The organism is Nocardia grenadensis (assembly GCF_050942415.1).
In the GTDB taxonomy this organism is placed as follows: domain Bacteria; phylum Actinomycetota; class Actinomycetes; order Mycobacteriales; family Mycobacteriaceae; genus Nocardia; species Nocardia grenadensis.
Genome location: NZ_CP192054.1, coordinates 456,503 through 511,712 on the forward strand (window position 1 = coordinate 456,503; position 55,210 = coordinate 511,712).

At 67.0% G+C, this 55,210-nt stretch carries 56 protein-coding genes, 1 tRNA gene and 2 pseudogenes (2 of these 59 cut by a window edge); 34 read left to right on the forward strand and 25 right to left on the reverse strand.

Translation table 11 applies throughout. The features are described 5' to 3' along the window. A protein-coding gene (locus ACQPYS_RS02100) for an ImmA/IrrE family metallo-endopeptidase (protein ID WP_063035673.1) crosses the window boundary here: on the forward strand, positions 1–55 show its final stretch. It extends 458 nt beyond the left edge of the window; only the last 55 of its 513 coding nucleotides appear in the window; its start codon lies off the left edge, out of view; it ends in the stop codon at positions 53–55. Beyond that, positions 52–1,074: a hypothetical protein gene (locus ACQPYS_RS02105; RefSeq protein ID WP_431940764.1), complete on the forward strand. Its 1,023-nt coding sequence runs from the start codon at positions 52–54 to the stop codon at positions 1,072–1,074. Before ACQPYS_RS02100 ends, ACQPYS_RS02105 begins: the two co-directional genes overlap by 4 nt. Positions 1,075–1,306: 232 nt before the next feature. On the opposite strand, the gene ACQPYS_RS02110 is transcribed toward ACQPYS_RS02105, so the two are convergent. Together ACQPYS_RS02110 and ACQPYS_RS02115 are read right to left on the reverse strand one after the other, a co-directional pair. Then, positions 1,307–1,723, reverse strand: a complete 417-nt coding sequence (locus ACQPYS_RS02110) for a helix-turn-helix domain-containing protein (RefSeq protein WP_011207048.1) — start codon at positions 1,721–1,723, stop codon at positions 1,307–1,309. A gap of 434 nt (positions 1,724–2,157) precedes the next feature. Beyond that, the gene (locus ACQPYS_RS02115) at positions 2,158–3,321 is read right to left on the reverse strand and encodes a steroid 3-ketoacyl-CoA thiolase (RefSeq protein WP_433491564.1); all 1,164 of its coding nucleotides are present in this window, start codon (positions 3,319–3,321) and stop codon (positions 2,158–2,160) included. Between the two features lie 158 nt (positions 3,322–3,479). Between ACQPYS_RS02115 and ACQPYS_RS02120 the strand changes: the two genes are divergently transcribed. Then, positions 3,480–4,736, forward strand: coding sequence for a cytochrome P450 (locus ACQPYS_RS02120; protein ID WP_433492950.1), 1,257 nt, complete (start codon positions 3,480–3,482; stop codon positions 4,734–4,736). Positions 4,737–5,079: 343 nt separating this feature from the next. Here the strand turns inward: ACQPYS_RS02120 and ACQPYS_RS02125 are convergent, their stop codons facing one another. From ACQPYS_RS02125 to ACQPYS_RS02145, 5 genes are all read right to left on the reverse strand, one after another. After that, positions 5,080–5,496: a nuclear transport factor 2 family protein gene (locus ACQPYS_RS02125; protein WP_431940762.1), complete on the reverse strand. Its 417-nt coding sequence runs from the start codon at positions 5,494–5,496 to the stop codon at positions 5,080–5,082. A gap of 55 nt (positions 5,497–5,551) precedes the next feature. After that, entirely contained in the window at positions 5,552–6,433 is an 882-nt protein-coding gene (locus tag ACQPYS_RS02130) for a TIGR03619 family F420-dependent LLM class oxidoreductase (protein ID WP_431940761.1), read from the reverse strand. Continuing rightward, positions 6,430–7,596, reverse strand: a complete 1,167-nt coding sequence (locus ACQPYS_RS02135; RefSeq protein ID WP_063035421.1) for a thiolase domain-containing protein — start codon at positions 7,594–7,596, stop codon at positions 6,430–6,432. The genes ACQPYS_RS02130 and ACQPYS_RS02135 overlap by 4 nt, the downstream gene beginning before the upstream one ends. Positions 7,597–7,666: 70 nt before the next feature. Next, positions 7,667–8,731: a thiolase domain-containing protein gene (locus ACQPYS_RS02140; RefSeq protein WP_433491565.1), complete on the reverse strand. Its 1,065-nt coding sequence runs from the start codon at positions 8,729–8,731 to the stop codon at positions 7,667–7,669. Positions 8,732–8,744: 13 nt separating this feature from the next. After that, a complete protein-coding gene (locus ACQPYS_RS02145) occupies positions 8,745–9,758 on the reverse strand; it encodes a Zn-ribbon domain-containing OB-fold protein (protein WP_373861399.1) in 1,014 nt (337 codons plus the stop codon). A 60-nt stretch (positions 9,759–9,818) separates the two neighbouring features. On the opposite strand from ACQPYS_RS02145, the gene ACQPYS_RS02150 reads away from it, so the two are divergent. Both ACQPYS_RS02150 and ACQPYS_RS02155 read left to right on the forward strand, forming a co-directional pair. Continuing rightward, on the forward strand, positions 9,819–10,859 hold the full coding sequence (locus tag ACQPYS_RS02150) for an LLM class F420-dependent oxidoreductase (protein ID WP_063035423.1): 1,041 nt from the start codon (positions 9,819–9,821) through the stop codon (positions 10,857–10,859). A gap of 300 nt (positions 10,860–11,159) precedes the next feature. Continuing rightward, positions 11,160–11,267: a DUF397 domain-containing protein gene (locus ACQPYS_RS02155; RefSeq protein ID WP_433492951.1), complete on the forward strand. Its 108-nt coding sequence runs from the start codon at positions 11,160–11,162 to the stop codon at positions 11,265–11,267. Positions 11,268–11,366: 99 nt separating this feature from the next. On the opposite strand, the gene ACQPYS_RS02160 is transcribed toward ACQPYS_RS02155, so the two are convergent. The 3 genes from ACQPYS_RS02160 to ACQPYS_RS02170 form a co-directional block, all read right to left on the reverse strand. Continuing rightward, entirely contained in the window at positions 11,367–11,789 is a 423-nt protein-coding gene (locus ACQPYS_RS02160; RefSeq protein WP_433491566.1) for a type II toxin-antitoxin system VapC family toxin, read from the reverse strand. Beyond that, the gene (locus ACQPYS_RS02165; protein WP_063035676.1) at positions 11,786–12,007 is read right to left on the reverse strand and encodes a FitA-like ribbon-helix-helix domain-containing protein; all 222 of its coding nucleotides are present in this window, start codon (positions 12,005–12,007) and stop codon (positions 11,786–11,788) included. Before ACQPYS_RS02165 ends, ACQPYS_RS02160 begins: the two co-directional genes overlap by 4 nt. Positions 12,008–12,244: 237 nt before the next feature. Continuing rightward, entirely contained in the window at positions 12,245–13,237 is a 993-nt protein-coding gene (locus ACQPYS_RS02170; RefSeq protein ID WP_433491567.1) for a sigma-70 family RNA polymerase sigma factor, read from the reverse strand. A gap of 302 nt (positions 13,238–13,539) precedes the next feature. Between ACQPYS_RS02170 and ACQPYS_RS02175 the strand changes: the two genes are divergently transcribed. Beyond that, positions 13,540–13,956, forward strand: a complete 417-nt coding sequence (locus tag ACQPYS_RS02175; protein WP_431940756.1) for a VOC family protein — start codon at positions 13,540–13,542, stop codon at positions 13,954–13,956. 143 nt (positions 13,957–14,099) lie between these two features. Here ACQPYS_RS02175 and ACQPYS_RS02180 read toward each other — a convergent pair whose 3' ends face one another. Next, positions 14,100–14,882 (reverse strand): crotonase/enoyl-CoA hydratase family protein, encoded by a 783-nt coding sequence (locus tag ACQPYS_RS02180; RefSeq protein ID WP_063035425.1) that lies wholly within the window; start codon positions 14,880–14,882, stop codon positions 14,100–14,102. A gap of 62 nt (positions 14,883–14,944) precedes the next feature. On the opposite strand from ACQPYS_RS02180, the gene ACQPYS_RS02185 reads away from it, so the two are divergent. After that, positions 14,945–16,591 carry an acyl-CoA synthetase gene (locus ACQPYS_RS02185; protein ID WP_433491568.1) on the forward strand — a complete coding sequence of 549 codons (1,647 nt, stop codon included), beginning with the start codon at positions 14,945–14,947 and terminating at the stop codon, positions 16,589–16,591. A 77-nt stretch (positions 16,592–16,668) separates the two neighbouring features. Here ACQPYS_RS02185 and ACQPYS_RS02190 read toward each other — a convergent pair whose 3' ends face one another. The 5 genes from ACQPYS_RS02190 to ACQPYS_RS02210 form a co-directional block, all read right to left on the reverse strand. Continuing rightward, complete coding sequence (locus tag ACQPYS_RS02190; RefSeq protein ID WP_433491569.1) at positions 16,669–17,079, reverse strand: type II toxin-antitoxin system death-on-curing family toxin; 411 nt, start codon at positions 17,077–17,079, stop codon at positions 16,669–16,671. Next, positions 17,076–17,312 (reverse strand): type II toxin-antitoxin system prevent-host-death family antitoxin, encoded by a 237-nt coding sequence (locus tag ACQPYS_RS02195; protein WP_169811878.1) that lies wholly within the window; start codon positions 17,310–17,312, stop codon positions 17,076–17,078. Before ACQPYS_RS02195 ends, ACQPYS_RS02190 begins: the two co-directional genes overlap by 4 nt. Positions 17,313–17,449: 137 nt before the next feature. Next, entirely contained in the window at positions 17,450–17,689 is a 240-nt protein-coding gene (locus ACQPYS_RS02200; RefSeq protein WP_433491570.1) for an AbrB/MazE/SpoVT family DNA-binding domain-containing protein, read from the reverse strand. 82 nt (positions 17,690–17,771) lie between these two features. Then, on the reverse strand, positions 17,772–18,878 hold the full coding sequence (locus ACQPYS_RS02205; RefSeq protein ID WP_433491571.1) for an acyl-CoA dehydrogenase family protein: 1,107 nt from the start codon (positions 18,876–18,878) through the stop codon (positions 17,772–17,774). A 21-nt stretch (positions 18,879–18,899) separates the two neighbouring features. Further along, complete coding sequence (locus tag ACQPYS_RS02210; protein ID WP_063035431.1) at positions 18,900–20,093, reverse strand: acyl-CoA dehydrogenase family protein; 1,194 nt, start codon at positions 20,091–20,093, stop codon at positions 18,900–18,902. A 224-nt stretch (positions 20,094–20,317) separates the two neighbouring features. Here ACQPYS_RS02210 and ACQPYS_RS02215 point away from each other — a divergent pair, with 224 nt between their 5' ends. The 12 genes from ACQPYS_RS02215 (at position 20,318) to ACQPYS_RS02270 (ending at position 32,441) form a co-directional block, all read left to right on the forward strand. Next, positions 20,318–20,506 carry a ferredoxin gene (locus ACQPYS_RS02215; RefSeq protein ID WP_433491572.1) on the forward strand — a complete coding sequence of 63 codons (189 nt, stop codon included), beginning with the start codon at positions 20,318–20,320 and terminating at the stop codon, positions 20,504–20,506. Between the two features lie 44 nt (positions 20,507–20,550). Continuing rightward, the gene (locus ACQPYS_RS02220) at positions 20,551–21,456 is read left to right on the forward strand and encodes a 3-oxoacyl-ACP reductase (protein ID WP_433491573.1); all 906 of its coding nucleotides are present in this window, start codon (positions 20,551–20,553) and stop codon (positions 21,454–21,456) included. Positions 21,457–21,753: 297 nt separating this feature from the next. Beyond that, entirely contained in the window at positions 21,754–22,518 is a 765-nt protein-coding gene (locus ACQPYS_RS02225) for an MlaE family ABC transporter permease (RefSeq protein ID WP_030522899.1), read from the forward strand. 1 nt (position 22,519) lies between these two features. Continuing rightward, positions 22,520–23,377 (forward strand): MlaE family ABC transporter permease, encoded by an 858-nt coding sequence (locus ACQPYS_RS02230; RefSeq protein ID WP_063035433.1) that lies wholly within the window; start codon positions 22,520–22,522, stop codon positions 23,375–23,377. 164 nt (positions 23,378–23,541) lie between these two features. Beyond that, positions 23,542–24,675, forward strand: a complete 1,134-nt coding sequence (locus tag ACQPYS_RS02235) for an MCE family protein (RefSeq protein WP_433492952.1) — start codon at positions 23,542–23,544, stop codon at positions 24,673–24,675. After that, positions 24,672–25,697 (forward strand): MCE family protein, encoded by a 1,026-nt coding sequence (locus tag ACQPYS_RS02240; protein WP_431940748.1) that lies wholly within the window; start codon positions 24,672–24,674, stop codon positions 25,695–25,697. The genes ACQPYS_RS02235 and ACQPYS_RS02240 overlap by 4 nt, the downstream gene beginning before the upstream one ends. Continuing rightward, the gene (locus ACQPYS_RS02245; RefSeq protein ID WP_433491574.1) at positions 25,694–26,755 is read left to right on the forward strand and encodes an MCE family protein; all 1,062 of its coding nucleotides are present in this window, start codon (positions 25,694–25,696) and stop codon (positions 26,753–26,755) included. Before ACQPYS_RS02240 ends, ACQPYS_RS02245 begins: the two co-directional genes overlap by 4 nt. Before the next feature lie 132 nt (positions 26,756–26,887). Continuing rightward, positions 26,888–28,207: an MCE family protein gene (locus ACQPYS_RS02250; RefSeq protein ID WP_431940746.1), complete on the forward strand. Its 1,320-nt coding sequence runs from the start codon at positions 26,888–26,890 to the stop codon at positions 28,205–28,207. Then, positions 28,204–29,478: an MCE family protein gene (locus ACQPYS_RS02255; RefSeq protein ID WP_433491575.1), complete on the forward strand. Its 1,275-nt coding sequence runs from the start codon at positions 28,204–28,206 to the stop codon at positions 29,476–29,478. The genes ACQPYS_RS02250 and ACQPYS_RS02255 overlap by 4 nt, the downstream gene beginning before the upstream one ends. Further along, positions 29,475–30,941: an MCE family protein gene (locus tag ACQPYS_RS02260; protein ID WP_063035438.1), complete on the forward strand. Its 1,467-nt coding sequence runs from the start codon at positions 29,475–29,477 to the stop codon at positions 30,939–30,941. The genes ACQPYS_RS02255 and ACQPYS_RS02260 overlap by 4 nt, the downstream gene beginning before the upstream one ends. After that, positions 30,938–31,918 (forward strand): hypothetical protein, encoded by a 981-nt coding sequence (locus ACQPYS_RS02265; RefSeq protein WP_433491576.1) that lies wholly within the window; start codon positions 30,938–30,940, stop codon positions 31,916–31,918. The genes ACQPYS_RS02260 and ACQPYS_RS02265 overlap by 4 nt, the downstream gene beginning before the upstream one ends. Before the next feature lie 37 nt (positions 31,919–31,955). Next, positions 31,956–32,441 (forward strand): hypothetical protein, encoded by a 486-nt coding sequence (locus ACQPYS_RS02270; RefSeq protein WP_063035440.1) that lies wholly within the window; start codon positions 31,956–31,958, stop codon positions 32,439–32,441. A 32-nt stretch (positions 32,442–32,473) separates the two neighbouring features. On the opposite strand, the pseudogene ACQPYS_RS02275 reads toward ACQPYS_RS02270, so the two are convergent. From ACQPYS_RS02275 to ACQPYS_RS02290, 4 genes and pseudogenes are all read right to left on the reverse strand, one after another. Continuing rightward, positions 32,474–32,875 (reverse strand): annotated as a pseudogene (locus ACQPYS_RS02275) (hypothetical protein); the annotation flags it as partial. A gap of 52 nt (positions 32,876–32,927) precedes the next feature. Next, positions 32,928–33,000 (reverse strand) — tRNA-Thr (locus ACQPYS_RS02280). A 174-nt stretch (positions 33,001–33,174) separates the two neighbouring features. Continuing rightward, positions 33,175–33,405, reverse strand: coding sequence for an MbtH family protein (locus ACQPYS_RS02285; protein WP_063035441.1), 231 nt, complete (start codon positions 33,403–33,405; stop codon positions 33,175–33,177). A 147-nt stretch (positions 33,406–33,552) separates the two neighbouring features. Then, positions 33,553–34,386: an alpha/beta fold hydrolase gene (locus ACQPYS_RS02290; protein WP_433491577.1), complete on the reverse strand. Its 834-nt coding sequence runs from the start codon at positions 34,384–34,386 to the stop codon at positions 33,553–33,555. A 144-nt stretch (positions 34,387–34,530) separates the two neighbouring features. On the opposite strand from ACQPYS_RS02290, the gene ACQPYS_RS02295 reads away from it, so the two are divergent. The 3 genes and pseudogenes from ACQPYS_RS02295 to ACQPYS_RS02305 all read left to right on the forward strand — a co-directional run. Further along, the gene (locus ACQPYS_RS02295; RefSeq protein WP_169811879.1) at positions 34,531–34,701 is read left to right on the forward strand and encodes a hypothetical protein; all 171 of its coding nucleotides are present in this window, start codon (positions 34,531–34,533) and stop codon (positions 34,699–34,701) included. A gap of 91 nt (positions 34,702–34,792) precedes the next feature. Next, a complete protein-coding gene (locus ACQPYS_RS02300; RefSeq protein ID WP_245664495.1) occupies positions 34,793–36,430 on the forward strand; it encodes an alpha,alpha-trehalose-phosphate synthase (UDP-forming) in 1,638 nt (545 codons plus the stop codon). A gap of 1,407 nt (positions 36,431–37,837) precedes the next feature. Next, positions 37,838–38,385: pseudogene (locus ACQPYS_RS02305) on the forward strand (sensor histidine kinase); the annotation flags it as partial. Between the two features lie 6 nt (positions 38,386–38,391). On the opposite strand, the gene ACQPYS_RS02310 reads toward ACQPYS_RS02305, so the two are convergent. Together ACQPYS_RS02310 and ACQPYS_RS02315 are read right to left on the reverse strand one after the other, a co-directional pair. After that, complete coding sequence (locus tag ACQPYS_RS02310) at positions 38,392–38,817, reverse strand: HIT family protein (RefSeq protein WP_063035445.1); 426 nt, start codon at positions 38,815–38,817, stop codon at positions 38,392–38,394. Positions 38,818–38,851: 34 nt separating this feature from the next. Continuing rightward, entirely contained in the window at positions 38,852–39,229 is a 378-nt protein-coding gene (locus ACQPYS_RS02315; RefSeq protein ID WP_030522883.1) for a PH domain-containing protein, read from the reverse strand. Between the two features lie 186 nt (positions 39,230–39,415). Here ACQPYS_RS02315 and purD point away from each other — a divergent pair, with 186 nt between their 5' ends. Further along, complete coding sequence (gene purD / locus ACQPYS_RS02320) at positions 39,416–40,687, forward strand: phosphoribosylamine--glycine ligase (RefSeq protein ID WP_431940743.1); 1,272 nt, start codon at positions 39,416–39,418, stop codon at positions 40,685–40,687. A 69-nt stretch (positions 40,688–40,756) separates the two neighbouring features. Here purD and ACQPYS_RS02325 read toward each other — a convergent pair whose 3' ends face one another. Both ACQPYS_RS02325 and ACQPYS_RS02330 read right to left on the reverse strand, forming a co-directional pair. Beyond that, the gene (locus ACQPYS_RS02325; protein ID WP_431940742.1) at positions 40,757–41,299 is read right to left on the reverse strand and encodes a transglycosylase SLT domain-containing protein; all 543 of its coding nucleotides are present in this window, start codon (positions 41,297–41,299) and stop codon (positions 40,757–40,759) included. Positions 41,300–41,689: 390 nt separating this feature from the next. After that, the gene (locus tag ACQPYS_RS02330) at positions 41,690–43,225 is read right to left on the reverse strand and encodes a peptidoglycan DD-metalloendopeptidase family protein (RefSeq protein WP_433491578.1); all 1,536 of its coding nucleotides are present in this window, start codon (positions 43,223–43,225) and stop codon (positions 41,690–41,692) included. Between the two features lie 54 nt (positions 43,226–43,279). On the opposite strand from ACQPYS_RS02330, the gene ACQPYS_RS02335 reads away from it, so the two are divergent. The 8 genes from ACQPYS_RS02335 (at position 43,280) to ACQPYS_RS02370 (ending at position 51,983) form a co-directional block, all read left to right on the forward strand. After that, positions 43,280–44,464 (forward strand): pyridoxal phosphate-dependent aminotransferase, encoded by a 1,185-nt coding sequence (locus ACQPYS_RS02335; RefSeq protein WP_157107161.1) that lies wholly within the window; start codon positions 43,280–43,282, stop codon positions 44,462–44,464. 112 nt (positions 44,465–44,576) lie between these two features. After that, positions 44,577–45,215, forward strand: a complete 639-nt coding sequence (locus tag ACQPYS_RS02340; protein ID WP_063062236.1) for a TetR/AcrR family transcriptional regulator — start codon at positions 44,577–44,579, stop codon at positions 45,213–45,215. A gap of 6 nt (positions 45,216–45,221) precedes the next feature. Beyond that, entirely contained in the window at positions 45,222–46,649 is a 1,428-nt protein-coding gene (purB, locus tag ACQPYS_RS02345) for an adenylosuccinate lyase (protein WP_174551677.1), read from the forward strand. 71 nt (positions 46,650–46,720) lie between these two features. Continuing rightward, positions 46,721–47,149 carry an HIT family protein gene (locus ACQPYS_RS02350; protein ID WP_431940739.1) on the forward strand — a complete coding sequence of 143 codons (429 nt, stop codon included), beginning with the start codon at positions 46,721–46,723 and terminating at the stop codon, positions 47,147–47,149. A 199-nt stretch (positions 47,150–47,348) separates the two neighbouring features. After that, positions 47,349–48,281: an alpha/beta hydrolase gene (locus ACQPYS_RS02355; RefSeq protein WP_433492953.1), complete on the forward strand. Its 933-nt coding sequence runs from the start codon at positions 47,349–47,351 to the stop codon at positions 48,279–48,281. Between the two features lie 69 nt (positions 48,282–48,350). After that, on the forward strand, positions 48,351–50,525 hold the full coding sequence (locus tag ACQPYS_RS02360) for a S9 family peptidase (protein ID WP_433491579.1): 2,175 nt from the start codon (positions 48,351–48,353) through the stop codon (positions 50,523–50,525). A gap of 138 nt (positions 50,526–50,663) precedes the next feature. Further along, positions 50,664–51,365, forward strand: coding sequence for a DUF2334 domain-containing protein (locus ACQPYS_RS02365; RefSeq protein ID WP_433491580.1), 702 nt, complete (start codon positions 50,664–50,666; stop codon positions 51,363–51,365). A gap of 99 nt (positions 51,366–51,464) precedes the next feature. Continuing rightward, on the forward strand, positions 51,465–51,983 hold the full coding sequence (locus ACQPYS_RS02370) for a MarR family transcriptional regulator (protein ID WP_431940736.1): 519 nt from the start codon (positions 51,465–51,467) through the stop codon (positions 51,981–51,983). 142 nt (positions 51,984–52,125) lie between these two features. Here ACQPYS_RS02370 and ACQPYS_RS02375 read toward each other — a convergent pair whose 3' ends face one another. Beyond that, on the reverse strand, positions 52,126–52,770 hold the full coding sequence (locus tag ACQPYS_RS02375) for an MBL fold metallo-hydrolase (protein ID WP_431940735.1): 645 nt from the start codon (positions 52,768–52,770) through the stop codon (positions 52,126–52,128). A 141-nt stretch (positions 52,771–52,911) separates the two neighbouring features. Here ACQPYS_RS02375 and purS point away from each other — a divergent pair, with 141 nt between their 5' ends. The 3 genes from purS to ACQPYS_RS02390 form a co-directional block, all read left to right on the forward strand. Continuing rightward, positions 52,912–53,148: a phosphoribosylformylglycinamidine synthase subunit PurS gene (purS, locus tag ACQPYS_RS02380; RefSeq protein WP_030522869.1), complete on the forward strand. Its 237-nt coding sequence runs from the start codon at positions 52,912–52,914 to the stop codon at positions 53,146–53,148. Continuing rightward, positions 53,145–53,822: a phosphoribosylformylglycinamidine synthase subunit PurQ gene (gene purQ, locus ACQPYS_RS02385; protein ID WP_431940734.1), complete on the forward strand. Its 678-nt coding sequence runs from the start codon at positions 53,145–53,147 to the stop codon at positions 53,820–53,822. The genes purS and purQ overlap by 4 nt, the downstream gene beginning before the upstream one ends. A 297-nt stretch (positions 53,823–54,119) precedes the next feature. Beyond that, positions 54,120–55,210: the 5' portion of a M18 family aminopeptidase gene (locus ACQPYS_RS02390; protein WP_433491581.1), read on the forward strand. 184 nt of this gene lie beyond the right edge of the window; the window shows 1,091 of its 1,275 coding nt (coding positions 1–1,091); the start codon lies at positions 54,120–54,122; its stop codon lies off the right edge, out of view.

The following is a 55,210-nucleotide window of genomic DNA, read 5'->3' on the forward strand; positions in this document are numbered from 1 at the left end:
CAACAGCCGGGGCGCGGGCGTCTCGGTCCTTCGATTCGATGAGGCTCTGGGATGACGTTCTGGTTGACCGCCCTGATCGTCTGGGTCGCCGCGGGCGCGCGGGTGGGGCGGGTACTCGTCAAACCCGCGACCACCGCGCGGGTGGCGATAGTGGTGGCCGTCTCGGCGGTCGCGCTGGCCTGTACCGCCGCGGTGCCCGATGTGGCACTTGCCGTCGACAATCTACTGCCCGGTGGATTGCCGCCGGGCCCGCTGTCGGAGGGGCTGGTGGTCTCCGCGTGGCTGCTCTTCGCCGCCGCGACCTCGGTGGTGGCCTCGGCCGCCTGGCCGGTGGTCTCACGTCGTAACCTGCGCCAGATCGCCGGAGGTATTTACGGAACCGGTCTCTTCGCCGTCGCCGGCGCCCTCAGCGCATCGTTCACCACGGGCTGGGTGGTCACCGCGGCGGCCGGTGTCTTCATCGTGGTGACCGGGCTGCGCAACCTGAGCTGGACCGCGCTGGGCCGGGGTATCGCCGTCTACGTCGCGGGGACCGCGCTGGTGGTCGCGCTGGCCGTCGGGCAGGTGCAGCGGGGAATTACCGGAGCTACTCGATCCGGGCCGGGCGAGCCGGCCTGGGCCTGGCCGTGCTGGCAGCTGGCCGCCTTGCTCATCGCCTTCGGCGCGGTGTGGATCGTGGTCGAGATGTGGGTGCGGGCGCGGTTGCTGCTGCGCCGCATACAGACATTGCACCGAGTCCTGGTGGAACGCTTCCCGGAGGTCGTCCAGGAGGAGACCGGGACATCGACCCAGCTCAAAGCCTCGGATCGGGTCGCGCAGATCATGGACGCGCTGTATCTCCAGTCGGGCGGCGGTGTCGAGATCGCCACTGCCGGAGAACCTCCCGCCGCGGTGTCCGCCCGGGCGGAACGGGTGGCGCAGTGGGCCCGCAATCCGCTGGGCCGGGTCGTGGTGGACTCGCGCTGGATCGCACCGCCGAAGGGCATCAGCCCGCGCGGATGGGTGCAGGCGATCGCGGCTGCCTTCGAAGCGCAGCCGGAACCGACCGAACCCTCAGCAGTCACGGTTACGTAGTTGCCCGAGGTATGCGGTACACCCGTTACGTCACTGTGATTATCCTCGGCGAAGTTCGGTAATCGTGCCGAGCGGTCGGTCTGCATTCTTCCGTACGGCAGAACTTCGGACACATCGCGAGCTTTGCCGAAGGAATATTTCCCATTCACGGGAACATCGTGGGGGATTTCCAGGACGCAGGTGTCGGCGCGGTGCCACCCCGACGGGGATCGCACCGCGCCGACGGTCTCTGCTATTCGGTGCCGTCCGGCGGAATTTCGGGCAAGCCTTCGCTCGCGCGCAGTTTTTCCGCCATGGAGGTGAGCAGGTTCTGCGACTCCTCCGACAGGTCGAAGGCCCGGCTGGACAGCCGGCGCAGACCGTAACCCTGTAGCTGCGATAGGAGTTCCAGGTCGTGATCGATCTTCGCGGCGTAGATGTCGTTGAAGAAGTAGTCGGGCTTCACCTTGAAGAACTTCGCCAGCGCCGCAACCGTCTCATCGGAAGGATTCGTACGCTGGCCCGACCGTAACTGCGACAGATACGGTTTGGAGATCGGATGACCGGATGCCGTCAGGGCGGCCGCTACCTCTGCATTGGTATGCGGCTTTCGCCCCGGGGGATGCACGGTTTCGAACAGCTTGTTCAGCCGCGCCGCGAAATCAGCCATTGTGAGCCGCCCAATTCCCTTCACTGTACTAACAGACGTTATCTCGGATACCTATCATTGATATTAGCGGCTCAGTAACTGAAAACCTACGCCTGAATCAGGATTTCCTTGAAGCTTCCAGGCGCATATCAGTGGAGGTGGACCGTGGTTCCGCGTTTGCGGGTTGCCCGCACCGGACTTGTCGAGCTCTGATACGACCAGGTAGCCGCCCGTCGCGGGGGTCTTCCCGGGCGGGCGGCCAGTAGCCTCTGGATAGCTGGTATCCCTTCCGTAGCTGTGCTGTGGCCATTGTGTGGCGTACGACACGTCTACCGAAAGCTGAGATGAACGTTCAACCTACCGGCTGAATTTTGTGAAGGACACTGGACCCGTACAAGGGCGACTGTGGTGCGCACGGGCCGATGTCCTGTCGTAATAGGGAATTCGAGGCGCCGCTACAGGCGTTCGATGATCGTTCCTGTCGCGAGTGCGCCACCGGCGCACATGAGAACCATTGCGACGTTCCGGTCGGAACGTTCGAGTTCGTGCAGAGCCGTGGTGATCAAACGGGACCCCGTGGAGCCGACCGGATGACCGAGAGCGATCGCGCCGCCGTTCACATTCACCCGGTCGAAATCGGGCTTGTGTACCCGGGCCCAGGACAATGCTACGGAAGCGAACGCCTCGTTGATCTCGAACAGGTCGATATCGTCGATGCTCATCCCGGACCGCTCCAGCAACCGGCCGCACGCCTGAACCGGGCCGTCGAGGTGGAACTCCGGTTCGGAGCCGACCAGGCACTGGGTCACCACCCGGGCCCGCGGCCGCAGGTCTTCACGCTCGGCGGCCTTCTCGTCCATCAGCAGGACGGCTGCCGCGCCGTCGGAGATCTGTGAAGACGTTCCGGCGGTGTGGATTCCGCCCTCCAGCACCGGCTTCAACTTGGCGAGGCTCTCCGCCGAGGTCTCCCGCAAGCCTTGGTCCCGGCTCACCTCCTGCTTCTCCCCGGTCGGATTGCCCTCCTTGTCGACCACCGGCGCGGTGACCGTGAGGACCTCGCGGTCGAAGCGGCCCTCCGCCCAGGCCTGTGCGGCCAGGCGCTGGGACCGCACGCCGAGCGCGTCCACATCCGCGCGAGTGATGCCGCGCCGCTTGGCGATTCGTTCGGCGGCCTCGAACTGGTTGGGCATATCGATATCCCAGGAGGCCGGGCGGCGCGGGCCGGCCTGGTCGCCGACATTGGCGCCCAGGGGCACCTGGCTCATCGCCTCCACGCCGCAGGCGACCCCGATGTCGATGGCATCGGCGGCGATCAGTCCGGCGATGAGATGGTTGGCCTGCTGGGCCGAACCGCACTGCGCGTCGATGGTCGTGGCGCCCACCTGCCACGGCAGGCCGGCGGCGAGCCAGGCCGTGCGGGTGATGTTGTTCGACTGGGCGCCGGCCTGGGTGACGCAGCCGCCGATGATCTGTTCGACCTTGGCGGGGTCGAGGTGGGCGCGATCGAGCAGCCCGCGCTGGGCGAGACCGAGGATCTCGGCGGCGTGCAGCCCGGACAGCCGGCCGTTGCGTTTGCCGATGGGGGTACGAGCTGCCTCGACGATAACGGGTGTGCCCATCATGAACCTTTCGTTTCGGACATAAAACTGTAACGTGTTCCGCGCACGGCATGAGGCTTGATCAGTCCGCTTTCTTTCCTCGTTCTCTCGCCTGTGCTTCAATGATTGTAGAACGTGTTTCAGTTTGTCGAAGGAGACATCTGGTGGTGGATACGCGCATGACCCGGCCGAACCTGCCGGACGGGTTCGACGTCACGGACCCCGACATGTACGTGCAGCGGATTCCGGTCGAGGAGTTCGCCGAACTCCGGCGTACCGCCCCGATCTGGTGGCAGGAGAAATCCCCGGAGGTCGGCGGATTCCACGACGACGGATTCTGGGTCGTCACCAAGCACGCCGATATCAAGGAGGTGTCGCGGCGTAGCGATGTGTTCTCGACCTACGAGAACACGGCGCTGCCGCGCTTCAACGACGATATCGAGCGCGAGCAGATCGAACTGCAGCGTTTCATCCTGCTGAATATGGACCCGCCCGAGCACACCCGGATGCGCAAGATCATCTCGCGCGGCTTCACCCCCCGCGCGATCAACTCGCTGCGCGAAGAGCTGTCCAAGCGCACCGAGGCCATCGTCAAGGCCGCTGCCGAGGCCGGGTCCGGTGATTTCGTCACCCAGATCGCCTGCGAACTGCCCCTGCAGGCGATCGCCGAACTGATCGGCGTCCCGCAGGAGGACCGGATGAAGGTCTTCACCTGGTCCAACGAGATGACCGGCTACGACGATCCGGAGATCGATGTGGATCCGGTGCAGGCATCCACCGAGCTGCTCGGATACGCCTACGCGATGGCCGAGGCCCGTAAGGCCTGTCCGGCCGACGATATCGTCACCACCCTGGTCGAGGCCGATATCGACGGTGAATCGCTCAAGTCCGAGGAATTCGGCTTCTTCGTGATGCTGCTGGCCGTCGCGGGTAACGAGACCACCCGCAACGCCATCACCCACGGCATGATCGCCTTCCTGGAGAACCCGGACCAGTGGGAGCTCTACAAGAAAGAGCGCCCCAGGACCGCAGCCGACGAGATCATCCGCTGGGCCAGTCCCATCACCACCTTCCAGCGCACCGCGCTCGAGGACACCGAACTGAGCGGCGTCCAGATCAAGAAGGGCCAGCGGATCCTGATGGTCTACCGGTCGGCGAACTTCGACGAGGATGTTTTCGAGAACCCGATGAAGTTCGACATCATGCGCGAGGACAACCAGCATGTGGCCTTCGGCGGTACCGGCGCGCACTACTGCATCGGCGCCAACCTGGCCAAACTGGAGATCGATCTGATCTTCAACGCGATCGCCGACCATATGCCCGACATCACCAAGCTGGGCGACCCGAAACGGCTGCGGTCGGGGTGGCTGAACGGCGTCAAGGAATTCCAGGTCGACTACAAGACCTGCCCGGTGACCGGTCGGACGGCGGGCTGACCACCTGCGTTTCCCGGCCCCGAACACCTGGTGTTCGGGGCCGGAAATATTTGTGGGGGTCGGTGTTCTGCGTGTCGGTCGTCGCGGCTCCGGCATCGGACGGGTTCCCGCCCGGCTCGAATCGCGGGGCGAGGCGCCGGGGTACCGTCGTGAATATTTCGACGACGCTGGCCGGTCCGTACCGACCGGCACGCGGGACCCCTAGCACACCTCGGGTATCCGGCCGTGTCCGGGGATCGGCCTCCGGACGAACCGAGCCCCGCACACCGGTGTGATGTGCGGGGCTCGGTTCATACCCCGGTGGTGAGGCGGCCGGGCGGGAGGGAAACCGGCCGGCCGCGACTCAATCGACCGGTGTGGCTGTGGCCATGGCCCGGTCCACTTCCCAGAACGCGCGCAGGGCGGCGATCTTGCCCGCCTCGTCCACCCTGTAGGTGAAGACGCCTTCGGCATCGATGCGGTGACCACCGAGGGTGGTGCGGATCGTGCCGGTGAAAGCGACCTCCGCACCGCAGGCGAAGGAATCACCGAACAGGAACTCGATCGAATCCGTCCCGGCGATGGCCTTGTCCCAGAATGCCCCGATGGCCTCCGCCCCCCGGTGTCCCTTGCCCTCCGGGTCGAAACCGGAGGGGCCGACGGGATCCTCCACAATGCCGTCCGCGGCGAACAATGCGAGCCAGGCGTCCTTGTCCCGGGCACGTACGGCGGCCTGGGAGGCCAGCCCGGCCGCGCGGGCGGGATGTTCCTCGCTGCTCATGGGTTCCTCTCGACAAGCCGGTGTGCCGCCACTTCCGCGGCGACACACCCGGAAGTCAGTTGATCGGGTTCTGGATGTACTCTTCGGCGAACTTGCGCAGCGCGTCCTGCTTCGCGGCCAGTTCGCCGTCGAATCCGATACCGGCGGCCAGCCAGGGGATCACGATCGCATCGGTGACACCGGCGTCGTACTGTTCCTGGTAGCCGTCGCGGCCGAACTTGTCGATGCAGACCGCCTGGATCTCGAACGGCATCTCGGCTCGCCCGTATTCGGCGCGGAGTTCACCGAGCCGGGCGATGGTGGTCTGCAGATCGTCGAACTTCATCATGGCCGAGGTCCAGCCGTCGCCGACCTTCGCGGCGCGGCGCAGTGCCACATCGGTATGACCGCCGATGTAGAACGGGACCGGCTCGCTCGGCGCCGGACTCATCTGCAGTTCGTCGAAATCGAAGAACTCGCCGTGGAATTCGACCATGCCGCCCGCGAGGACCTTCTTGATGACCTCGATCATCTCGTCGACCCGGGCCCCGCGGCGCGCGTAGGGCACGCCGCACCATTCGAATTCCTCCGGCGCCCAGCCGATACCCACACCGAATCCGAACCGGTTACCGGACAGATTCGCCACCGATCCGACCTGGCGGGCCAGCAGCAGCGGATTACGGGAACCGAGTTTGAGCACATTGGTGTAGAAACGCAGCCGGGTGGTCACCGCGGCCATGGCGGTCGCGGCGATGAGCGGATCCACCCACGGTGTGTCCGGGCCCCAGAAGCGGCTGCCGTCGGGGGTATAGGGGTACTTCGCCGCCTGGGATTTCATGTAGAACAGCGAATCCGGCAGGGCGATCGAGGTGAACCCGACCTCCTCTGCGGTCCGGGCGAGAGCGGGCAGCTGGTCCAGCGGGCTCAGCGCGACCCCGAGGCTGAACTTCAGAGTCATCGGCGATCCGATCCCACGACCCACATGGAGAAGTACTGCGAGCCGCCGCCGTAGGCGTGACCCAGCGCCTTGCGGGCATTGTCGACCTGGTAATCACCGGCCCGGCCCATGACCTGTTTGGCGGCCTCGGCGAACCGGATCATGCCGGAGGCGCCGATCGGGTTCGAGGAGAGGACTCCGCCCGACGGGTTCACCGGCAGTGCGCCACCGATCTCGGTTTCGCCTTTGTCGGTGAGTTTCCAGCCGTCACCGGGGGCGGCGAAACCGAGGTTCTCCAGCCACATCGGTTCGAACCAGGAGAACGGGACATAGATTTCGGCGGCGTCGATCTCGGCCAGCGGATCGGTGATCCCGGCCTGCGCCCACAGGGCCTTCGCGGCAACCTGCCCGGCCTGTGGGTTCACTTGGTCGCGACCGGCGTAGGCCAGCGGTTCGGTACGCATGGCGGTGGCGTGGATCCAGCCGACCTTCTTCCCGGACGCCTCCACCGCGGCCGCCGACTGCTCACCGCCGATGACCACGGCGCAGGCGCCGTCGGAGGAGGGGCAGGTCTCGTCGAATCGGATGGGATCCCAGAGCATCTGCGAGGCCAGCACCTCTTCGGCGGTCTTGTCGCCCTGCTTGAGATGGGCATACGGGTTCTTGGCTCCGTTGCGCCGGTCCTTGGCCGCCACTGTCGCACCGATGTGCAGAGGCGCGTTCGAGCGGCGGATATAGGACCGCACATGCGGGGCGAAGTAGCCGCCGGCGCCCGCACCGACCGGCATGGTGAACGGAACCGGAATCGACAACGCCCACATGGCATTCGATTCCGACTGCTTCTCCCAGGCGAGGGCGAGCACCTTCTCGTGCACACCGCCCTGTACCATGCTGGCGGCCACACAGGCGGTGGAACCGCCCACCGAGCCCGCGGTGTGCACGCGCAACAGCGGTTTCCCGGGGGCGCCCAGCGCGTCGGCCAGGTACAGCTCGGGCATCATCATGCCCTCGAACATGTCCGGCGCCTTACCGATGACGATGGCGTCGATATCGGCCATGGTCAGGTCGGCGTCGGCCAGCGCCCGGTCGATCGCCTCGCGGCACATCCCGGCCATCGAGACATCGCTGCGCTTGGCAACGTGATGGGTCTGTCCGGTGCCCAGCACCGCGGCGGGGAAACTCATCGGCCGGCCTCCTGTGTCATGCGGGACACCCGCACCGGGTCGGCACAGCGAATGGCTGCGCGATGGTGATTCACTGTGCCTCCGAGTTCAAAACGGTCACAAGGTTCTGCTGCAGGGCCGGGCCGCTGGTGGCATGTGCCAGGGTGCGGCCCGCGGTGCCCGCCATGATGGGCAGCGCGGCGTAGCCGATGCGCTCCAGCCCGGTGGCGAACATGGGATTACCGGCCAGCGCGCCGCCGGACGGGTTGACCTTCGTCTCCGGTTTCAGGCCGAGCGCCTCGGTCAGGATGAGCTGCTGATGGCTGAACGGCGCGTGCAGTTCGGCGACGTCGATTCCGCTGGTGTCGCCGGTGGTCACCGCCTGTCCGGCGGCGGCGGCCGACGGGGAGGTGGTGAGGTCACGGGCGCCCAGCACACTGGAATCGATCCGGTGCGCCATCCCGGTGATCCACGCGGGACGCTCGGTCAGCTCGCGGGCCCGGTCGCCGACCGCGAGCACGATGGCCGCGGCGCCGTCGGTGACGGGTGCGCAGTCGTGTTCACGGAGCGGGTCGGCGACATACGGGTTGGCGAGCAGTTCATCGACCGATTTCCCGTCGACGGTATGCGCGGCCGAGACCGCCGCCATATCGCGCTCGGTCCAGCGGCCGGCGTCCAGTCCCGCCCGGGCCTGCAGCCCGGCGATGGCCAGGGAATCCGGCCACAGGGGCGTGACCAGGTAGGGGTCGAGCTGGGTGGACAGCACCTGGCGCAGCGTGCTCGCGGAGGATTTCCCGAAGCCGTAGACCAGGGCGGTCTGTACCTGGCCGGTGCGCAGTTTCACCCACGCTTCGTACAGCGCCCAGGCGGCGTCCATTTCCACATGGGATTCGTTGATCGGTGGTACGGCACCGATCGAATCGATGGCGGAGATGAACGAGAAGGACCGCCCGGCCAGGTAATCCGACGATCCGGAGCACCAGAAGTCGATATCGGACTTGGTGATGCCGAGCTGGTCGTAGAGCTGCTGGAAGCAGGGCACCAGCATCTCCACCCCGTTGGTGGTGCCGTAGGTCTCCGGCACATGCGGTGCGTGCGCGAAGCCGACGACGGCGATCTCGGTGGCGTTGTCGATGGAACGCTCGGTGATGGTCACGCGGGGAGCCCTCTCACAGGTGATGCTTGTAGGTGTCGTAGTCGGCATCCGGCTCGCCGGTCGGCTCGAAGTGGCTGATATTGGCCATGGTGAAGTCCCACTCCTCGCGCGGCTTCCAGACCACCTTGACCCGCATACCCATCCGCACCTCGCTCGCGTCGCAGCCGAGCACGAGGTGCAGGAAAGGAATATCCGCGCCGTCGAGCAGGACATACGCCGCCACATACGGTGGTTTGATCCGCTGCCCGAGGAAAGGCACGTTCACGATGCAGAAAGTGGTGACCGTAGCGGTCTCGGCCAATTCGACCGTTTCCGCGGTGGACCGGCCGTCCATGGGGTCCACGCCGCGCGGCGGGAAGTACACCTTGCTGTGCGCATCGGCCCGCGCGCCGATGAGTTTTCCCTCTTTCAGACCGCGCAGGAACGTGCTCTCTTCGGGGGAGGCGGTGTGCTTGTAGTCCATCCCGATCGGAGTGGTGATGATGGTGACCGGGTCGGCATCCGAGACCGGGGCCGGCTCCGCCGTCGGGGTCTCACCGGGCTCGAAGCAGACTATGTCGTGGATGGTGCCGGTGAGTTCGGCGGCCCAGCGGGCCGTCACCCGCAGCCCGGTGCCGATCTGTTCCGGGCTCTCGACATCCACGGCGTGCAGCAGTGCGGTGTCGGCGCCGTCGAGCTGGATCAGCGCGTAGGCGAACGGCCGGTCGAAGGGCTGGCCCGGCAGCGGGTCGCGGACCCAGGTCCAGGACTTCACCGTGCCGGTGGTGGCGACCTCGACGAACTCCGACAGCGGTTCCGCGGTCACCGGGTCGAATTCGGCCGGTGGCACGAGCACCCGGCCGTCCGAACCCCGGATACCGAAGACGCGTCGTTCGCGCAGGCCAGTAAGGAACTTGCCGATGATGGGTCCCACGGAGCGCGTGTAGTCGAACTCCATCCGCAGGGGCGCACTGAGCACATCGCTCGGTTTCAGTCCCGGCGGGCGTTCCTGCGTAATTACCGTGGGTGCAGTATTCCCCTGATTCACGATATCGAGTAGAACAGGTTCTTATTCTGCTGGCAAGCAGTAGGCCGGAAGGGGTCGGATATGAAGTTCGGATTGCAACTCGGGTACTGGAGCGCGGGGCCGCCGGAACATGCCGCCGAGGTTGTCGTGGCGGCCGAGGAGGCCGGGTTCGACGCGGTGTTCGCCGCCGAGTCCTGGGGGTCGGACGCCTTCACGCCGCTGGCCTGGTGGGGTTCGGCGACCGAGCGGGTACGACTGGGCACCTCGGTGGTGCAGTTGTCCGCCCGGACCCCCACCGCCACGGCTATGCACGCGCTGACCCTCGACCATCTCAGCGGTGGGCGGGCGATTCTCGGCCTCGGCGTCTCCGGCCCGCAGGTGGTGGAGGGCTGGTACGGGCAGCCGTTCGCCAAACCGTTGCAGCGGACCCGCGAATACGTCGATATCGTGCGCAAGGTGCTGGCCCGGCAGGGCCCGGTGACCAATGAGGGGCCGAACTATCCGCTGCCCTACAACGGCGCGGGCGCGACCGGTCTGGGGAAACCCCTCAAGCCGATAACCCATCCGCTACGTGCGGATCTGCCGATCTGGCTGGGTGCGGAAGGGCCCAAGAATGTGGCGCTGACCGCGGAAATCGCCGACGGCTGGCTGGCCATCTATTACACGCCCCGCATGGCGGATGTGTACAACGAATGGCTGGACGAGGGCTTCGCCCGGCCGGGTGCCCGGCGTTCGCGGGAGGACTTCGAGATCGCCGCGACCGCGCAGGTCATCATTACCGACGATCCGGCGGCCGAGATCGAGCGGATGCGCTGGATCACCTCGCTCTACATTGGCGGGATGGGCGCACCGGAACTGAATTTCCATGCGCAGGTGTATCGCCGAATGGGCTACGAGAAGGAAGTCGACGAGATCGGTACGCTGTTCCAGGCCGGCCGCAAAGCCGAGGCCGCGGCCGCCGTACCGGACGAGCTGGTGCTGGAGACCGCGATCATCGGCAACGAGACCCAGGTGCGTGAGCAGATCGCGGTGTGGGAGGCCGCCGGGGTCACCATGCTGTTGGTTTCGGTGCCGGATGTGGCGCAGCTGAAACGTCTGGCGCCACTGATTTCCGCCGGGTGAACCTGTTGCAGAATTGGTCGGTCGGCGGGCAACGCAGTAGGCGCGGCGGTGCTCCGGCAGCCGGAGAAGCCCCGACACGGGCAGCGGCATTCGGCCGTGGTGACCGGTCGAGTCGGCCGGCACCGGGTCGGAATTCGTCCGTGTCGGGCGCGGTGTCGGTGGCTGGAGTCGCACCTCCGAGATCGCTCTTCCGGCCTTTTCTCATTGCATCCCTTATGATTTCGTGAAGCTGTGCATTTCGGCACGTCGTTGTGAGGGGAAGCAGTGTCCGAGGAGACCGAGGGTTCGTTGGTGGGGCGGGTGTCGTTGTCGGCAGAGGATCGCGACGGCCCGGCTTTGTCTTTCACCCCGGCGGCCTGGGCATCCTTCACCTCGCGTATCCGCGCGGGTCGGTTCGACCGGCCGTAGCCCACTCGGAGATTCGCCCCTGGCCCGGCTGTACCGGGGGCGGTGGCGCAGGCCGTTCGGCGTCGGGCCGGTCCCGAACATCGAACGCTCGGCACCGGTTCAGTGCGTTCCGGTCGTTACCCAGGGATTGACAATGGTGAGGCCGAGGTCGGTGAAATCCTTGACGTTCCGGGTCGCTACGGCACAGTCGTTCGCCAGGCAGATCGCGGCAATCTGTGCATCCGCATACCCGATCGGCCGACCTCGTCGACGGCGTTCGGCGACAACTCGACCGTAGATACGTGCCGCACGGAAATCGTAGGCTTCGACTTCGTCGCCGAATTCGTCGAACAGTTCCGCCGCCAACGTGGCCAGGCCCGCCCTGCGGGACCCCTCGGGTAAATTTTCGATGCCTGCCCAGATCTCGCCGATGGTGACTGTGCTGATCGTGACGTCGTCGGATTTCTCGAGCCAAGTGAGGACGTGGTTGTCGGGGGTGGGTTTGAACAGCTCGGACACCACGTTCGTATCGGCGATGATCACAGCTGTGCCGCTCCGGCCTCGGGCTGCTCCGGGATGTCCAGCTCGGCTGCGTAGGGTCGGCTGCGCTCATAAAGTTCGTGGAGTAACCGTTTCGGGCGCACCGCCGCGGCGAGTATGTCCCGGGCCTCGGCTTCCATGCTCCGTCCGTGCGCCGCGGCTCGCCGACGCAGGCGCTCTTTCACGTCGCTGTCCAGGTCGCGGATAGTTATCGTTGCCATGAAATCAATGCTAGCAGTGATTGCATGGCGGGCCCGGTTGTCATCTGCGAGGTGGGAGGGGCACTCCCGCACATTCCAGGAGGGCGTCCGGGAAAGCGATCGGCACCGACGATCGTCGATCCAGCACGGCGTACCACAGATCCTTGTCGACATCGGTGCCGTCTCTACCTACGGTCGGTGATGTTCGACGACCCACGAAGTCCGGTCGACGATGGATACGACGCCGACCGGGCGGGCTCAGGCGGGGGCTTCCGTCCATTCCGGCGGCAGGCCGAACAGTGGGAACAGGCGTTCGGTATCGAGGAAGAAGTTGAGCCCGGTGATCACACCGTCGCGCATCTCCAGGACCGTGATCGACCACGGTACCCAGCGGCCCGGCTCGCCGCTCGGCTTGTAGTGGCCGAAGGCCGGATGGCCGTTGGCTCCGGCCAGCGGCACCATGCGCGAGCCCCGGCAGGCCGCACCGGTACCGAGCATGAACGCGGCCACGTTCTCCGGGCCGGACACCCAGAGATCGAACGGCGGCATGGACAGCGCCACATCGCTTTTCAACAGGGTGGTGAGCGCGTCCATATCGTAGGACTCGAATGCCGTCACGAAGTTCTCGACGAGTTGGCGTTGATCGTCGTCGGTTTCGTCGTAGGTGTCGGTATCGGCCGGCCGGACCTTGTTCATGGTGGCGCGCGCCCGCTGCAGGGCGCTGTTCACCGAGGCGGTGCTCATGGTGAGTGCCTCGGCGGTCTCGTTGGCGGAGAAGCGCAGGACCTCGCGCATGATCAAGATGGCGCGCTGCGTGGCGGGCAGATGCTGGCAGGCGGCGACGAATGCCAGGCGCAGGCTGTCCTTGGCGGTGGCGTGCTCGGCGGGGTCGGCGCCGAAGGCGAGCGAGTTGGGGATGGGCTCGACCCAGACATAGTCCGGCTGCGGGGCAGCCAGGGGCCGGTCCGGTGTCGACGGGCCGGACAGATCCATCGGCCGGGCGCGGCGCTGTGGGCCGTCGAGCATATCCAGGCAGATATTGGTGGTGATCTTGTAGAGCCAGGACCGCAGGCTGGCCCGGCCCTCGAAGGAGTCGTAGGATTTCCAGGCCCGGGTGAACGCGTCCTGGACGGCGTCCTCGGCTTCGAAGGACGACCCCAGCATCCGGTAGGCGTAGGCACACAGTTCCCGTCTGTGCACCTCGAAAGATCTCATGACATCGGCGTCGACTGTGCCGGTCTGCTCGCTCATGCGTGCCACTGTGGCATAGGGCACCGACATGTGAACAGAGGATGAAACGCACCGTTTTCGGTTGGTTTCCCAGGCGTATCACCAGGCCCCAGCTGCCACAGTGCACGGCGCGCCGGCCGGTTGCCCTCGCCCGTACCGCCGGGCGCGGCCGGTCGACGCCGCTCCGGGGGCGGAGGTCCCGCGACCGGGGGCGAGCGCCGTTTCGGCGGAAACGTTCCGGCACCGATGATTTTCCGGGATGGCCCGCGTCCGAACCTTTGCGGCCGGCGAAACGCAGACCACCTTCCCGAAAGGATCGACACGTGAGCAGCAAGATGATTTTCGTGAACCTACCCGTCACCGACCTGGGACGGTCCAAGAACTTCTACGAGGCGCTCGGGTGGAAGGTCAATGACGATTTCACCGACGACAATGCCGCCTGCATCGTGGTCGACGAGAATATCTGCCTGATGTTGCTGACCCATGGGCATTTCGCCACCTTCAGCCGGCGGCCGATCGCCGATACCCGGGCCGCCACCGGCGCCGCCTACGCGCTGTCGCTGGGCAGCGCCGAGGAGGTCGACCGGCTGACCGCGGCCGCGGTGGCCGCAGGGGGTAGCGAGGAGATCAATACGGACAAGCAGGCCCAGGAGGCACAGGTCGGGATGCACGGCCGGACCTTCCTGGACCCCGACGGTCACCAGTGGGAGCCGTTCTACATGAATTACCCCGGCGTGTAGGCGTAGTGCGCTCATGTGGACGCCTCGGCCGACAACCGTCGAACGGGGCGTTCGGTGTTCCGGTGGCGCGACGCCGGCCGCTGGTACCGGCCGACCGTGCATGGACCGGACGCACCGAGGGGCGCTCGGCCCGCACCCGGCTTCTACTGGCCGCTGAAGTTCGGCTTGCGCTTCTCCTTGAACGCCTTGGGGCCCTCCTTGGCGTCGGCGGACTGGAAGACCGCCATACCGAGCTTGGCGTCGATCTGGAATGCCTCTTCCTCGGGGACGCATTCACTGTCACGGATGGTCTGTAGGATCGCCTGCACCGCGAGCGGACCGTTGGCCGCGATGAGGTCGGCCAGTTCCAGCGCTTTGTCCAGCGCCTGGCCGTCCGGCACCACATGGCCGATGAGGCCGATGTCCTTGGCTTCGGCGGCGCTCAGATGCCGGCCGGTGAGCAGAATATCGGCGGCAACCGTGTAGGGGACCTGACGGACCAGCCGGACCGCGGAGCCGCCCAGCGGGAACAGACCCCAGCGGGCCTCGGACACCCCGAACTTCGCGCTTTCGCCCGCGACCCGGATATCGGTGCCCTGCAGGATCTCCGTTCCGCCGGCGATGGCCGCGCCCTCGACCGCCGCGATCAGCGGTTTGGTGAGCCGGCGCCCCTTCAGCAAAGCCTCGATTTTCGACAGGTCCCAGCCCCCGCCCGCGAACGAATCGCCAGGATGCTGCTGGGTCATGCCCTTGAGGTCGGCACCCGCGCAGAAGGCCCCACCCGCACCGGTCAGGATCGCGACGCGAATGTCGGGATCGCTGTCGACCTGATCCCAGGCGTCCCGCATGATCGCCATCATCTCGGTCGAGAGCGCATTACGCGCCTCGGGGCGGTTCATGGTGACGATGAGGACATGGCCGCGCTTCTCGACGAGGCATTGAGGCATCGTTGTTTCTCCTGTTACTCGGACCCTTGCCAGAAACAGTAACACGTTCTATTTTTGACCTTGTGACGTACAACATAGCCGACCTCGTCGAACACACCATCGACCTTGTGCCGGACCGGGTTGCGCTGGCTGACGACCACCGCTGCGTGACCTTCGCCCAATTGGAGGACCGGGCGAACCGGCTGGCGCACTACCTGCTGGAACACGGTGTCCAGCCGGGCGACAAGGTCGGTATCTACTCGCGCAACACCATCGAGGCCGTGGAGTCGATGCTGGCGGTGTTCAAGGCGCGGGCGGTGATGGTCAACGTCAACTTCCGCTACGTCGAGAACGAGTTGCAGTACATCTTCGAGAATTCGGACATGGTGGCGCTCATCCACGAGCGGCGCTACACCGACAAGGTGGTGAACGTCCGGTCGCAGGTCCCGCATCTGAAAGCGGTCCTGATCGTCGACGACGACACGGACGCCGCCACGCCCGCGGACGCGGTGGAATACGAAGCGGCACTGGCGGAATCGTCGGGCGAGCGCGATTTCGGCGATCGGTCGGGCGACGACATCTTCATGATCTACACCGGTGGCACGACCGGTATGCCCAAGGGCGTCATGTGGCGGCACGAGGACTGGTGGCGGGTGCTCGGTGGCGGTATCAATTTCATGACCGGTGAGTACGTCCAGGACGAATGGCAGCAGGCCAAAACCGGCGCGGCCGGCGGCCAGATGGTGCGCTACCCGATTCCGCCGCTCATCCACGGTGGTTCCCAGACCGCGGTCTTCCACGGTCTGTTCGACGGTGGCAAGACCGTCATGATCCCGGAGTTCGACGCGCACACCGTCTGGCAGGCCGTGGACGCGCACGGGATCAACATGATCTTCATAACCGGCGACGCCATGGCCCGGCCGATGCTGGACGCGCTGAAGGCCGGTCATCCGGAAACCGGTGAGCCCTATCAGCACACGAACCTGTGGGCGATGGCCAGCAGCGCGGCACTGTTCTCGCCCGCCCTCAAGGACGAGTACATCGATCTGCTCCCGAATACGGTCATCACCGATTCGATCGGATCCTCCGAGACCGGTTTCGGTGGTATCTCCATCGCGGCCAAGGGTGCGACGCACACCGGCGGTCCGCGGGTGAAAATCGACGCCTCCACCGCGGTGATCGACGAGAACGGCAAGCCCGTCGTCCCCGGATCCGGGCAGACCGGTGTGCTGGCGCGCAAGGGTCATATCCCGATCGGGTACTACAACGACCCGGTGAAAACCGCGGCGACGTTCAAGGAATACGACGGCGTTCGCTACTCCATCCCCGGCGACTGGGCCCGGGTCGAGGAGGACGGCTCCGTCACCATGCTCGGCCGCGGGTCGGTCAGCATCAACAGTGGTGGCGAGAAGATCTACCCCGAAGAAGTCGAGGGCGCGCTGAAATGCCATCCCGAGATCTTCGACGCGCTGGTGGTCGGCGTGCCGGACGAGCGCTGGGGTCAGCGGGTGGCGGCCGTGGTGCAGTGTCGCGGCGACAAACGCCCCACCCTGGAGGAACTGCGCCCGGTGCTGACCCGGGAGATCTCCTCGTACAAAATGCCCCGCAGCCTGTGGTTCGTCGACGAGATCAAGCGGTCGCCGGCGGGTAAGCCCGACTACAAATGGGCCAAGGCGCAGACCGAGGAGCGCGACGCCGACGAGCACGGGTCGGCGGGTAGTTCGTCGTAGTCGGCCGGATCAAGTGAGGGTTGCCGGGGATGGTCCGGCAACCCTCGCGCCCTGTCCGGTAGATATCGGCGAGCTTGCTAGCCGGGCAGTTCGGAGGGCGCGGCTCCGATAACTTTTCGGAGTTGCTCGGCGATATCCGGGACCTCCTCCAGTTCGCCGGTGGCGACCGCGATCATCAGGTCGTACGCCAGCTCTTCGTTCAGGCCATCGATATTCACGCTGTTGCGGGCCAGGAAGATCGCACCCGCCGTGATGGCCAGCCGTTTGTTCCCATCGATCAGCGGGTGGTTTTTGGCAATGGAATGCAGAAGGGCCGCAGCCTTGTCCCACAGGGCGGGGTAGGCGTCGGCGCCGAAAACCGTCGCCTGTGGTCGGGCTGTCGCGGACTCGAGGAGACCTGGGTCGCGAATGATGTACCCGCCCACGACGGCGTCGGCGATGGCCCGGAGGTCTGCGGTGGTCAGGTAGTAGATCTCTCCCAGGTTCATTCGGCCAGCCTGTCGAGCAGCGCGCGATGCTTGGAAGCGAATCGCTGCGACAGTTCACGTACCTGGCTATCGGCGGTCTCCGCCATTGCTTCCGGAACGACAGCGGCTACGCGACGGCCGTGTCTTGTCAGGTGGACCACTTTACCTGCCTCGGCCGCCGCGACTACCTCGGCGAGCTTGTCACGGGCTTCGCTGACGGGTAGTTCCCAGGCGTCGAAATCCGGAGCAGTCATACGCATAATCGTACATATATATTCGATAATCGTACAAAATTATGTCGATCTCCGGCGGCCCGGCCGTCTTGTCGCCGGTCACCTCTTCCAGAAGCACACACGAGTCGACCGGCTTTCGGACCATCGACGTCCGCAGATCAGTCACCACCCAGCAGACCCCTGATCTCCTCCGTGCTCATCTCCTCGACGTCTTTGCGGCCGATGGTGCCGCCCGTTCGGTAAGTGAGTCGACAGCCACGTCCGGAGGTGTCGTCCGTCTGCACGATCACAAGGGCGCCGTCGATCTCGACCACCTCTACGTTGTCTCCCTCGCGAAGGTTGAACTTCGCGCGTAATGCTGCGGGGATCGTGATCTGTCCGCTGCTCTCGAGTATCACCGCGCACTCCTGATGGGGCGGATTACAAGGGTTACGCAACACTGCGCGGCGATACTACGTCGATAATCGATAACGCGGCGGATCAGGCGGATTCGGGGACGAACTGCGCCAGGGGGAGCAGGTGGTTGGTGGCTCCGCCCAGGGCGAACTCGTTGCGGGTGGCGGCGGTGAAATAGTTGTGCGCGATGTGGTCGCGGTCGATACCGACGCCGCCGTGTACGTGGACCAGGGTGTGGGCGACCTGATGGCCCGCCTCGGCGGCCCAGAACTTCGCGGTATGTACGGCCCCGGTGGCGTCCAGGCCCTCGGCGAGCTGCCAGGCGGCCTGGGTGACGGTCAGGCGCAGGCCCTGGAGACCGATGTAGCTGTCGGACAGGCGCTGGGCCACGGCTTGGAAGCTGCCGATGGCCCGGCCGAACTGCTCGCGTTCGCGGGCGTAGTCGGCGACCAGGTCCAGGGAGCGTTCGAGGGTGCCCAGCTGCTGGGCGGCCAGGCCGAGCCACGCGCGGTCGAGTAGCCAGTCCAGGATCCGGGCGCCGTCCTCGACGGTGCCGAGCAGTTCGGCCGGCGCGTCGGTGAACTCGACGAGCGATTCGGCGCTCCGGTCGGTCACCTGCTGGGCGGTCACAGTTACGGAATCGGCCGAGGGGTCGACCAGAAAGACCGCGGCGACCCCGGACACTGTCGCGGGGGCCAGGATCCGGGCTGCGCGGTCGGCGACCGGGACCGTGGTCTTGGTGCCGGTGATGCGCCAGCCGCCGGCGGTTTCGGTGGCGGTCGTGGCGGGGCGGGCCGGTTCCCAGTTGTGCTCCTCGGCCAGTGCCGCGGTCAAGATCGCGGTGCCCGCGCCGGCGTCGGTAGCGAGCTGCTGCTGCGCGGCCGATCCGAACTCGGCCAGCGCGCCCGCGCCCAGGACGACCGACCACAGGTAGGGGACCGCGGCGACGGCTTTGCCGAGTTCGCGCAGGACCGCGGTCTGTTCGAGCGAACCGAAGCCGCTGCCGCCCACTTCCGCGGGCAGGGCGGCGGCGAGCACGCCGGTCTCCGCGAGCGATTTCCACAGCGGCTCGTCGAATTTCGCGGTCCCGCCGTCCAATTCGCGCAGGCGGTCGGCGGTGACCAATTTGTCGCAGACCTCGCCGGTGAGCCGGGCCAGATCCGACTGGGCTTCGGTGGGGGTGAAATCCATGGTGAACTCCTGAATCGGGTGTCAGCGGCCGGAGGCGGGCTGCTTCAGAGCGGTCATGGCGATGATGTCGCGCTGCACCTCGTTGGTGCCGCCGCCGAAGGTGAGGATCAGAGCGGCGCGATGCATCCGCTCGAGGCGGCCACGCAGAACCGAGCCGGGGGAGTCCTGCCGCAGCGAGGCCTGGGGCCCGAGCACCTCCATGAGCAGCCGGTAGGCCTCGGTGGACAGTTCGGTGCCGTAGACCTTGCACGCCGAGGCATCCCACGGGCGCGGCGCGGCGTCCCCGCCCGCGTCGGCCCGGCTGGCGATCTCCCAGTTCATCAACTTCAGGTATTCGACCTTGGCGTGCACCCGGGCCAGGTTGAGCTGCACCCATTCGCGGTCGAAGATGCGGGAGCCGTCCGCGGCCTTCGTCTCCTTGGCCCACGCGGTTGTCTGGGCCAGGGCCAGCTGGAGCGCGGCGGCGGAGGTCAGGGCGACCCGCTCGTGGTTGAGCTGATTGGTGACCAGCGGCCAGCCGCCGTTCTCCGGACCGACCAGTGAGGTGACCGGGACGCGCACATCCTGGTAGTAGGTCGCGCTGGTGTCGGGGCCGGCCATGGTGTGCACCGGGGTCCAGGAGAAGCCCTCGGCGTCGGTGGGCACGATCAGCATGCTGATGCCCTTGTGCTTCTTGGCGGTGGGGTCGGTACGGACGGCCAGCCAGATGTAGTCGGCGTAGGCGATGAGGCTGGTCCACATCTTCTGGCCGTTGATCACGTAGTCGTCGCCGTCGCGCACCGCGGTGGTGCGCAGGCTCGCGAGGTCGGTGCCCGCGCCCGGCTCGGAGTAGCCGATGGCGAAGTGCAGCTCCCCGGCGGCGATCTTGGGCAGGAAGAACTTCTTCTGCTCGTCGCTGCCGTAGTGCATGATCGTCGGCGCGACGGAGTTGATGGTCAGGAACGGTACCGGGGCGCCCGCGATGGCGGCCTCGTCGGTGAAGATCAACTGATCCAGCATGGGCCGGTTCTGGCCGCCGAACTCCTCGGGCCAGCCCAAGGCCAGCCAGCCGTCGCGGCCCATCTCCGCGACGACTTCGCGGTACACATTGCCCTGGCCGTACTCACCGGTCTGGGAGCTGAGCGCCGCCCGCCGTTCGGGGGTGATCAGCCGCGCGAAGTATTCGCGCAGCTCGGCGCGTAGCTGTTCATGTTCCGGGGTATACGCAATGCGCATAGCGGTACCTCGAGCCTTCGTTCTGCGGGATGGGAGATGGGCCTGGATGTGGGATCGCGCCGCGCTCACCCTCTGCGAGCACGGAATGGATCTCGATACCTTGCTCCGATCATTGCATATGCACTGAAACATGTTCCAGTATTGAAGGGTAATCAGCCCATGTAGCCTGTCTCGGCGGCCGTCGCTTGTTAGGCTTCGGCCATGGGGCGGGAAAAGGAGTTTCGATGAAGGTCAGCGTTGACTTCGATCAGTGCGAAGCGAACGGAATCTGTGCGGGAATCGCTCCCGACGTCTTTGAACTCGATGACGAGGACATGCTGCACGTCGTCGAGGGCGAGGTGGCGCCCGATCAGGAGTCGCAAGTGGCCGAAGCGGTCGCGCAATGCCCGAAAGCCGCGTTGCGTTTGCTGTGAATCGGCTCTTGCCGTGAATAAGAACACGTTCTAGAGTCGGCCCGGTGAGCGATACAGATACCAGCCTCGCCGGGCGAGTTGCCATCGTGACCGGAGCGGGTGCGGGCCTCGGTAAGGCCGAAGCGCTCGCCCTGGCCGCAGCCGGGGCCTCGGTCGTGGTCAACGATCTGGCCGAGTCCGATGCCGTGTCCGAGACGCTGGAGCAGATTCGGGCACTCGGCGCCAAGGCCGAGTTCGTCCCCGGCAGTGTCGCCGAGCGGTCCACCGCCGACGCGTTGATCACCGCGGCCACCGAATCCTTCGGTGGTCTGGACGTCGTGGTCAACAATGCGGGCATCACCCGTGACAAGATGCTGTTCAACATGTCCGACGAGGACTGGGACGCGGTCCTCGCGGTACATCTGCGCGGGCATTTCCTGTTGACCCGCAATGCCGGTGCCTACTGGCGGGCGAAGTCGAAGGAAGCCGGTGCGCCCGTCTACGGCCGGATCGTCAATACCTCTTCCGAGGCCGGTCTGCTCGGTCCTGAGGGGCAGGCCAACTACGCGGCCGCCAAGGCCGGTATCACCGCTCTCACTCTGTCCGCCTCGCGCGCGCTCGACCGCTTCGGTGTCCGGGCCAATGCCATCTGCCCGCGGGCCCGTACCGCCATGACCGAACAGGTCTTCAGCGCGGCCCCCGAGGGTGAGGTCGATCCGCTCTCGCCCGAGCATGTGGCGCGATTGGTCGCCTATCTGGCCTCTCCCGCGGCCGACGCGGTCAACGGGCAGGTGTTCGTCGTATACGGACCCATGGTCGCGTTGATGGCCGCGCCGGAGGTCGAGCAGCGGTTCGACGCCGCGGGCGCGCAATGGTCAGGTGACGATCTGGCCACCACGCTGACCGGTTACTTCGCCGGGCGCGAAGAAGGTCGTACGTTCTCTGCAACGGCTCTGCACAAACTGGGTTGAGCGCCGGCGTCGGCGCGCGTCGCGGGGTTTCGGCTCCGGATGCGCCCGGCGAGAGTTGAACAACCGTCCAGTCATTGGTAAACAGAGTGATCGACTGTGCCCGGCCTCACACAATGATGCTCAAGGCGTATGAATCGTGTTCCAATCCCGCTGTCTGGGATTGAACAAGTTTCCAGTTCAGAAGCCTCAAAATGGCCCCATATAGGAAATGAACGTGTTCTACTTAGCGGGGCGTGCGCCGGGTTGTACTCCGAGCTGCCGCCAGCGGGACCAGTAGTCGGGCAAGGAGGATCACCAGTGACCGAGGTCCTTACCGTGCCATTGCGGGCCGTCGGCGGATTCTTCGAACTCGCCGCGGCTGTGGCCCGGGCAAGTCTGCGCCGGCCGTTCCAGATGCGCGAGTTCATCGACCAGTCGTGGTTCGTCGCGCGAGTGTCCATCATCCCGACACTGCTCGTGGCCATACCTTTCACCGTGCTGGTGAGTTTCACCCTGAACATCCTGCTGCGTGAGATCGGCGCCGCCGACCTCAGCGGTGCGGGCGCCGCCTTCGGCGCGGTCACCCAGGTGGGCCCGATCGTCACCGTGCTCATCGTGGCCGGAGCCGGCGCCACCGCCATCTGCGCGGACCTCGGGGCCCGCACCATCCGTGAAGAGATCGACGCCATGAAGGTGCTCGGTATCGACCCGATCCACCGCCTGGTGGTCCCCCGGGTACTGGCGTCGATGTTCGTGGCGCTGCTGCTGAACAGCCTGGTGTGCACGATCGGCATCGTGGGCGGATTTCTCTTCTCGGTTTATCTGCAGGATGTGAACCCCGGCGCGTTCGTCAACGGCATCACCCTGCTGACCCATCTCCCCGAATTGCTCATCTCCGCGGTCAAGGCCGGTCTTTTCGGCTTGATCGCCGGGCTGGTGGCCTGCTATCTGGGTTTGAATGTCAAAGGTGGTCCCAAAAGTGTCGGTGATGCGGTGAACCAGACCGTGGTTTTCGCCTTCATGGCGCTGTTCGTGGTGAATGTCGTGGTCACCGCCGTCGGCCTGAAATTCGCGGTGCGGTGATATGTCGGCCTCGGTGATAATCCAGTCCCGCTTCCCGAAAATCACCCGTCGCGTCCGCCGCTGGTCGACCTCCCTGGACAATCTCGGTAAGCAGGCGGTGTTCTACGGCAAGGCGATCGGTTCCATGCCGCGCGCGCTGGTGCACTACCGCACCGAGACGATCCGGCTCATCGCCGAGATCAGCATGGGTAGCGGTGCCCTCGCGGTGATCGGCGGCACCGTGGTGATCGTCGGCTTCCTCACCCTCTTCTCCGGCGGCACCATCGCCGTGCAGGGCTACAGCTCGCTCGGCAATATCGGTGTCGAGGCGCTGACCGGCTTCTTCGCGGCGTTCCTCAATGTCCGCATCGCCGCCCCCGTGATCTCCGGAATCGGCTTGGCGGCCACCATCGGGGCGGGTTCCACGGCGCAATTGGGGGCCATGCGGGTGGCCGAGGAGATCGACGCCCTGGAGTCCATGGCGATCCGGCCGGTGCCGTACCTGGTGGGCACCCGGGTGCTTGCCGGAATGATCGCGATCGTGCCGCTCTACGCGCTGGCCGTGATCGCGTCGTTCATCGCCAGCCGATTCGCCACCGTCGTCATCTACGGCCAGTCGGCCGGTGTGTACGACCACTATTTCTCTACATTCCTTATTCCGAGCGACATTCTGTGGTCGTTCGCCCAAGCCATTTTCATGGCGCTGGCGGTGATGATGATCCATACCTATTACGGCTACAACGCGGCCGGCGGCCCGGTGGGGGTGGGCGTCGCGGTGGGTAACGCGGTGCGCAGCTCACTGGTCGCCGTGGTCACGGTGACCCTGCTGATCTCCCTCGCCGTCTACGGCACCTCCGGCAACTTCAACCTTTCCGGATAACCGCGATGACGGGACTGATGCGAGCGAACAGCAAGGGGACAGGGGCGTCGAACGCCACCGCGGGTGGGTCGTCCCGCGGTGGCGAAGATCCCTGGGCCCCCATCGGGGCGAATCGCTGGACCGCGGCCCGCGAGAAGGCCGGGCTGAAACTGGCCGGAGTGGGGATGGTGCTGGCCGCCGTGGCGGCCGTGACCGTCTCCCTGACCATGTTCTTCGGCGGGTTCACCCCGAGCGTCGAGGTGACCGTGTCCGCGCCGCGTAGCGGCCTCGTCCTCGACCCGGATGCCAAGGTGAAGGTGCGCGGGGTGCAGATCGGACGGGTCGCCGGAATCGACCGCACTGCCGACGGTACGAATCTGCGCCTGGCCCTGAACCCGGACCTGCTGCACCTGGTCCCGGCGAACTCCACCGTCGATATCCGTTCGACCACGGTCTTCGGCGCCAAGTACATCAACTTCGTGATCCCGCAGCAGCCCGCCGCGAAATCCCTGCAACCGGGCGCGCTGCTGGCCTCCGATCAGGTGACCGTCGAGTTCAACACGCTGTTCCAGCACCTCAGCGATGTCCTCGCCGATGTGCAGCCGGAGAAGCTGAGCGCCACGCTGACCGCCCTGGGTACGGCACTGCAGGGCCGCGGCGAAAGCCTCGGGCAGCTACTCGCCGACAGCGACGCCTACCTGCGCGAGATCAACCCGATGCTGCCCACCCTGCAGCGCGACCTGAACACCACGGCCGCGGTGAGCAACCTCTACGCCGACGTCTCCGGTGATCTGCTGCGCACCGTGGACGGCGCCACGGTCAGCAGCCGCACCCTCACCGAGTCCGAATCCGATGTCGACTCCCTGCTGGCGAATATCACCGGTCTCGCCGACACCACCGGTGCGGTGTTGCGCGACAACGAGGCGCAGATCAATACCGCTCTGGAGCTGCTACGCCCGACCGGTGAGCTGCTGAACGGGTACAAGGAAGCGTTGTTCTGTCTGATCGGCGGTAGTGCCAAGGCGCTGCCCCTGGGTGAGGCGGTCTTCGGCGGCGGACAGGAAGGTGTCGCCCTGAACGCGGGATTCATGTACGGGTCTCCCCCCTACACCTATCCGAATGATCTGCCGAAGGTGAACGCCACCGGTGGGCCGCGGTGCGCGGGTCTGCTCGACCGGGTGCCGGACAGCCATTCCGACTATGTCGTCACCGATACCTCGGAGGGGCATCCCTACACGCCGTCGACGAAGCTGCAGACGGACGCGCCCAAGGTTTTCCAGGTACTGTTCGCCGGACTCCCGGGGGTGGGACAGCCATGAAAAACACCGGTACCACCATCAAACTCGCCGTGTTCACGCTGGTGATGACCCTGATCTTCGCCGGCCTGGCGGTGGTCTTCTCGCAGATGCGTTTCTCCCGGGAAACCGGCTACAACGCGGTCTTCACCAGCGCCTCGGGCATGCTGCCCGGCGACAAGGTCCGGATCGCCGGTGTCCCGGTCGGGTCGGTGTCGTCGGTGAAGGTCGACGACGAATACCACGCGCACGTGAAGTTCGATGTCGACACCAAGTACAAGCTGCTGACCAGTACCCGCGCGACCATCCGCTACGAGAACCTCGTCGGTGACCGCTATCTGGAACTACTGGAAGGTGCCGGTGAGGCGACCACCCTGCACAAGGGCGGCACCATCGGGCTGGACAAAACCGCACCCGCACTCGACCTGGACATGCTGCTCGGCGGGTTCAAACCGCTGCTGCGCGGGCTGAACCCGGCGCAGGTCAACGATCTGACCAATGCGCTGCTGCAGATCTTCCAGGGACAGGGCGGCACCCTGGTCGAACTGCTCAACAGCGGCGGATCGTTCACCAAGACCCTCGCCGACCGGGACGCGCTCATCGGCAGCGTCATCGACAACCTGAACTCGGTGCTGAAAACCATCGACGACCGCGGCGACCAGTTCGCCACCACCATCGACGAACTGCGCCGCCTGGTGAGCGGACTGGCCGCCGACCGCGACCCGATCGGTGCCGCGCTGCCGCGCATCGCCGACGCCACCGCCGCCACCACCGACCTGCTGGCGCAGGCCCGCCCCGACCTGGCGGCGACCGTCGCGCAGACCGGACGGCTGGCCACCAATCTCGACAACGGTTCCGACACCGTGCAGTGGGTGCTGGACAAACTGCCGGCCACCTACCGCAAGCTGATCCGCATCGGTTCCTACGGTTCGTTCCTGCAGCTGTACGTATGCCGGACGAACTTCCTGATCGACGGTCCGGACGGGAAACCGCTGCTGCTCGAACTACCCGGTGAGCAGACGACCGGAAGGTGTGCCAGCGAATGAAAGAGCAATCGCGCGCGGTGACCATCGGCGTCGTCGGACTGGTGCTCGCCGTGGCGGTCGCGCTGTCGGCCCTGCAATTCGAACGACTGCCCTTCATCCGCGGCGGTGCCACGTTCACCGCCTACTTCGCCGACGCCGGCGGGCTGGTGACCGGTGACGATGTGGAGGTCGCGGGGGTGCGTTCGGGCAAGGTCGAGGATGTGAGCCTGGACGGCGCGCAAGTGTTGGTGCGGTTCAGCCTCGACGAATCGATCGTGCTCGGCGACAAGACCTCGGCCGCCATCAAGACCAATACGGTGCTCGGCCGTAAATCGCTGGCCGTCGCCCCGGCCGGTGACGGGGCCCTGAAGGTCACCGACACCATTCCGCTCGGCCGCACCACATCGCCCTACTCGCTGAACGAAGCACTCAGCGATCTGGCCGGCACGGTGGGCGACCTGGACCTGGAGAAGGTGAACCAGACCCTGGACACGCTGTCGGCCGCGTTCGCCGATACGCCGGCGCCGCTGCGCTCCGCACTGGACGGGGTCACCGCGCTCTCCCGCAGTATCAACGCCCGCGACCAGGCGCTGTCGGATCTGCTGACCCGCGCCCAGGACGTCACCAAGATCCTGGCCGATCGCGCCGATTCCATCAACGCCCTGCTGGTGGACGGTAATCAGCTGCTCGGCGAACTGGACCGGCGGCGTACCGCGATCAGTCAGATGATCGTGTACGTGAACGCGCTCGCCCAGCAGCTGTCCGGGCTGGTACACGACAACGAGGCCCAGCTGCAGCCGGCGCTGGACAAACTCAACTCGGTCCTGGACCTGCTGGAACGCAACCGGGACAACATCAACGGCGCGCTCGACGGCCTGGGCCCGTTCGCCGCGGCACTCGGTGAACAGGTCGGCAGCGGGCCGTACTTCAACGCCTACGTCGTCAACGCCAGCAGCGAGACGCTGCACCCGCTGGTGGACGCGCTGGTGTGGCCGCAGCACCTGCCCGAATCGTTGCGTGCCTATCTGCTCGAACCCGGTCCCAAGATCGGCCCGTCCGTCCAGGAGCCGCCCCGATGAGGTGCGATACCTCCGCGTTCGCTTCGGCCTCCGCCGACCGCGTGAATCTGCTTCGAGAAGGAGTGATGCTGCGATGACTTCGTCTCGTTTCGGGCTTCGCGGGCCGCGTGAATCTGCTCCGAGGAGGATTCTGTGTCGACTCTGACGGACAAGGTTCGGGCCGTGCCACGTAAGTGGGTGGCGATCGTCGCCGGTGTCGTGGTGGTGGCACTGGTCGCCTTCGGCGGGTACACCGCCTACCAACGGATCACCAAGAACGAGATCACCGCCTACTTCACCTCCACCAGCGGCCTGTACGCGGGCGACGAAGTGCGGGTGCTGGGCGTGCCGATCGGCCGGATCGACAGCATCGAACCGGGCAAGGAGCAGGTGAAGGTCACGATGTCGGTGGACGGCGGCATCGACCTGCCCGCCGACGCGCGGGCGGTCATCATCGCGCCGTCGCTGGTCTCGGCCCGGTTCATCCAGATCGCACCCGCCTACACCGGCGGCGACACCCTCGGGGACGGCGCCGTGATCCCGATCGACCGCACCGCGGTCCCGGTCGAATGGGACGACATCAAAACCGAACTGAACAAACTGTCCACCGCCCTGGGCCCGGTCGGGGACGACCCGCAGGGGTCCTTCGGCCGGTTCGTCGACACCGCCGCCGACAACCTGGACGGGAACGGCGACCGGTTCCGCGCCACCCTGCGCGAACTCTCGGCCACCCTGACCACTCTGTCCGACGGCCGAACCGATCTGTTCGGCACCATCCGGAATCTGCAGAAATTCGTCGACGTGCTGTCCAAGAGCAACGATCAGATCGTGGAGTTCGGTGGCCGGCTCGCCTCGGTGTCCTCGGTGCTGGCCGGGGTCTCCCAAGATCTCGGCGCCGGCCTGGACAACTTGGACCTGGCGCTCACCGATGTGCACCGGTTCTTGGACGGCAGCGGCACCGAACTCACCGAGGGCGTGCAGCGGCTGGCCGATGTCACCCAGATCTTGGTCGACAAACGACCGCAACTGGAACAGGCACTGCATTCGGGCCCGACCGCGCTGGTGAACTTCTACCAGATCTATAAACCCGCCCAGGGCACGCTGACCGGCGCCATCTCGCTGAACAACTTCGCCGATCCGCTCAGCTTCCTGTGCGGTTCGGTACGCGCGCTCGAACAGCACGAATCCGATACGAGCGCCGACCTGTGCGCCCAGTACCTCGCCCCGGTGCTCAGTTCGCTGGCCATGAACTACCTGCCGATCATGACCAACCCCGCCACCGGTGTCACCGCGTTCCCGAACCAGTTGCAGTACACGACACCGGATCTGGCCGGGAAGGTGGATCCGCAGAAGGTGGGCCCGCCGGCCGCGCCCGAACCGGCGCCGATCACCGTGCCGGCCGGGGTCGCGGGACTGGCCATCCCCGGTGTGCAACTGCCCGGAATTCCCGGTCTGCCCGGAGGAGGACGATGATGCGCCGGCTCGAGTTGCGGGGCCCGGGCGCCCGGCGCCGGATCGCCACGGTGGCCGCGGGGCTGACGCTGGCGCTGTCGGCCACGGGCTGCCAGTACGACGGTCTCAACTCGCTGCCCATGCCCGGTACCGAGGGCACCGGCGAAGGCTCCTACGAAGTCCGGATCCAGATGCCGAATGTGACGACGCTGACTCGGAATTCACCGGTGCGCGTCGACGACGTCGCGGTCGGCACGGTGACCGATATCGAGGTCGAGGACTGGCACGCGCTGGTCACGGTATCGTTGAACCCCGGCGTGGTGCTGCCGGCCAACTCCACCGCCAAGATCGGCCAGACCAGCCTGCTCGGCAGCAACCATGTGGAACTGGCGCCGCCGACCGGGGTGCCGCCGGAGGGCCGCCTGGCCGACGGCGATGTGATCCCGCTGAACCGGGCCGGGGTCTACCCGACCACCGAACAGGTGTTGTCCTCGCTGTCGGTGGTGCTCAACGGCGGCGGTATCTCGCAACTGGAGAACATCACCACCGAACTCAACAAGGCACTCGTCGGCAACGAGGACGAGATACGCGACCTGATCCCGCAGATGAATGATCTGATCCGCAATCTCGACGCGCAGCGGGGCGACATCATCGCCGCGATGGAGGGCCTGGACCGGGTCAGCGGGCAGTTCGTCGAGCAGACCGATGTGGTGGCCGCGGCCATCGAAGAGATCCATCCGGCGCTCACCGTGCTCGCCGACCGGCGGCAGAACATCACCACCACCATCACCAAACTCGGTGAGCTCAGTGATGTGGTGAACCGCCTGATCGCCGCGAGCGGCGACAACCTGAAGGCGAACCTGGCCAACCTGGCCCCGGTCCTGCAGACACTCGCCGACACCGGTGCCGATCTCACCGAATCGCTGAAGATCATCGCCTCCTTCCCGTTCCCGCTGAAGAACCTGGACCAGGCGATCAAGGGCGACTACCTGAACCTGTTCATGACCGTCGACCTCACCGGCGCGCGACTGGATTCCAACTTCCTCACCGGCACCGGCCTGGGCGGTATGTTCGGCGGCGTCGAGGTCGCGCTCGGTCAGGTCGCCGGACCCGCCGGCGAACAGGGCAACCCGCTGACCACCCCGCTGGCACCGCCGCCGCCCGCGCCGGCCGCCGGCGAACAACCGCAACCGACAATTCCAGGGCTGCCGCCGATTCCCGGCCTGCCCGCCATCCCCGGGCTCACGGTGCCGGCGCCCGGGCCGCAGCCGCAAGGGGGCGAGGGCCCGTGACACTCACCCGTTTCGTTCGGATCCAGCTGACGATCTTCGCGATCCTCACCGTGGTCGGGTTGGCCGTCATGGGCGGTACCTATGTGGGTGTACCCGCGCTGCTCGGGATCGGCCGCTACGAGGTCACGGTGGAACTGGCGGCCACCGGCGGGCTCTACCAGAACGCCAATGTCGCCTACCGCGGCACGAATGTCGGGGTGGTCCGCGAGGTCCGGCTCACCACCGAGGGAGTCGAGGCGAAACTGTCGGTCGACAGCGACTACAAGATTCCCGCCGACTCCTCGGCGCTGGTCCGGAGCGTCTCGGCGATCGGCGAACAGTACGTCGACCTGGTCCCGCCGCCGGATCCCGGCAGCGCCAACCTCTACAACGGCAGCGTGATCCCGGTCGACCGCACCGAACTCCCACAGGATGTGGGAGCGCTGCTGGACCAGGCCGACCGCCTGCTGGCCAGCGTCGCCGACACCCGGCTGCGGCAGGTCATCGACGAGGCGTTCCGGTCGTTCAACGGTGTCGGACCGGATCTGCAGCGCTTCATCGACTCCGCGTCGCTGCTGATACAGGAGGCCAACGACAATGTGGGCCCCACCAAACAGCTGATCGAACAGATCGGGCCGCTGCTGGACACCCAGGTGAACTCCGATGCCGCGATCCGCTCCTGGACCCGGGACCTGGCCACGGTCACCGACACCCTACGCGCCCATGATCCGGCGCTGCGCAATATCCTCGCAGGCGGCCCGGCCGCGCTCCAGCGGGTGACCCGGCAGTTCGAAGATCTGCAGCCGACCCTCCCACTGCTGCTGAACAATCTGGTGAGTGTCGGCCAGGTGGGGGTCACCTACCACTCCGGTCTGGAACAGATCCTGGTGGTGTATCCGCCGCTGATCGCGGCACTGCTCACCGCGGTCCGCGGTCCGATGGAATACGGTGCCCTGGTCGACTTCATGACCGTGCTCAACGACCCGCCGCCCTGCACCACCGGCTTCCTTCCACCCGACCAGCGTCGCTCGCCCAGCGAACTCGACACCATCGACACGCCCGAAGGTCTCTACTGCAAGGTGCCGCAGGACGACAAGACCGCGGTCCGCGGTATCCGGAATACGCCGTGTATGGAATATCCCGGGCGCCGGGCACCGAGTCCCGAATTGTGCCGCACCGGATACGTTCCGCTCGGCACCAATCCCCCCTTCGGGCCGCCGCAGCCGGTCGCTCCGACCGAACCGCCGGCGCCGGGGGCGCCCGCGGCCGCCCCCGACACGGCGCCGGGGGTTGCGGGAGTACCCCCGGCACCTGCTAGTTTCTCGGGCGCAAGCACCCCCGCCGCCGCACTCTCCTACGATCCGGCCACCGGGGTCTACACCAGCAGCGATGGACGCAGCTACCGTCAGGGCGATATCGCCCCCGGCGGTTCGGGCACCGTACCCGCGGATTGGCAGGCAATGTTCGAGGAGCAGCAACGATGAGCGAAACCAAGGACCCGCGCCGTACCCGCCGGCGGGCCAGCCGCACCGCGGGCCCGCCCCCGGCCGAGAGCGCGGCGACCGAGAAGCTCGAAACCGGAGTTGCCGATCCCGGGGCGGCGGAAGAGACGACAGCAGCCGCGGGGACGGTCGCCACCGGGAAAGTGGCGGATTCCGCCGAGCAGACCGGAACCGTCGCCCCGAAGGCCGGAGCAGCTTCCGCGCGGACTGCGAAAACAGAGCCCGCGACCGCGACTACCGAGACCGCGGCCGAGAAGGAGACGATAGGGGACGGCGAGAAATCCACTGCCGAGCCCGTCACCGAAAAGGTCACTCTCGGTGAAGTTACCGAAGGAGCGGCGGGCTCCGGCGAGGTAGCGGAGGGTTCGGCGGAAACCGTACAGCTGGTGAAAGCCGGCGCCGCGACGGAGAAGGCCGGCGACGACTCCGAGGCGGCCGCGACCGAAACCACCGAGGTTCCGGCATCCGGCACGTCGTGGAAGCGGATTGCTGCTCTCGCCGCGGCGGCCGTATTGGTGATCGGGTTGGTCGCCGCCGCAGTGGTCTCGGTGTTCGCCGTGCAGTCCACCCAGCAGCGCGACGAACGCCGCTCCGAATACGTGGCCACCGCGCGGCAGACGGTGCTCAATCTGACGACGATTCGCGCCGATACCGCCAAAGAGGATATCGACCGCATCCTCACCATGGCCTCCGGTGAATTCAAAACCGAATTCGACGGCCGGGTGGACCCGTTCACCGAAATCGTGAAACAGGCCAACGTCGTCTCCACCGGAGAGGTGGTGGAGGCCGCGGTCGAACGCGACGACGAGAACTCGGCGGTGATCCTGGTGGCGGCGAAGCAGACGCTCACCAACGCGGGGTCGCAGGAACAGCAGCAGCGGTTCTATCGATTCCGGGTGACCGTACAGCGGGCCGACGACGGCACGCTGACCGCCTCGGACGTCAAATTCGTGGCATGAGTGACCGGGCCACCCTGCATGCCGAGAGGAACCGAGAATGAGCGTGCGTAACAAGATCCTGGTCGGCGTGACCGCGGTGGTCGTGGTGGCGGCGGCCGTGGTGGCCGGTATCGGCGGCTACCGGTACTGGGACTACCGGCAGTCGGAGCAGTCCCGCACAGATGCCGTGGCCGCGGCGACCCGCACGGTGTCGGCCATGTTCAGCTACGAATTCCAGACGGTGGACCAGGAACTCCCCAAAACCGCCGAGGACCTGGCCCCGGAGTTCAAGGCCGACTACCTCGAGCTGATCGACAAGGCCATCGTCCCCGGCGCCAAAGAGAAGGAACTGACCGTCAAGGCCACCACACAGGCCGGGGGAGTGGTCTCCGCCGACCGGGCGCACGCCGTGGTGCTGCTGTTCCTCAACCAGGTCACCACCAGCAAGGAAAGCCCGCAGGGCACTACCACCGGCAGCCGGGTGCGGGTCGCGCTCGACAAATCCGACGATCGCTGGCTGGTCGCCTCGGTCACTCCGATCTGACCGGCGCCCGCGCCACCCGGGCGACCCGGTCGATACGACTGGCCGCGCGCGTAACGGACGCGGCGCAGATGCCGGCCCCGGCCGCGATTGCGGCTCTTGAAGGTCGGCAGCTGCGAATCACAGTTCGGGCAGATGAGGCGTAGATTTTCCCGCCGGTTGGCGGTCGGATCGCCGTCGATGTGGTCGAGGACGAATACCAGCGGCTCGCTCTGCCAAACGCTACCGATCCCGCGGATGGCGCAGCGACCATCCTGTGCCTGCGTGAGATAGTCGCGTATGTAGTGCCCCTGGTAGCTGCCCACATCGGCTTCGCCGGTCGCCGGCCAGAGCCGGGTTTTCTCCACGCGTTGCGCGGCCTGCTGACATTTCGTTGTGCAATACAGTTTCTGGCTGCGCCTGATCAGCAGCGCGGGACACCCCCGGCAGGGCCTCATGGCGCGAAAAATACTCCGGCCCACCGACATATCGGTGGGCCGGGGTGAGCGGAGCCGCCTGTGGGACTCGAACCCACAACCTACGCATTACAAGTACGTTGCGCTGCCAGTTGCGCCAAGGCGGCGGAGCGGCCGGAAATGCGGTCGCTCGGCAGCCGATCATACGGTGCGATTACCGAGTTCGCGAAATATGAGAGCCCGGCCATTGCACTCACGCATCCGCCGTGCCACACCTCGGAAGATATCGCACGAAAGGGATGTCGCCTGCGCCGGCCGGGCCCGCGAAAGCGGAGAACGGCCTATTTGCGGGCCGCCTCGTCCGCCGCCATGGCGTCACGCAGGCTCTTGGGCCGCATATCGGTCCAGTTCTGCTCCACGTACTCCACACAGGCCGCACGGCTTTCCTCACCGAAGACCACCCGCCAGCCGGCCGGGACTTCGGCGAAGGCGGGCCACAGGGAGTGCTGTTCTTCGTCGTTGACCAGTACGAAGAAGCGGCCGTCCTCGTCGTCGAACGGGTTGGTGCTCATTTCACCTCACTGGGGTACTCATAGGTTGCGGATTCGGATCTGTGTGGGCCCGCCCCGGCGGCTCGGGTCTGATCTCCGGCTGCCGTGTCGCGAACCCAAACGATGTGTCGACCCTAGCAAGCTCGGCGTTAGCTTTGGGCCCTCCCCTCACGCCGCGAAGAATTCCAGCAGGATCTTGTTCACCGCGTCCGGGCGCTCCAGATAGCCGTAGTGACCGGCATCGGGAACCTCCTGGTAACGCCCGCCCGGAATAGCGTCGGCGACCTCTCTGGCCAGGTACGGCGGGATCATCCGGTCGTCCGCGAAGCCGACGGCCAGGCAGGGCACCCGGATATCGCGGTAGGCGTGTAGCCGGTCGAACTCGTGGTCCATCCGGCGCTGCGCCCGGATCCCGGGCGACACCGGACCGCCGGTGAACTCGAACAGATCCAGCCAGTCGCGGGCCTTGTTCGTATCGGCCATAGTGGCCGGCGAGAGATTCATCACCGCGGTGAGCGCGGCCTCGTACTTGGCCGGCAGCCGCACCTCGTTCTCGTCCAGCTCGTGCTCGCCCAGCGACAGCGCCTTCTGGAACTGGTCCAGCCGGCCGTGGCCGGCGAGGAATACCGCCTTACGCACCAGTTCGGGTCGGGCCAGCGCGAGTTCCTGCGCCACCCTGGCACCCATCGAGGTGCCGGCCACGAGCGCGGGACCCTCGTCGAGGAACTCGATCAGGGCCGCCGTATCGGCCACCATCTCGTGGATGGTCATCCCGTCGGGGGCCTCGTAGCTGGGAGCGATACCCCGGTTGTCGAACGTGCACACCCGGTAACCGGCGGCGAGCAGGGCCGGCACCTGGTGCAGCTCCCATACCCGGCCGGGGCTACCAGTGCCCATGACGAGCACCACCAGCGGACCGCCGCCCTTGATATCGGTGCCCTTGGCGCGGTCTCCCTTGACCTGATAGTTGAGCGATATTCCGTTCACCGTGGCCAACGGCATGCTGCGGGCCCCTTCCTCATCGTTTCTGCTGCCAAAGGTATAGCCCCGGGGGCTCCGCCACGTTACCCGCGCCGGAAGCAGCCCCGACCCGGGACAGATACCATTGACATTTCACATACAAGCGCACCTGCCGGGAGGACTGAGATGGCCGCGAAGAGCAGCGCCAACGGTATCGCCGACGACGATCTGGAACCCCTCGCCGACGAGACCGCTCGTCAGGCGCAGCGGGTCGTGGCCGCCTATGCCGCCGATGCCGACGAATGCCGGATGCTCCTGTCGATGCTCGGTATCGGCCCCGGAGTCCGCACCGAGTAAGCAGCCGCCGGCGCCAACGGCGACGTCGGCGGATCCCCACACACAACTACATGGCGTTCAGCGCCGCGCAAAGGATGCGTGAGTGGACCAGATGACCGATCAGCCGTCCAGCGATTCCACCCCCGAGGATGAAAACGCCGTGTCCGCGGACCGGCCCGGAGACCGTAACGGCTCCGGGCCGGCAGGCAGCCCGATCGACCCGGCGGAGGCCCTCCCCGAGGCGGTGGACGCCGAACCCCTGCGCGAACGTGGGGCCGGTTCCGGTTTCGTGGTGGTGGCCAACCGGCTACCGGTCGATTTGGAGAAGCTGCCGGACGGCAGCAGTCGCTGGAAACGCAGCCCCGGCGGTCTGGTGACCGCGCTGGAGCCGGTGCTGCGCAGCAATCGGGGCGCCTGGGTCGGGTGGGCCGGTGTGCCCGATGTGGAGGTCGATCCCATCGTCGAGGACGGGCTGGAACTGCATCCGGTACCGCTGTCCGCGCAGGAGGTCGCCGACTACTACGAGGGCTTCTCCAACGCCACCCTCTGGCCGCTGTACCACGACGTCATCGTCCGCCCCGTCTACAACCGCACCTGGTGGTCGGCCTATGTCCAGGTGAACCGGCGTTTCGCGGAGGAGACCGCGAAGGTCGCCGCCGAGGGCGCCACCGTGTGGGTGCAGGACTACCAGCTGCAACTGGTGCCCAAGATGCTGCGGATGCTGCGACCGGATCTGACCATCGGGTTCTTCCTGCACATCCCGTTCCCGCCGGTGGAACTGTTCATGCAGATGCCGTGGCGGACCGAGATCGTGGAGGGACTGCTCGGCGCCGACCTGATCGGCTTCCATCTGCCCGGCGGCGCCCAGAACTTCCTCTACCTGGCCCGGCGTCTGGCCGGCCAGCCCACCTCGCGCGGCACCGTCGGAGTGCGGTCGAAGATGGGTGTGGTCCAGGTCGGATTCCGGACTGTGCGGGTCGGAGCCTTCCCCATCTCCATCGACTCCGCGGGCCTGGACGAACACTCACGGCGGCGCTCGGTGCGCGAACGGGCCGCCCGCATCCGCGCCGAACTGGGCAGTCCCAAGAACATCCTGCTCGGTGTCGACCGCCTCGATTACACGAAAGGCATCGACATCAGGCTCAACGCCCTCGAGGAACTGCTGGCCGAAGGGCGTGTCGATCCGGCGGAGACCGTGATGGTGCAGCTGGCCACGCCCAGCCGGGAGCGGGTCCAGAGCTATATCCAGATGCGCGGCGATATCGAACGGCAGGTCGGCCGTATCAACGGCGAGTTCGCCCGGGTGGGCTACCCCGTCGTCCACTATCTGCACCGCCCGATCGCCCGCGAAGAACTCATCTCCTTCTTCGTGGCCGCCGACGTCATGCTGGTGACGCCCCTGCGCGACGGTATGAACCTGGTCGCCAAGGAGTATGTCGCCTGCCATTCCGGCCTCAACGGAACCCTGGTGCTCAGCGAGTTCACCGGAGCCGCAGCCGAACTTCGCCAGTCCTATCTGTGCAACCCGCACGATCTGGACAGCGTCAAGGACGCCATTGTCGCCGCTCTCACCGACGACCGCGAAACCCGCCGCCGCCGGATGCGCTCGCTACGCCGCCAGGTCCTGGCCCACGACGTGGACCGCTGGGCCCGGGCGTTTTTGGACGCGCTGGCCCAGGGCCAGGTCGCGGGAAAGGCCTTGATGGCCGACCTGAACAACGAATACGAAGATTCCGGCCCACACGAGTAGCCGGGCGATGGTGAGCGGTCCGGTGGGGATACGGGCCGGATGGGGGGCGTGTCGCGGGGTGCCGACCTGGTTGCCGGCGCGCCGGATGTAGCCCGGCCGGCCCGGCGCCGGGCAGGCCTACCGCGGTAGGGGAATCCGATCGAGCCGGGGTCGGGTGGGCGTATTCCGGTGGTTGTGGACCGACGGCAGCAGGCGTTATCATATCGTTGCATTACGCCATGTAATGGAATCTCGGGGCCGGCGATGATCAAGTGACCGCTGGAAGTCCTCAGAGAATGGACAACAATGAAAAAGTCGACCATCTTCGCATCCAGAATCGCTGTTGTCGCAGCTTCGGTCGCGGCATTCCCCACAGTTCTCGGTTCCGCTGCGGCCCAAGCCGCACCGCAGGACTGTGTTGTCACTCGGGACCTGGTCGGCGCAACGGCGACATGCCATGACGACGCGCCCGCCGGACGGGAGTACGCACTGACCATCGAGTGTTTCGGCCTACACGGCGTGCCCAATGCGTTTCCCCTCATGGCCGTCGGCCCGTACCGGGGCTCGTGGAGCGGTTCCTTCAGCCCGTCCGGCACCGGAACGGCCTCGTGCTTGGGACCTATGAGTGTCGGGACCGCTACCAACGCTCAGGTAGTCATCTACCGGGACTGACCCTCGCGCGGTGGCAGTGAGCGGGATGCGGTAACCACCGTCCCCACGGAGCAGTTCGCGCGGGGTGGCGGCACGGCTCCTATGAAATCCGCATTCTCGCAGTAGATATCGAAATCAACCGCCCTGAAGGCGGGCTCTGGCCAGGAGACAATATGATCCGACCTGTTCTGTTCGCTGCTTCAGCGATGACCATCGCACTGGCTGTCGCCGGATGCGATGGTGGGCGTGCCGCCGAGGCCGGTCCGGCCACGTCCGGCACTGCTGCCGCATCTGTTACGACGACTACCGAAACCGCGGCGTCCACTTCGCCGCCTTCGATGCCCGTCGGCGAGGGCGCCGGACCCGATGCCGGACGGCCGGTGGAGGGACAGCCGGCACCGCCGGTAGAAGGGCCGGTGGCCGATCCCTGTGCCGAGGTGACCCGCGAGTACTTGATAACGACGTTGCGAATGACAGGGATGCCGCAGTATCCACTCGCTGATCTTCAGCAGGCGCGATGCAGCGGCAACTTCGCGTCGGCGATGGCATATCCGGAGGGCACCCTCCACCCGGTCATGTATCTGTTCGAGTACTCGGAGCAGAACGGGTACACGCACTGGCGCGTGATCGATGTAGGCGAGGGCCTCGACTGTGTGAACAGGCACGGCGTGCCCGCTGACGTAGGGAGCGCAATCGGCTGCGCCTCATAGTCCTGTTCTTCTGTTCCGGCCGGAGTACCGCCGCTCGGTCGGGCTCCGGCCGGGCCGGCTCGTACATCGGTCCGAGGAGAAGCGGCGCCGTTTCGTCGCCGACGCCGGCCACGAGTTGCGGACGCCGCTGACCACGATCAAGGGTTTCGCCGAGTTGAACCGGCAGGGCGCCACCGGGGATACGGGTATGCTGCTCGACCGGATCGAACGCAAATCGAAACGGACGGGCCTGCTGGTCGAGGATCTGCTGATGCCGGCCCGGCTCGATGCCGAGCGTCCGGTGGAACACGCGCCGGTCGACCTGCTGACCTTGACCAGCGTCGCCGTTGCACAGTGCGCGCGGCGTCGCCACCGCACGGGCCCGCCGGGACCCGGAGCATACGATCCGTTTCGAGGTGCGGCCCGGTTCCGGTACCGGCGAACCTGCTGAACAACCCGCTCGTGCACACCCCGCCCGATACCGTGCTGACCGCGCGGTCGACACCCGACCGGGAGGAGGTCCGGCTGGAGGTGGCCGATACCGGGCCGGGGAGGTCACCGGAACAGGCCGCGGGGGTCTTCGAGCGGTTCTACCGGGCCGACGATTCGCGCAGCCGGGGCAGCGGTGGGACCGGGCCTGAGTCAGGCGGGCACGTTCGCGCCGTGGCCGAGGTCGCGGAGCGCCTGCTTGATCCGTGCCTGCGCGTCGTCGAGGGACTCCGGCCGCGGGTTCGGGTCGGCGCCGGAGATATCGAAATTCCCCATGGTGAACGCCGGGAACACGTGTACGTGCAGATGCGGGACCTCGAGTCCCGCGATCAGCAGACCCGCCCGCGGCGCGTCCCAGGCCGCGCGCACGGCCTGGCCGATCTTCTGCGCGACTCCGTTCAGGCGCGCGAAGACCTCGGGCTCGATGTCCTGCCACTGATCGATCTCTTTGCGGGGCACCACGAGGGTGTGTCCCGGCGTCACCGGAGCGATGGTGAGAAACCCGACGAATTCGTCGTCCTCCCAGACGAACCGGCCCGGCAGGTCACCGGCGATGATCGCACTGAAAACAGAAGCCATGGGGCGAGACTAGTGTCGCCGCGCCCGCCACACCTCATGCCCCGACGAAGTGGGACAGAATTCCCTGTACCTCGTAGATGTCGACCTGGCGGTTGAACTTTTTCTGCAGTGGCGTGTCGGTGCCCGAGATCCACAGCACCAGCTCCGCGTCGAGGTCGAAGGTGCCCGCTGTCTCCACCGCGAAATGGGTGATCGAGCGGTAGGGGATGCTGTGGTAGCTCACCTTGCGGCCGGACAGGCCCTGTTTGTCGATGAGGATGAGCCGCCGGTTGGTGAACAGCATGGCGTCGCGGACGAGGATGTAGGCGGAGTAGACCTGTTCGCCGTTGCCGAGTAGCCGCTGGTATTCCTGTTGGGCCCGGGCCGGCTCCACCTGTCCGGCGTTTCCCATGATTCCGTCCATCAGACCCATTCGCACGTCCTCCCGTATGCGCGCACCGGGATCGCTGGGTCCGGCGCGCGGGTTGTCCACCTGTTCAAGGTGTTTCCTCCATCATCCACAGATGGTCGCCGGCGGGGTGAAGTCGCTGGTACCGGGCCGGGGCCGGCGGTGAACCTACCCCGCCGGGGATCGATACGGCACCTATAAGCTGTCCGGGTGCGAGTACTCGTCATCGGTTCCGGAGCCCGTGAACACGCCCTCGTCCTTGCGCTGTGCCGTGATCCGGCGGTGAGCGCGATCGTCGCCGCGCCCGGTAACGCCGGTATCGCCCAGCACGCGCAGGTGCGGCCGGTGGATCCGAGTTCCGGAGAAGCGGTGGCCGCGCTGGCCCGGGAGGTGGCCGCGGATCTGGTGGTGATCGGCCCGGAGGTGCCGCTGGTCCTGGGCGTGGCCGATGCGGTGCGCGCGGCCGGGATCGCCTGTTTCGGCCCGTCGGCCGCGGCAGCCCGGATCGAGGGATCGAAGGCATTCGCCAAGGATGTGATGGCGGTGGCCGGGGTCCGTACCGCGCACAGCGAGGTGGTGGACTCGCCCGCCGAATTGGATGCGGCGCTGGACCGTTTCGGCCCGACCTGGGTGGTCAAGGACGACGGGCTGGCCGCGGGCAAGGGTGTGGTGGTCACCCCCGACCGTTCGGTGGCCCGCGGGCATGCCGCCGAACTGCTCGAACAGGGCCATCCGGTGCTGTTGGAATCGTTCCTGGACGGCCCGGAGGTTTCGCTGTTCTGCCTGGTCGACGGGGAAACGGTGGTGCCGCTGCTGCCCGCGCAGGATCACAAGCGGGTGGGGGACGGTGATACCGGGCCCAATACCGGCGGAATGGGTGCCTACACACCGCTGCCGTGGCTGCCCGGCGGGACGGTCGAGCAGATCGTCGACGAGGTGGTGGCTCCGGTGGCCGCCGAATTGGTCCGGCGCGACGCCGCTTTCAGCGGTCTGCTGTACGCGGGGCTGGCAATGGGCGCGGCCGGGCCCGCGGTGGTGGAGTTCAACTGCCGGTTCGGTGACCCGGAGACCCAGGCGGTGCTCGCCCTGCTGGACAGCCCGCTCGGCGAACTGCTGTACGCCACCGCCACCGGCACTCTGGCCGAAACGTCCGCGCCGCGCTGGCGCGACGGCGCCGCGATCACCGTGGTGCTGGCCGCGGAGAACTATCCGGCCCGGCCGCGCTCGGGCGATGTGATCAGTGGTGCCGGGGACGCGGCGACCGACGACGCGGCGACGGTGCTGCATGCCGGGACGGCGCAGCGTGCGGATGGCGCGCTGGTCTCCGCGGGTGGGCGCGTGCTCAGTATCGTCGGCACCGGTACCGATCTGGCGGCGGCGCGGGAGGCGGCCTACGACCGTTTGGCCGGTATCAAACTGACCGGTAGCCACTACCGCTCCGATATCGGACTGGCCGCTGTCGAGGACCGTATCTCTCTCTGATACCCGGCGGTGCGGGCGGCGCTGCGGCGTGCGCTCGCCCGCACCGGGGCCGATCTTCCGACCGGCTGATCAGTAGGCTCCGAAGACGTTGTCGATGGAGCCGTAGCGGTGGGCGGCGTAGTTGCAGGCCGCGGCGATATTGGCGACCGGGTCGTAGATATCCCAGGAGGTGCCGTCCACGTGGTAGGCGGCGAACGTGGGATCGATGACCTGCATGAGCCCCTTCGATGGGGTGCCCGCCGCGGCATTGGAGTCCGAGAGATTGATCGCGTAGGGGTCACCGCTGGACTCGCGCATGGCATTCCGGTGGATGCCGTCGTAGCTGGCCGGGATGCCGTGCCGGCCGAGGACATGCAGTGCGTTGCGGATCCAGCCGTCCAGGTTGTTGGAGTAGGACACCGGTTGAATGGTCTCCGGTAGCGACTGCTGCAGCCCGTTCTGTTGCACCGGTGGCAGCTGCTGCTGCCACCGGTGGAGCTGCTGCTGTGCCTGCTGGGCCGGGGCTTGCAGTACTGCGGGTACACCGGTGATGGGTGCGTCGGCGTGCGCCTGGGTGGGTACCACGACGGCAGCGGCGACGGCGACGAGCGGTAACAGGTTTCGTAAACGCATGGGAACGGCTCTCCGACAGCGCGCAGGTTTCCGCCGCCGAGCGTCATGGCCGCCGGCGTAATCGTTGCGCTGCTTCTCGATTACTTGTGTTGGGAATGGGAGATTCAGTTGTCCGCGCCGATGGCACACTGCACCCGCCGGGGCGACCGGTCGCTCGGAATTTCGGAAGAACTCGATAACCGTGCGACAAACGAACTTGCGATTCGTTATCTGGCAAATCACAGATTGATTGCGGTAGGTTAACAGAAGTTAAACGAAAGTATAACGGTCGGTTTTATTCTGCTGAGAGAAATCGATGGACCAGGACTTACATCCGTGTAAGTCCTCCAGAAGGCCGTTATTCGGTGATCCAATTTTCGTGGTCTTCGAGATTCCCCCGGAGGTTCTGGCTCAGTTGTATGAAAGCCCGTGCAGTGCGAGCCAGCGCTGCGGATCGACGTGCTGACCGTCCAAGACGATCTCGAAATGCAGATGCGGTCCGGTGGAATCGCCGCGGTTGCCCATTCGTGCGATCTGCATACCGGCGGGGACCCGTTCCCCGACCGAGACGAAGAAATCGTACATATGGCCGTAGACCGAGATCGCGCCGTCGTCGTGCCGTATCCGCACCCACAGACCGAAACCGGCGGCCGGACCCGCATCGATTACGGTGCCGCTCGCGACGGCGTAGATCGGGGTGCCGATCGGGCCGGCGATATCGATACCGCGATGGAAGGTGCCCCACCGGCTGCCGAAACCGGAGGTGAAGGTGCCCGGCGCGGGCAGGACGTAACCACCGGCGCCGGGCGGCACGGCGCCGGGCGGGATCAGCCCGCCCTCGAGCCCGCCGGGCGCCGGCGCGGTATTGATCCAGGGCTGCTCCTGGCCGGCGACCGCGGCCGCGGCTTCGGCCTTGGCGCGTTCCAGAGTGGCCCGGGCGGCCGCGGCCACCACCGCCTGTTCGCGCAGGCGTTCCCCATTGTCGATGGCATCGAGATAGCGACGCACCGACGGCACCGGCGCGGACAACTGCAGCGGATGGGCGAGAGCCACGCGGTAGGCGATCCCGGGAGCCGGGCTCCGGTCGGTGACCGAGATACCCGCGGATCCGTCGCCCGCCGCCAGCAGCAGGGCGAGCAGTAGGACGCCGATGAGGACACGGTGGCGCCGGGCCGCGACGGCGATGTCCTCGGCGGACGGCCTGCGCGCGACGAGGTCGACGAGTTCGGCGCGGGTGGGACGGCGGGACCAGAGATCCACCGCGGATCGCCGCAGCCACCGGTGGGCGGCGACCACCGCGGATCGCCGCAGCCACCGGTGGGCGGCGACCACCCGGGGTCCCGGTGTCCGGGCCTGCGCGGCGGCGCGCTCCCGCCAGCCGGGGGCGATGACCAGGCCGCCACCGGTCGCTGCCGCGCGGTCCAGGGATGTGGACCGCGCGTCGGTGCCGGGTTCGGGATCGTCGGGACCGGGAGCGGGATCGTGACCTGTGGTTTCCGGCCGGCTGTCACCACCGCATGCCGGAGCTGTGGTTTCCGGTGCGTCGCCGGGGCCCGGACCCGTTGCCGCCGCGCCGGTGTGGGCCGCGCCGGGGTCGTGGTCGGCGGGATCATGCTCCGATCCGGTGGCAACCGCGCCGGGGTCGTGGTCGGCAGGAGCCTGCTCCGATCCGGTGTGGACCGCGCCGGAGTGATGTTCAGCGGATTCCTGCTCCGAGTCGTGCCGGGCCGGTGGTTTCCGGGCGGAGTGGGTGGCGAGTTCGTGACCGGCAGGTTCGGGCGGCGCGGTCGTCGCACCCGGGCGCGTGTCCCGGCGAATCGCCGCGGAAAGCGGGTGCACGGCCCGGTTCCAGCGTCGGCGCAGAGCCCCGGTCCCGCGCCCGGGCGCGGTGGAATCGGGGTCCTGTGTTGGCGGGCCGTCGGCCCGCCGGCCGGCCTTGTCGAGCATCAGAGCAGACCATAGCTGTCGAACCGCTCGAAGCAGTGTTCTACCGTCGGTCGGGTGTCCACTGAATCTCGGCGCTCGACCATCCCACCTTTCTACGTGATGGATGTCTGGAAAGCCGCCGCCGAACGCGCCCGAACGCACGGCGACGTACTGAGTCTCGCGGCCGGGCAGCCCTCGACACCGGCACCGGCACCGGTGCTACGGGCCACGAAAACCGCTATTGATGCCGAATTACTCGGTTACACAGAGACTTTCGGCATCCTGCCGCTACGTCAGGCGATCGCCGGGCATCATCACCGAACCTACGGTTACCCGGTGGATCCCGACGACGTCGTGGTCACCACCGGGTCCTCCGGCGCGTTCACCCTCATCTTCCTGGCGGCGTTCGATCCCGGTGACACGGTGGTGGTCGCACGCCCCGGCTACCCGGCCTACCGCAATACGCTGGCCGCGCTCGGCTGCCGGGTGGTCGAACTGGACTGTCGCGCCGAGACCAGGTTCCAGCCGACCGTGGCCATGCTCGAAGAACTTCCGGAACCGCCGCGGGGCCTGATCGTGGCCAGCCCCGCCAATCCGACCGGCACCATGATCGACCCCGACGAACTCGCGGCACTGGCCCGCTGGTGCGATACGCACGGCACGCTGTTGATCTCCGACGAGATCTATCACGGCATCACCTACGGCGGGGAGCGGACCGCCTCGGCCTGGGAGACCTCCCGCGCGGGAGTGGTCATCGGATCGGTGTCGAAGTACTTCTCGATGACCGGCTGGCGACTGGGCTGGATGCTGGCACCGCCCGCACTGCGCCCGGCGCTCCAGCGGCTGGCATCGAATATGACCGTCTGCCCGCCCGCGATCTCGCAGTACGCGGCACTGCACGCGTTCGGTGACGAAGCGCGAACCGAACTCGACGCGCATGTGCACCGGTACGCGGTCAACCGCGCCGTCCTGTTGGAAGGGCTGGCCGGGCTCGGTATCACCGACCTCGCGCCCGCCGACGGCGCCTTCTACGCCTACGCCGATATCGGGCACCTCACCGATGATTCCATGGCCTGGTGCGCGGACGTACTGGCCAACACCGGGGTGGCGCTGGCACCGGGCCTGGATTTCGACACCGTCAACGGGCATCACACCATCCGCCTGTCCTTCGCCGGGGCTACGGCGGAGATCGAAGCGGCGCTCACCCGGCTCCGGGACTACTTGCGGCAGAGCACAGGCCGACCCCGTGCACGGCAATGATTTTCCACAGTACGACAACATCGCCGCGTGGATGCGGTAGAAACATCGATGGTTGTTTCCCCTTTCCCTGATTTCGCACGGAAGTGTTCATGAAGACTGGCACGATGGCACGGTGATAACCGCGACGACTCCGAAGGGTGAACGGCGTCGCCAGGCGCTGGTGGCTGCCGCTGCCGAGTTACTGCTCGAAGGCGGTTTCGACGCGGTGCGGCATCGCTCGGTCGCGACCCGCGCCGAACTGCCGCTGGCCTCCACGACCTATTACTTCGAATCGCTCGAGGATCTGATCGCGCGGGCGGTCGAGTTCAGCGGCAACGCCGAACTCGAGGCCATGCGGCGGCGGATCGGCGAGGTGACCCACCGCCGCCGCGGTGCGGAGGCGACCGTAGACCTGGTGCTCGACCTGCTGATCGGTCCCGAGGGCGTGGACGAGGGCGCGCGCGGGCGGTTGATCGCCCGCTACGAACGCACCGTCGCCTCGGCCCGCCACCCCGAGCTGCGCGAGGTCCAGCTCCGACTACGCGGGCAGCTGGACGAGCTGCTTTCCGATGTGCTGCGCCGATCCGACCGGATGGTGCGGCCCGAACAACTGCGCAGGCTGGTCGCGGTGGTCGACGGCGCGGTGGTCGCCGCCCTCAGCGAATCCGACCCGCAACCCCGCCGGACGGCCCGTGGCGCGCTGCTGGAGGTCATCGATATCGTCGCTCCGGCGACGCACCAGCCGATCGACCGCTACCGGTCATTAGACTGACCGGACGTGACCTCAGACCTGATCCCCAATGTCCTCGCCACCCGCTACGCCAGCCCGCAGCTGGTGCATCTGTGGTCTCCCGAGCAGAAGATCGTGCTCGAGCGGCGGCTGTGGCTGGAGGTGCTGCGCGCTCAGGCCGAACTCGGTATCGATGTACCGCCCGGGGTCGTCGAGGACTACGAACGGGTCGTCGAACAGGTCGACCTGGCCGCCATCGCCGAACGGGAACGGGTGACCCGCCACGATGTGAAGGCCCGGATCGAGGAGTTCAACGCGCTCGCCGGACACGAACATGTGCACAAGGGGATGACCAGCCGCGATCTCACCGAGAACGTGGAGCAGTTGCAGATCCGCCTGTCGCTGGAACACATCCACTCCCACGGTGTGGCGGTGGCCGCCCGGTTGGCCGAACGGGCCGCCGAATATCAGACGCTGGTGATGGCCGGTCGCTCCCACAATGTCGCCGCGCAGGCCACCACGCTGGGCAAACGATTCGCCTCGGCCGCCGACGAACTACTCATCGGGCTCACCCGGCTGCGGGAACTCGTCGACCGCTATCCGCTGCGCGGGATCAAGGGCCCGATGGGTACCGCGCAGGACATGCTGGATCTGCTCGGCGGTGACGCCGCGAAACTGACCGCGCTCGAACAGCAGGTCTCCCGGCACCTGGGCTTCACCAGCGTGCTGACCAGCGTCGGCCAGGTCTATCCGCGTTCGCTGGACCACGATGTGCTGTCCGCGCTGGTGCAGATCGGTGCCGCGCAGTCCTCGCTGGCCCACACCATCCGGCTGATGGCCGGCCACGAACTGGTGACCGAGGGTTTCCAGCCGGGCCAGGTCGGCAGCTCGGCCATGCCGCACAAGATGAACACCCGCTCCTGCGAACGGGTCAACGGCCTGCAGGTGGTGCTGCGCGGATACGGCTCGATGGCCGCCGAACTGGCCGGTGCGCAGTGGAACGAAGGCGATGTCTTCTGCTCGGTGGTCCGCCGGGTCGCGCTGCCGGACGCCTTCTTCGCGATCGACGGCATGATGGAGACCTTCCTGACCGTGCTGGCCGAATTCGGTGCCTACCCGGCGGTGATCGCCAACGAACTCGATCGCTACCTGCCGTTCCTCGCCACCACGCGCATCCTCATGGCCGCGGTCCGGGCCGGTGTCGGCCGGGAAGCCGCACACGAAGTGATCAAGGAGCACGCGGTGGCGGTCGCGCTGGCGATGCGGGAACAGGGCCGCGAACCCGATCTGCTGGACCGCCTGGCCGCCGACGACCGTCTGCCCCTGGACCGGGCCGCCTTGGATGCCGCGCTGGCGGAGAAGTCGGCGTTCATCGGAGCGGCCGACGCGCAGGTGGCGGAGGTGGTGGCACAGGTGGGCAAGCTGACTTCCGCCTACCCGGAAGCTGCCCGGTATACGCCGTCGCCGATCCTTTGAGTTTCTGGCGCCGCCTGTGGCGCCGAGGGGGCCTCGACCCCGCGCGCCGAAGGCGCGCCAATATACACAGCATGGATCCGTATTCGATCTTTTCCGACATTGTGGCCGGGCGGGCGCCGGCGAGCCGGGTGTACGAGGACGACGATGTGCTCGCGTTCATGGATATCCGGCCGATGACGCCGGGGCATCTGCTGGTGGTGCCCAAGAAACCGGCGCGGGATCTCGCCGAGCTCGACCCGGTGCTCGGCGGGAAATTGTTCCAGGTGGGGCAGCTGCTGGCGGCGGCGTTGCGGGACAGTGAGGTGGCCTGCGACGGGGTGAATTTCTTCCTGGCCGACGGTGTGACCGCGGGGCAGGAGGTGTTCCATGTCCATCTGCACGTCATTCCCCGCACTCCGGGGGACGGATTCGGTTTGCGGGGGCGGCCGCGGACGCCGCCGCGGGCGGATCTGGACTATCTGGCCGGTTCCATCCGGGGCGCGCTGCAGCGGAGACGGTGAGTTTCCCACTCGGAGAGCGATTCCGCGGATCGTATCGATATGGACACGTAAGATCGTTTTTCGTCTACTGTCGGCATGTTTGCTGTGAATATGCCGATAGTGCGCTATCGCCGAGCGAGATGGTGAGCATTGGCATGAGCTAGTTTCCGGGGTGGGCCAGGGAGGTGCGATCGTGCGTTGTTTTCGGATAGCTGTACTGATGCTGGGGGTGATCGGTTTGGCTGCCGGGCTCCCTGTGCTCCGCCCCGCATCGGCGGCCGCGGCCGAAATCGTCCGGATCGATGAACTCGGCCCGACCCGTTCGGCGGTATTCGTCTCCTCGCCCGCCATGAACCAGGTCGTACAGGTGCAGGTGCTGCATCCGGCCGGGGGCGGCAGCCGGCCCACCTACTACCTGCTCGACGGGCTCGATCCCGGCGTCGGCCAGAGCACCTGGACCAATGCCACCGAGGCCGAACGTTTCTTCCTCGGCAAGAATGTCAATGTCGTCCTCCCGGTCGGCGGTAAGGCCAGCTATTTCACCGACTGGCAGCGCGACGATCCGGCCCTGGGCCGCTATCGGTGGGAGACGTTCCTGACCCGGGAACTACCGCCGATCATCGACGGCAATTTCGCCGGTGACGGGCAGAACGCGATCGGTGGCCTGTCCATGGGCGGGCACGCCGCCTATATCCTCGCCGCCCGGCATCCGCAGCTCTACACCGCGGTCGCCGGGTACAGCGCCTGCCCGGATACCGCGATGGCGGCCGGCGCGGTGCAGTTCTCCATCATGACCAGGGGCGGCGACCCGGCCAATATGTGGGGGCCCGTCGGCGGCCCGGACTGGGCGGCCCATGACCCGGCACTGATGCTGGACCGGTTGCGCGGCAAGACGCTGTTCCTGTCGACCGGTACCGGCCTGCCCGGACCGCACGAACTGGAGTTGAAACCGCAGCTGCCGGAGAACATCGTGCTCGGCGGGCCGATCGAATTCGCGGTCGACGCCTGTGTGATCTCGTTCGAGCACAAGGCGCGGGCCGCGGGGCTGCCGCTGCGGGTCGACTACAGCCCGGTCGGCACCCATTCGTGGTCGTACTGGAACGACCATCTGAAGGCGTCCTGGCCGATCATCGGCCCCGCGATCGGCGCCTGATCGTTCGGCCGGTACCCGCCGGATGCGGTCTCCGCCGGTGGTCCGGCGCGGGCCGCTACGGTGGTGGCCATGGCTGACAGTGGTAGTCCGGTAACCGACGCGGCGGCCGCGGCGGTCGCGCCCACGGCGAAGACGGTCCCGTTCGAGCGGGTACACCACGGCGACCGGTTCGTCGACGAATACGAATGGCTGCGGGACAAGGAGGACCCCGAGGTCATCGCCCACCTCGAGGCCGAGAACGCCTATACGGAGGCCCGGACGGCGCATCTCGCACCGCTGCGCGAGAAGATCTTCGACGAGATCAAGAGTCGCACCCAGGAAACCGATCTGTCGGTGCCGGCCAGGCTCGGTGAGTACTGGTACTACTCACGCAGCTACGAGGGCAAACAGTACGGCGTGCACTGCCGGTGCCCGATCGACGCGAACGCCGCCGGGATCGATGCCTGGACGCCGCCGCAGCTCGAGGCCGGGACCGAGATCCCCGGCGAACAGGTCCTGCTCGACAGCAATGTGCTGGCCGAAGGGCACGATTTCTTCGCCCTCGGCGCGTTCTCGGTGAGCCACGACGGGAATCTGCTGGCGTTCTCGGTGGACACCGCCGGCGACGAGCGCTACACCCTGCGTTTCATGGATCTGCGGACCGGGGAACTGCTCGGCGACGAGATCCCGCGGACGGCGCCCGGGGCCACCTGGTCACTGGACGGCAGCCACGTCTTCTATCAGACCGTCGACGAATCCTGGCGGCCCGATACCGTGTGGCGGCACCGGCTCGGCGACACTTCCGCCGCGGATGTGCAGGTTTTCCACGAGCCGGACGAGCGCTACTGGGTCAGCGTCGGCGCCACCCGGTCGGAGAAGTATCTGATGATCTGGGTGGGGTCCAAGATCACCACCGAGGGCTGGGTGCTGGAATCGGATGATCCGACCGGTGAGTTCCGGGTGCTGCTGCCCCGCCGCGAAGGGGTCGAGTATGCGGCGGAACACGCGGTGGTGGCGGGCGAGGACAGGTTCCTGATTCTGCACAACGATGTCGTGGACGGGGTGAAGGCGGAGAACTTCGTGCTGGCCGAGGCTCCGGCCGACGACCCGTCCCGGCTGCGCACTCTCATCGGGCACCGTGACGATGTGCGGCTCGAGGATGTCGACGCCTTCGCCGGGCAGTTGGTGCTCAGCTATCGCCGCGAGGCACTGCCCCGGGTGGCGGTATGGCCGCTGACCGCGGACGGCTACGGTGAACTGCGCGAGCTGGAATTCGAGCTGGAGCTCTACAGTGCCGGGCTAGGTTCCTGCCCGGAATGGAATCAGCCCACGCTGCGGCTCGGGCTCACCTCGTTCATCACGCCCACCCAGGTCTTCGACTATGTGGTGGAGACCGGTGCGGTGCTGCTGCGCAAGGAGCAACCGGTACTCGGCGGTTACGATGCGAACGATTATGTGCAGCACCGTGATTGGGCGGTGGCCGCGGACGGCACCCGGATTCCGATCTCGATCGTCGCCCGGCGCGATACCGACCGTGCCACCGGTCCGAAACCGTTGCTGCTCTATGGTTACGGCTCCTACGAGGCGAGTATGGACCCGGGTTTCTCGGTCTCGCGGCTGTCGCTGCTCGATCGCGGCATGGTCTTCGCGATCGCCCATGTGCGCGGCGGCGGTGAGATGGGCCGGCTCTGGTACGAGAACGGCAAAACACTCACCAAGAAGAACACCTTTACCGATTTCGTCTCCTGCGCACAGCATCTCGTCGACAACGGCACCACCGCGCCGGACCGGATGATCGCCGACGGCGGCAGCGCGGGCGGGCTGCTGGTGGGCGCGGTCGCCAATATCGCGCCGGAGCTGTTCGCCGGGGTGCTGGCCAATGTGCCGTTCGTCGACCCGCTCACCTCGATTCTCGATCCCTCGTTGCCGCTGACGGTGATCGAATGGGACGAGTGGGGAAATCCGCTGGCGGACAAAGACGTCTACGAATACATGAAGTCGTATTCGCCGTACGAGAACATCGCGGCCAAGGACTATCCTGCCATCCTGGCGATCACCAGCATCAACGACACCCGGGTGCTGTACGTGGAACCGGCGAAATGGGTCGCGAAACTGCGCGCCACCAAGACCGGTGATTCGCCGCTGCTGCTCAAAACCGAGATGAGCGCCGGGCACGGCGGGGTCAGCGGGCGATACGAGAAATGGCGCGAGGTCGCCTTTGAGTACGCCTGGGTGCTGGACACCGTCGGGCTCGGGGAGAGGTAGGCCCGCCGGGCGGCGACCGGATCGTGTCCCGATGTTCGCCGCCCGGCCATATCCGCTCCACGGGCCGGTCACCGGACCTGCATGCGCAGGTCATCGGTACTGCATGCCACGGACACCTGCGGCTGTCATTCTCGGTACATGAACGCTGAGCTGCTCGTTTCGGTATCGGGCGTCCGGGAAGCCACCCGGGACGCGGCGATCGGCTTCACCGAGGAGATGGATCAGCGTGGGGTGCGGTTGTCCCTGCTGGTGGCGCCGCGGCTGAAGGGCGGATACCGGCTCACCGAGGACCCCACCACCCTGGCATGGTTGCACGGCCGCCGCGGCCGCGGGGACGCCGTGGTGCTGCACGGCTACGACCAGGCCGCGACCAAACGGCGCCGGGCCGAGTTCGCGACGCTGCCCAGACACGAGGCGCTGTTGCGGCTGACCGCCGCCGACCGGACGATGGAGCAGGTCGGCCTGCGCACGCGCCTGTTCGCGGCGCCGCGCTGGGATGTTTCCGCCGGGGCGACCGCGGCGCTGCCCGAGCTCGGTTTCCGGCTTTCGCTCGGGTTGACCGGAATTTACGATCTGGAACGCAATTCGGTGCAAAAGGCGCGGGTGTACGGCATGGGGGAGGGGTTCCGCGCCGAACCCTGGTGGTGCCGCGCGCTGATACTGGGCGCCGCGCGCACCGCGCGGCGGGGCGGCGTCCTCCGCCTTGCGGTTTCGGCCGCGCAGCTGGGTCGGCCCGGTCCGCGGCAGGCGATACTGGACGCCGTGGACCTCGCGCTCTATCACGGGGCGCGCAGCGAGGTGTACCGCTGGGAGCCCGTCCGCTCGGTCCGCGCGGCCTGATACTCCGCCGCCCCATTCGGCGATAGCGGGCGGCGGCTCCTACTTTCCGAACCGGTCCGGGGGTGGACGCGGTCGCGCGCAGCATGTTATGCATGAGTCATGCATCATAGCCGGACCGCGAATCTGCTGGGCGCTGCCGCGCTGGCGGTCACCGACTTGATGCTCGAGCGGGTGGCCGACGACACCGGTGTCGGGGCCAGCGCCGCCGCGGCGCTGGTGGTGCTGGCCGGCTCGCCCGGACTGAGCGGCACCGAACTGGGCCGCCGGGTCGGGTCGAGCCAGTCGGCGGCGGCGCGCATGATCGACACCCTGCTGCGGCGGGAACTCGTGGAGCGCCGGCCCGGGCAGGGCCGTGAGATCGCCGTGCGCCTCACCGAGCGCGGCCGGCAGGCGGCGGCGAATATCCTGGCCGCCCGCGGCAGCGGCTTGGCGCATGTGCTCGACCCGCTCGACGCCGCCGAACGCGAGACCCTGGCACTGCTGCTCGACAAGCTGCTGACCGGTCTGTACTCCGATATCGGCAATGCCGATCTGCTGTGCCGGCTCTGCGACCGGCGCTCGTGCACCACCGGGGCCTGTTGCCCGGTGGGTCAGGCCGAACGGGACCGGGCCGGATGACGGCGGGCGCGGCGCCGGCCCTGGCCTCCGCGGCCGCCTACGGTGTCTCCGACTTCGCCGGTGGACTGCTGGCACGCCGGATCGATCTGCGCGTGGTAGCCGTCGCCGGTCGGTTCGGCGGCCTGGCGGACGTCGGCTGCGTTCAGAGCTCGGCGTCGTTCTCCGGGCGCAGGACGGTGAATTCGGTGTCGGCTTTGCGCATTTCGTCGAGCCGGCTGAAATACACACCCCAGGCCTGCTCGGCGATGATCCCGTAGTGGATCGGGAAGGCCAGCCGGGGTGCTACCGACCGCAGGTAGTCGACCGCTTCGCTGATCTTCATCCACGGGGCCGCGGCGGGGACGGCGAGCACATCGACCGGAGTAGAGGGCACCCAGAGCGAATCGCCGGGATGGACGAACTGGGTCGGGTTCGCGGCGGTGCCCAGCTGGAAGACGGTGTTGTCGACCACCGGCAGCTCGGGGTGGATCACCGCATGCCGGCCCCCGCCGCCGGTGATCCGTAGCCCGTCCAGGTCCACCACATTGCCCGCGTGCAGTGCCTCCCAGGCCCCGCCCCGGAGTTCGGCGGTCTGTGGATCCGACAGCAGCCGCGCGCCGGGATTCGCCTCGATCAGCGGGTCGATCCGGTTCGGATCGATATGGTCGGCGTGCTGATGAGTGACGGCGATCGCATCCAGTCCGGTGAGGCCTTCGAAACCGTGGGAGAACGCGCCGGGATCGAAGAGAATCTTCTTCCCGTTCAGTTCGACGAGTACGCAGGAGTGTCCGAAGTGGGCTACATGCATGCACGCAAGGCTAGTACCGCATATGTTCGGTCACCCGCCGCGACCTTCCGGCCAGTGGGCAATTAGGCTGCTCAGGTAACCCATCCGCGTCCCGGCGTCGGCGCCGGGCGCAGCTCACCCCCTTTTTGTGAGGAGCAATCCGTGGCACGTGTCGTGGTCGAGGTGATGCCGAAGGCCGAGATCCTGGATCCGCAAGGGCAGGCCATAGCCGGCGCTCTGCCGCGTCTGGGATTCGAAGGCGTCACCGACGTCCGGCAGGGCAAACGCTTCGAACTCGAGGTCGGTGACGACGTCAGCGATGACCAACTCGCCTCGATCGCCGAATCGCTGCTGGCCAACACTGTGATCGAGGACTGGAAGGTGGTGCGCGTCCCGTGACCGCCCGCATCGGTGTCATCACCTTTCCCGGCACTCTCGACGATGTCGACGCCGCCCGCGCGGTCCGGCTGGCCGGCGCCGAAGCCGTCCCCCTCTGGCACGGCGACGCCGACCTCAAGAGCGTGGACGCGGTCGTGGTCCCCGGCGGTTTCTCCTACGGCGACTACCTGCGCGCCGGCGCCATCGCCCGGTTCGCTCCCGTGATGGGCACCGTCGTCGAAGCCGCCGGCAAAGGTATGCCGGTACTCGGTATCTGCAACGGCTTCCAGGTGCTGTGCGAGGCGGGCCTGCTGCCCGGCGCCCTCACCCGGAACGAGGGCCTGCACTTCATCTGCCGTGACCAATGGCTGAGCGTCGAAGCGACCGATAGCGCCTGGACCTCCCGCTACGAACCGGGCGCCCAGATCCTGGTTCCGCTGAAATCCGGAGAAGGTCGCTACCAGGCCTCCGAATCGGTCCTCGACGAACTCGAAGGCGAAGGCCGGGTGGTGTTCCGCTACGCGGGCGACAACCCCAACGGCTCGCAGCGTTCGATCGCGGGGATCGCCTCGGAGAACAAGCGGGTGGTGGGACTCATGCCGCATCCGGAACACGCGACCGAGGCATTGACCGGACCGAGTGATGACGGGTTGGGGTTGTTCCTGTCCGTGCTGGACGTGCTGGTCGCTTCTTGAAGGATCGGACTCCCAGGAGCGGCTGGTTCGCTGTGAATACGGAGCCGGACGCTGAGGCGTGAGACGCGGACCTGCTCGACCGCCCGGGCTACCTCGCGTCTGATCGCTTCCACGAACAGCAGTCACCTCGCGGTGCCGAGTTCGGCGAGGCCATTGACGGGGCGAGGTCCGTCCCGCCGTTCAGGCTCGAAAGCGCATGAGCGAAGCTCGGTCTCGAGGCCTGAACGGCGGGACCAAGGGGACCTCGACCCCGCGGCGCCGGAGGCGCCGCCGATGAACACAGCTTAGGGTCACTGCATGCCGAGTTCTGCTGTTGCGGCTTCGGCCGCCGGGTTGTGTGAGTTCATCGATGCGTCGCCTTCGCCGTTCCATGTCTGCCGGACCATCGCCGAGGTTCTGGAAGCCGACGGTTTCGTCCGGCTCGACGAGACCCAGGGGTGGCCCGGTACCGGTGGGCGGTACTACATCGTGCGCGGTGGGTCGCTGGTGGCGTGGGCCGATCCGGCGCAGACGGGGCCGTTCCGGGTGGTGGGGGCCCATACCGACAGCCCGAATCTGCGGGTCAAACAGCATCCCGACCTGACGGTCGCGGGCTGGCAGTTGGTGCGGCTGGAACCATACGGGGGTGCCTGGCTGAACTCCTGGCTGGATCGTGAACTGGGGATCTCCGGGCGGCTGAGTGTGCGGGAAGGGTCGGGCCTGGCCGAGCGGCTGGTACGGATCGACGAGCCGATTCTGCGGGTTCCGCAGCTGGCGATCCATCTGTCCGAGGATCGGCGCGGGGTGACGCTGGATCCGCAGCGGCATGTGAACGCGATCTGGGGTGTGGGCGACGAACGGGCCGTATTCCTCGATTACGTGGCCGAGGCCGCCGGGGTCGATCCGCGGGCGGTGCTGGGCTGGGAGTTGATGACCCACGATCTGGCACCCAGCCGGGTGATCGGTGCCGGCCGGGACCTGATCAGCGCACCCCGCCTGGACAACCAGGGCACCTGCTACGCGGGGCTGGCCGCCTTCCGGGCCGCTGTCGAGAATCCGGGCGACGCCGTCCCGGTGCTCGCCGTGTTCGACCACGAGGAGGTCGGCAGCCAGTCCGATCGGGGCGCGCAGTCCGAGCTGCTGCCCACGGTGCTGGAGCGAATCGTGCTGGCCCGCGGCGGTGGTCGCGCCGAATTCCTTGCGGCGGTCGCGGGGTCGGTGTGCGCGTCCGGCGATATGGCGCACGCCACCCACCCGAACTATCCGGAACGGCACGAGCCTTCGCACGGCATCGAGATCAACGGCGGACCGGTGCTGAAGGTCAATCAGAACCTGCGCTACGCCACCGACGCCGTCGGCGCGGGCGCGTTCGCGCTGGCCTGCGACCGAGCCGGAGTGCCGATGCAGCG

What these genes read in the sequence shown, in the direction of transcription:
- ACQPYS_RS02105 (WP_431940764.1), top strand. Translation starts at nt 52, where the DNA reads ATGACGTTCTGGTTGACCGCCCTGATCGTCTGGGTCGCCGCGGGCGCG.
- ACQPYS_RS02110 (WP_011207048.1), bottom strand. Translation starts at nt 1,723, where the DNA reads ATGGCTGATTTCGCGGCGCGGCTGAACAAGCTGTTCGAAACCGTGCAT.
- ACQPYS_RS02115 (WP_433491564.1), bottom strand. Translation starts at nt 3,321, where the DNA reads ATGGGCACACCCGTTATCGTCGAGGCAGCTCGTACCCCCATCGGCAAA.
- ACQPYS_RS02120 (WP_433492950.1), top strand. Translation starts at nt 3,480, where the DNA reads ATGACCCGGCCGAACCTGCCGGACGGGTTCGACGTCACGGACCCCGAC.
- ACQPYS_RS02125 (WP_431940762.1), bottom strand. Translation starts at nt 5,496, where the DNA reads ATGAGCAGCGAGGAACATCCCGCCCGCGCGGCCGGGCTGGCCTCCCAG.
- ACQPYS_RS02130 (WP_431940761.1), bottom strand. Translation starts at nt 6,433, where the DNA reads ATGACTCTGAAGTTCAGCCTCGGGGTCGCGCTGAGCCCGCTGGACCAG.
- ACQPYS_RS02135 (WP_063035421.1), bottom strand. Translation starts at nt 7,596, where the DNA reads ATGAGTTTCCCCGCCGCGGTGCTGGGCACCGGACAGACCCATCACGTT.
- ACQPYS_RS02150 (WP_063035423.1), top strand. Translation starts at nt 9,819, where the DNA reads ATGAAGTTCGGATTGCAACTCGGGTACTGGAGCGCGGGGCCGCCGGAA.
- ACQPYS_RS02165 (WP_063035676.1), bottom strand. Translation starts at nt 12,007, where the DNA reads ATGGCAACGATAACTATCCGCGACCTGGACAGCGACGTGAAAGAGCGC.
- ACQPYS_RS02170 (WP_433491567.1), bottom strand. Translation starts at nt 13,237, where the DNA reads ATGAGCGAGCAGACCGGCACAGTCGACGCCGATGTCATGAGATCTTTC.
- ACQPYS_RS02180 (WP_063035425.1), bottom strand. Translation starts at nt 14,882, where the DNA reads ATGCCTCAATGCCTCGTCGAGAAGCGCGGCCATGTCCTCATCGTCACC.
- ACQPYS_RS02190 (WP_433491569.1), bottom strand. Translation starts at nt 17,079, where the DNA reads ATGAACCTGGGAGAGATCTACTACCTGACCACCGCAGACCTCCGGGCC.
- ACQPYS_RS02195 (WP_169811878.1), bottom strand. Translation starts at nt 17,312, where the DNA reads ATGACTGCTCCGGATTTCGACGCCTGGGAACTACCCGTCAGCGAAGCC.
- ACQPYS_RS02205 (WP_433491571.1), bottom strand. Translation starts at nt 18,878, where the DNA reads ATGGATTTCACCCCCACCGAAGCCCAGTCGGATCTGGCCCGGCTCACC.
- ACQPYS_RS02210 (WP_063035431.1), bottom strand. Translation starts at nt 20,093, where the DNA reads ATGCGCATTGCGTATACCCCGGAACATGAACAGCTACGCGCCGAGCTG.
- ACQPYS_RS02215 (WP_433491572.1), top strand. Translation starts at nt 20,318, where the DNA reads ATGAAGGTCAGCGTTGACTTCGATCAGTGCGAAGCGAACGGAATCTGT.
- ACQPYS_RS02230 (WP_063035433.1), top strand. Translation starts at nt 22,520, where the DNA reads ATGTCGGCCTCGGTGATAATCCAGTCCCGCTTCCCGAAAATCACCCGT.
- ACQPYS_RS02235 (WP_433492952.1), top strand. Translation starts at nt 23,542, where the DNA reads ATGGTGCTGGCCGCCGTGGCGGCCGTGACCGTCTCCCTGACCATGTTC.
- ACQPYS_RS02240 (WP_431940748.1), top strand. Translation starts at nt 24,672, where the DNA reads ATGAAAAACACCGGTACCACCATCAAACTCGCCGTGTTCACGCTGGTG.
- ACQPYS_RS02245 (WP_433491574.1), top strand. Translation starts at nt 25,694, where the DNA reads ATGAAAGAGCAATCGCGCGCGGTGACCATCGGCGTCGTCGGACTGGTG.
- ACQPYS_RS02255 (WP_433491575.1), top strand. Translation starts at nt 28,204, where the DNA reads ATGATGCGCCGGCTCGAGTTGCGGGGCCCGGGCGCCCGGCGCCGGATC.
- ACQPYS_RS02265 (WP_433491576.1), top strand. Translation starts at nt 30,938, where the DNA reads ATGAGCGAAACCAAGGACCCGCGCCGTACCCGCCGGCGGGCCAGCCGC.
- ACQPYS_RS02270 (WP_063035440.1), top strand. Translation starts at nt 31,956, where the DNA reads ATGAGCGTGCGTAACAAGATCCTGGTCGGCGTGACCGCGGTGGTCGTG.
- ACQPYS_RS02285 (WP_063035441.1), bottom strand. Translation starts at nt 33,405, where the DNA reads ATGAGCACCAACCCGTTCGACGACGAGGACGGCCGCTTCTTCGTACTG.
- ACQPYS_RS02290 (WP_433491577.1), bottom strand. Translation starts at nt 34,386, where the DNA reads ATGCCGTTGGCCACGGTGAACGGAATATCGCTCAACTATCAGGTCAAG.
- ACQPYS_RS02295 (WP_169811879.1), top strand. Translation starts at nt 34,531, where the DNA reads ATGGCCGCGAAGAGCAGCGCCAACGGTATCGCCGACGACGATCTGGAA.
- ACQPYS_RS02300 (WP_245664495.1), top strand. Translation starts at nt 34,793, where the DNA reads ATGACCGATCAGCCGTCCAGCGATTCCACCCCCGAGGATGAAAACGCC.
- ACQPYS_RS02310 (WP_063035445.1), bottom strand. Translation starts at nt 38,817, where the DNA reads ATGGCTTCTGTTTTCAGTGCGATCATCGCCGGTGACCTGCCGGGCCGG.
- ACQPYS_RS02315 (WP_030522883.1), bottom strand. Translation starts at nt 39,229, where the DNA reads ATGGGTCTGATGGACGGAATCATGGGAAACGCCGGACAGGTGGAGCCG.
- ACQPYS_RS02325 (WP_431940742.1), bottom strand. Translation starts at nt 41,299, where the DNA reads ATGCGTTTACGAAACCTGTTACCGCTCGTCGCCGTCGCCGCTGCCGTC.
- ACQPYS_RS02330 (WP_433491578.1), bottom strand. Translation starts at nt 43,225, where the DNA reads ATGCTCGACAAGGCCGGCCGGCGGGCCGACGGCCCGCCAACACAGGAC.
- ACQPYS_RS02350 (WP_431940739.1), top strand. Translation starts at nt 46,721, where the DNA reads ATGGATCCGTATTCGATCTTTTCCGACATTGTGGCCGGGCGGGCGCCG.
- ACQPYS_RS02355 (WP_433492953.1), top strand. Translation starts at nt 47,349, where the DNA reads ATGCTGGGGGTGATCGGTTTGGCTGCCGGGCTCCCTGTGCTCCGCCCC.
- ACQPYS_RS02360 (WP_433491579.1), top strand. Translation starts at nt 48,351, where the DNA reads ATGGCTGACAGTGGTAGTCCGGTAACCGACGCGGCGGCCGCGGCGGTC.
- ACQPYS_RS02365 (WP_433491580.1), top strand. Translation starts at nt 50,664, where the DNA reads ATGAACGCTGAGCTGCTCGTTTCGGTATCGGGCGTCCGGGAAGCCACC.
- ACQPYS_RS02370 (WP_431940736.1), top strand. Translation starts at nt 51,465, where the DNA reads ATGCATCATAGCCGGACCGCGAATCTGCTGGGCGCTGCCGCGCTGGCG.
- ACQPYS_RS02375 (WP_431940735.1), bottom strand. Translation starts at nt 52,770, where the DNA reads ATGCATGTAGCCCACTTCGGACACTCCTGCGTACTCGTCGAACTGAAC.